The following is a 45,783-nucleotide window of genomic DNA, read 5'->3' as shown; positions in this document are numbered from 1 at the left end:
TATCACAGAATACGTATGTGTATATGGAAACAATGGAAGAAGCCCAAGACAAAGGTGCGAAATCTGATTAAGATGGGTGTGCCTAAGGACTTGGCACATATGGCTGGCAACAGTCGGCGTGGATATTGGTTTACCACACATACAGTCGCAGTCAACATGGCGATGACAAAAGATAGACTGATAAACAGTGGCTTCTATGATTTAGCCACAGCCTATCAGTCTGTGCACGTCAACTATTGAAAACGCCGTATACCGAACGGTACGTACGGTGTTATGAGAGGACGGGAGCTAGTCACTCCCTCCTACTCGATTTAGAGACAGGTAATTATCAGGTTCAGGCAGCAGATACAACGCAGACGATTCGAGTAGGATTTCCAACGGATATGCAATATATGATGAATCGCAATACGACCAGTGGCGATATGAGTGGTTATGGTTATGATTATTTGCAGAATATAGCCGGATATACCGGTTGGAAATATGAGTATGTTGAAGGAGAATGGACGGAGCTTTGGAATCTGTTTTTAAATGGAGAAATAGATCTTCTTGAGGATGTATCCTATACCGAAGAGCGAGCTGAAAAGATGTGGTTTTCGTCGAAAAGTATTGGTACAGAGGTATATCGTCTTTATGTGCTGGCAAATAATACGGAGGTAACCAGTAGTAATTATCGGGAGACATTAGAAGGAAAGACGATTGGTGTTACGAAAGATACCTATCAGGAAGAACTGTTAAGACAGTGGGTAGAAGATGAGAACATAGATTGTACGGTTAAGGGATATGCATCAGACAGCACAAGGAATGAACTTTTAGGTGAAGGTAGACTTGATGCCATTGTAGAGATTGAGACAGCAGCACATTCGACTTGGACAGAAATAGCCGAAGTGGGTAGCAGTGATTTTTACATTGCATTATCCAAAGATCGAGAAGATCTTCTAGAGGATCTTAACAATGCAATTGATAATATTATGGAAATTAATCCACAGTATAATGAAGAATTGTATTTAAAATATCTATCTACGGCGAATATCAGCAAGAAGTTGTCCGATACGGAATCAGAATGGATTGCCCAGCATGATGAAATAAAGGTTGGAATCTTTGATGCGCAAGAAGAGTTAGATGTTGAGAATGTTATAAAAACGTTGCTTAAGGAAGTTTTAAATCAACTTGGATTAAAGGATATAAGTATTAGTTGCATTGTTTACACATCATTAGATGAGATGGATGAGGATCTTCAAGAAGGAAAAATTGATGTGATGTATCCAACCTTTGATGAACTATCCTTAAATGAGAAAAAAGGAATCAGTATTGTTGCAGAGATTGAACCGGTGAAAATAAGTGGTGTGATACCGGAAGGAACTTCGATTGATAAAGCTCAAAAAGTTGGAATTATCGATTCTGGATTGATTCAACATTATATTAATACCTATTATCCGAATGCAGAAATTGTCTATTATGAAGATGAAGGCGAGTTGTTGGATGCCGTCATGTCAAATGAGGTAGATGCTGTTTTTGCAGAAGGAATTACACCAAGTAAGGTAAGTAGTTCCAGCTACAATGATAGTGCGCTATCTATCATTGGTAATTCGCGAACCTACTATAAATGTATGGGAGTAAAACAAGGAAATGCCGGTCTTTTGATGCTGTTAGAGCGTGGTGTTAATCAGATAGACAGTGAATATATTGAAAGTCTGGTTGATGATAATACGAGAATTCAAGTGCAATTTAGCTGGGAAGACTTTTATAAAGAACATGGTGGTCAGATAACAAAATGGCTGATTATAGGTGCACTAATCGTGATATTACTGATTGTAATATTCTTTAAAGTCAGAGGCAAGAAGCTGCTTCGGATTTCTCAGACCGATACTTTGACAAAAATCTTGAACAGGAGTGGGGAACAACTGATTCGAGATAAGATGAAGCAAAATATTGGAGGAATGTTCTGTCTGATTGATGTTGACCGGTTTAAATGGTTCAATGATTCTTATGGACATGATGCCGGAGATCAGGTGCTGATTGAAATTGCAAAAGGGCTCACGAAAGTTTTTAGAATGGATGATATTTTGATTCGACTTGGAGGAGATGAATTTGCAGTATTTGTGCCATGTGTGGTAGACGAGAAAATGGCACAGCCGATTCTTGAGAGGCTAGTAAAAGAGATTGAGGCAATTCAATGTGAAGCGGTTGAAAATAATCCGATACAGATAAGCGTCGGAGTGGCATTCTTTCATCCTAATGATAAGATTGAATTCGAGGGCTTATATAAGAAAGCAGATGAAGCATGCTATGAAGGGAAAAAGCAGGAAGGATGCAGCTATAAAGTCAGATAATCAACGACAGAAAAGGATTGGTTTTGCATTAGGGAAAGGCGTTGCACGAAATAAGTCGTGTAACGCTTTTTTTAACTCAGTCGGAGAAATCCCCCACCTCTAAGCGTTAGCGTAGGTGGGGGGTATGACAAACTATACTCAGTCGGGGTACAAGCTCCGACTGAGTTAAACGCTCCGCGAGATGCGCACGGATTCGGACAGGAATTTGTCTGCTGAAGCAGACCCGAATCCGGCGCGCAAGACTCGCGAGCGAGTCTTGACGATTATGCAAATGGTACCTGGGCATAAGATTTTTAGAACCAACGAATACATTGTATATAGTGGAAAATTTTTGTATAATAAAAACCAATAAGTGACACATCGTCGGGGGAACAGCTGTATGAAAAATAATAAGCAAGTAACAGCTATTTTATGCTCACTGATGTTGATGCTGGTTATGATTATGAGTGCTTGTGAGGCGAAAGAAGATGAAGTGGTGGTTTCATCTGAAGAGTCGACACAAGAAGACGTTTTAGGGGAGAGTACAACGACATATTCATCGGATTTCGATGAATCGGAAGATGCAATGGATGCACCAACCGATTGTGAGAGTGCTGTAGAGCAATATATTATCGAGAAGATAGGTCTTTTTTTTGATGAGAGTGACATCTGCATTCCGTTTATGGACATAATAGCGATGGATGATAGGGATTCTTCAGATATCAAAGTTTGGGGAATCTACTGGATTTATAATTATGAAATTGATAATGATACACTGGTATGTGTTTCCGGTGGTTCGAATCCGGGGCTTATGCACGTAGAAAAAACAGATGGAATCTATACAGCAAAGGCTTTTGAAATTGTATCCGATGGTTCTAAGAAAGAAGAAAGTGAACAGGAAATATTCGGAGAATACTTAGAAAAATATAAAAAGATAATGTCGAATGAAAAAGCAATAAAAAAGATTCGAGAAAAAGCAATTGTGAAATATGTAAAAGAACATAATCTTAAAGTAAAGAAATATCAAGATGAGGGTGAGAAGCCTGTGACCTTGGATTTATAGAATATTAGAGTGCCGATTGAGTCGGCATTCTTTTTTGTTGGAGAAATATCTCTTGACAACACCATAACGTTGTTATAGTATGAGGACGTAACAGTGTTATGGTGTATTCTTACGAGCAAATGGAGGCATAGATTTTGTCCGAGGAAGAAAAGCGAATAGATCAGATATTAGAAGTTGCGAAGAAAGAGTTTTCTAAAAAGGGTTTTCAAGGGGCATCACTTCGTAATATTGCGAAGGAGGCCGGTGTCACAACCGGTTCATTATATTGGCATTTTAAAAACAAAGAAGAATTATTTGAGGCCGTTACGAAGGAATATTATGACTATATTATGGGTATGTATAAAAGGGTGATGGATGATTTTTTTGAAATGTCATTAGAAGAACAAAAAGAGAAAATGAGCGTTCATGGTGAGGTGTGCATTATGGATATGGTGGAATATATGTATGCACATAAGGAAATCTTTAAGCTATTGATGGATGGAGCAGCCGGAACGGAATATGACAATCTGATTCATGATATGGTAAAGCAGGAACTTTATGCACCCCATCGTTTTATGGAACATATGAAACAACTAGGAATCCAAATACGTACCATCAGACCGGAACTGGAACATATTTTGATTACAGGGATGATTACCGGCATGTTTGAATTGATTATGCATGATGTTCCGCTAGAGGTAGCGAGAGAATGCGTAAAGGAACTACATGATTTCCATACAGCAGGATGGCGTATGCTGTTAAATATTTCGGATTAGCATAAGCTGCATCTTCGTCAAGTGAGAATGAGCGGGATACTAAATATTCGGGCGCATAGCCCGATTATTTTATAGACATCGGTTAGTACATTCTAATGCTTGTGAGCAGTATAAAACAGATAGTAAAGGAGTAAGAAAAGGAGTAAGAAAATGAAAAAGAAAGAGCAACCAAAAGCCGTAAAAGAGCTTTTAAAGTATGCAGGAAATTATCGGATGCTGACAGTTTTGGGATTGTTGTTATCTGCAGGGGCCATGGTTTTGGGGATGGTACCGTATCTCTTAATATGGCTTACTGCTAAAGACCTGATTAGTGTAGCACCTGATTGGTCGAAAGCAACGCAGATTGTGAACTATGGATGGGCAGCTTTTGGGTTCTCAATAGCGGGAATCATAATCTATTTTGCAGCACTTATGTGTACGCATCTTGCAGCATTTCGGACAGCAACCAATATACGAAAAGAAGGTATGAAACGCTTATTACATGCTCCGATTGGGTATTTTGACAATCATGCATCGGGACTTTTGAGAAGTCGTTTGAATGATGCTGCTGGTGAGACAGAAACGTTGCTGGCACATAATCTTGCAGATATCGTAGGGGCGGTAGCCATGTTTGTTTCAATGGTCGTACTCATGCTTTTATTTGATTGGAGAATGGGAGTTTCCTGCCTGATTGCGGCAGTAATTTCGGTCTTGACCATGGCAAGTATGATGGGGGGCAAAAATGCTAAAATCATGGCAGAGTATCAAAGAGCACAAGACAACATGAGTAAAGCCGGAACAGAATATGTAAGAGGAATTCCGGTCGTAAAGATCTTTCAGCAAACAGTATATTCCTTCCGCGCATTTAAAGAATCTATAGAAAAATATAGTAATACAGCAGAATATTTTACAAATAGGATATGTAAGTTTCCTCAATCATTGAATCTTACCTTTACAGAAAGTGCCTTTGCGTTATTGGTTCCTGTGGCATTGTTTCTTGCACCGAGGGCAGTTGCAAGCGGTAATTTTGCTGAATTTTTTGCAGACTTTGTATTCTATGCGGTATTTTCAGCCATTATATCAACGGCATTGTCGAGAATTATGTTTGCAGCCAATGGGATTATGATTGGAAGAATCGCACTAGATCGAATTAACGATGTTATGGATGCACCTGCTTTAGAAGAAACTCCTGAGCCAAAAGAGCCTAAAAATAATAGAATTACATACGAAGATGTGACATTTGCATATAAAGGAAGCAATAAGAAAGTGCTTGAGCATATTTCATTTGCAATTGAACCGGGTCAAACGGTAGCTTTGGTAGGTCCATCCGGAGGTGGCAAGACGACGCTGGCCAGACTGATTCCAAGATTCTGGGATGTCTCATCCGGTAGCGTTAAAGTGGGCGATGTTGATGTAAGGGATATGAAAATGGAGACCTTAATGAAACAGATTGCATTTGTCTTTCAAAATGATCGATTGTTCAAGACCTCAATTTTGGAAAATGTTCGCGCAGCCAGACCGGCAGCGTCTGTTCATGAAGTGCAAGAAGCGTTAGAGGCAGCGCAGTGCATGGATATTATTGAAAAACTTCCAAACGGAATTCATACGGTGATTGGGTCAAAAGGAACTTATCTGTCCGGCGGAGAACAGCAAAGAATTGTATTGGCAAGAGCTATTTTAAAGGACGCCCCAATTGTAGTGCTTGATGAAGCAACGGCATTTGCCGACGCGCAAAATGAGGCATTAATTCAAAAGGCACTGGCAAGCCTTATGAAAGATCGTACCGTATTGATGATTGCTCATCGGCTTTCGACTGTTGTAAATGCAGACAACATAATTGTTTTAAATGGCGGAACAATAGAAGAGAAAGGAACGCATACACAGCTAATATCCTTAGGAGGATTATATAGTCGGATGTGGGAGGAGTATCAAAAGGCCGCTAATTGGAAAATCAAGGTTAAGAAGGAGGGCTAGTGATGTTTGGAGAGAAATTTCAAAGAAAATATGCATTAACCGATCTTGGAGTAAAAAATGCAAAGCAGGGAACGCTATGGACGGTGATTGTCAATCTGATTACGATGGCAGGAATCTGTATTATATATCTGATGATGATGAATTTTAACGATGTCCTTATCAAGCATGCATATTTGAAGGGAACCGGAATGATTTTGCTGTTGACAATCGTCTATTTTATCCTGTCACTTTTTACTCATATGCAGCAGTATAAGGCCACATATGGCACGGTCTATAAAGAGGTAAAGGGTGTTCGCATCAGACTTGCAGAACATTTGAGAAAATTACCGCTAGGTTACTTTGGAAAGCGCGATTTGGCGGATCTTACCGAGACGATTATGGGAGATGTAAGTCGTATGGAACATGTATGGTCACATGTTATCGGATATTTATACGGAGCTTATATCTCAACAGCGATAATTGCAGTAATTATGTTGCTATATGATTGGCGTCTTACAATTGCGTGTTTGTGGGGAGTTCCGGTAGCCTTTGCACTGTTGTTCGGCGGGCGAAGATTACAGGAGAAAAATGCGAAGATCACAAAGAAATATACACTAGATATGGCAGATTGTATGCAAGAGACAATAGAAACGATAAGCCAGATTCACGCGACCGGAAGGCAAGAGGATTGTTTAAATGAGTTGTATGATAAAATTGATCTTCATGAAAAGAAAGTGGTGAAATCAGAGTTAATCAGTGGTCTTATTATCAATGCTGCGAGCATCATTATGCGTTTAGGTGTTGCAACAACAATCTTGGCCGGTGCAACGTTGATTGTAAGTGGCAGAATTGACTTTTTGGTATTTGCAGTATTTTTATTGGTGATAACTAGAATCTATGCTCCATTTGATCAAAGCTTACAGCTGATTGCGGAAATGTTTATATCGCAAGTATCTGCCAATCGATTAATGGAAATTGAGGATAGTCAGGTTGCAGACGGAAAAAACAGTTTTCAGCCAAATGGGCATGACATTGTATTTCGTCATGTTGAGTTTGGCTATGATGATCATCCGGTTCTTAAAGATGTCAGCTTTACTGCAAAGGAAGGGGAAGTAACGGCGCTTGTCGGACCGTCCGGTTCCGGAAAAAGTACGCTGGCGAAACTTGCTGCCAGACTTTGGGAAGTACAAAAAGGCACCATAGAAGTTGGAGGAGAGGATATATCCAAAGTGGATCCGGAAGTTCTTCTTAGAGATTATTCTATGGTCTTTCAAGACGTTGTACTGTTTGATGATACGGTCATGGAAAATATTCGATTAGGAAAACGAGGAGCTACCGACGAGGAAGTATTACGAGCTGCTGCAGCAGCCAATTGTGATGAGTTTGTCCGGTGTATGCCACAAGGATATCAAACAAGAATCGGTGAAAACGGGGCAAGACTATCCGGAGGCGAAAGGCAAAGGATTTCGATTGCTCGTGCGCTTTTAAAAGATGCGCCAATTGTTTTGCTAGATGAAGCAACAGCATCATTGGATGTAGAAAATGAAAGTAAGGTGCAAGGGGCGTTGTCAGAATTGTTGAATCAAAAGACGGTTCTTGTAATTGCACATCGCTTGCGTACCGTGGAGGCTGCAGATAAAATTATAGTTCTAGCAGATGGAAAAGTGAGAGAAGAAGGAAGACCGGATGAGTTAATGAAGCAAAAAGAAAGTCTTTATAACAAGATGCTGCAGCTGCAAAACACAAGTGGTATAGTAGGAGTATAACGAAGGAGGATGAATGTCAACTGTTTGGGCTGTTCCATGTGGTTCGATCTGGGCTGTTATGCCGGTTATTTCAGGAATGTTTTTTCCGTGGTGGGGAACACTTTTGGTATGTGTGGTAATATTTGTTATAATATATTAAAAGGATACGCATAAATCATAGGTTTAAGAGGTCAACGATATGATTTTTTGAGACGTGAATACGGTTTAGAAAATCACATTATGGAGATTATAGATTATTTATTCAAAGGAGTTACTATGGATAATAATGCTTCATTAAAAAATATGGATGACAGTGTGGCTGAGTTTTCTGTTGAAGCCGGTGCGCAAATAGATGATTTAACACCTTTATTTGATGTGACCGCTTATCCCAAAGAACAGCAGGAATTGGTTTTAGAGTGCAACAAAAGGATTGATGAGGCTAACACCAAATATCGAATTGCGAAGATTAGAGAGGATATGTTTGCTAAGGGGTTAAAAGCCGGAATGTATTACTGCACTTTTGACCGCGATGAAAATATGCTGAGCTTTGAATTTAATGATGAGACCAGACAGATGCTCGGGTACCAGGGACTTCAAGATTTGCCGAATGAGTTTGAGAGCTGGGTAAAGACTTTGGTACCTGAAGAGCGTGACAGCATCGTTAAGCTGTTTTGGGAATCTGTAAAAAATCACCGTGCACTGCCTGAGATTACGCATGCCACTTATCGTATGCAAAAGAAAAACGGTGATATTATATGGGTCACGGGTGCAGGAAGACTTATAAGGCGTCCGGATGATGGTTCTTTGGAAATCTATATGGGATGTTATCTTGATATCACAGCGCAGCAGGAACTTGAGAAGCATGTAAAGATTATTGAAGCACTTGGTAAGGTCTTTAATTTTTCATTGTTTATTGATGTAAAGGATATGAGCTATCGTATGATTAGTACCAATGAATATGTTGAGATGGTACCGAAAGACTCTGATGCAATTAGATTTTTGAAAAAAATTGTCGATGCATCAGTAGCAGAGAGTTTTCAAGAAAGATTGCACAACTGGCTCGATAAGGATAAAATTCTTGCGGCTATTGACGAACATGGCAGGTCTACGATGGAGTTTTTCAGCGAAAGTGCGAAGCGTTGGTATAACGGAATCTTTATGGTAGGAGATCGAAATGAGGACGGAAGTTTTGCGCACATAGTTTACGGTTGTATGGATATCACAGATTCTAAGTTGCAAAATCTTGCGCAGCAAAAAAAGATTTCTGAATTTGAGACAGCAATTTATACGGACTCTCTTTCTAAGATACGTAACAGGAAATTTTTGGATGATAAGCTCATTTATGAGCCTTGTAAGGCTGTTGTGATGTGCGACATTGATTGGTTTAAAAAGGTCAATGATACGGTTGGACACAGAGGCGGAGATGAAGCAATCAAAAAAGTTGCTGAAATTCTTGCGCAGAAAATCCGAAAGGGAGATGTGGTTATTCGCTACGGTGGTGATGAGTTTGGAATAGTATTTTTCGATATTAACAAGAAGGATCTAGAGAAAAAGTTATCACAATTAGGAGCAGGAGTAAAAGAGATAACGCTTGATGGTAATCCGGATGTTCGAATTACTATGAGCTTTGGCGCAGCTTATGGAACGGAGCTTGTAAATAATCTGATTCCCATTGCGGATAAAGCGCTTTATGAATCCAAAAAGAAGAAAGATACCTACACCGTGATTTCCATATAAACTAAAGAATACTCGATGTGAGATGATTTAGTCCGGGATAATGCTCAGAATAGAGGAGATGATTACATGAGAAAGATATTATTAGTTCTGCTTATGATGATGATCATGATTATGAGTGTATCATGCGGTTCTTATGATTCTGAGGAGGGTTCATTTTCAGAAAGCGAAAAAAGCTTTTCAATATCCTTAACGCCACACATGAATGATATAACGGTCGAATGGAATGACGATAATAAAATCAATAAATATGTGATTTATAGAGTTGATGTTACGGAAGATGTACTTGAACCGGAAAAAGACATGACCTTCGATTTGTCAAAGTATGAAAAGATTGCGGAGGTGTCCTCAGGAAAAAGCAGCTATGTGGATAAAAGCGTAAATCCCAATCACTATTACGCCTATGTGGTCAAGGCTTATCAAAAGGTAAAAGAAAAGAACCGGCTTGTTTATATGTCGGATGTGTATGAGGATCAGTACATGGCTCAATGTTGCGGATTATCTGCTCCTGATTTGCTTAACGGTGGATACGGTGAATTTTCAACAAATAGCAAAGACGGTCTTTATCTGTACTTTCAGGTTTATTATGGTGTAGAGCCGACTTCTGTTATTCTTTACAGGAGAGCGGAGGATGAGGAAGAGTACCAAAAGATTGATTTTGAGACGATTGAAGAAATCTGTGAGGGATCGGGGGAAATTAAGGACAGTTCTGTTGAACCTGGTGTGATTTATTATTATAAGATCAAAACGGTTAGGAAGGATGATGGTAAAGAATATTATTCAAAAAAATCAGACTATGTTCGTATACCTGCCGTGAATTGGAAAGGAGAATATACGGTATCAAAGGAACTTGTTAGCGCAGATCCTGATAAAGTGATTATTAAGCTTAAAAGTGACAAATATAATGGGCGACTTACAATCAGTCAGATGGAGTTTGATTCCGATGACGCGGTGCAGATAGTGGCCTACAGTTTTGATCATGAGGTGTGGAAATCCATGAAGGATCAAGAACTGGTGATTTCACCGGGGGATACGGTGTTTCTACAATTTGAAGGAAAAGAAATAGCTGATGCTCAGGAGATTTATCTTGATTCCGATAATGGGGCTGTTTGTCTGAACTATGATGGACCTGGGGCAGGGATTGGTATTATGAGCATAAGTTTTGATAGCAAAACCGCAGAAGTGTATCAAAATTATGACTGATATCGTTTGTTATGACTTACTCTAATAGAAGATATAGCAGGGCAACAATTGAGAATTGGAAAAGAGCAAGAAATTAGTAGGGAATGATTCATGAAAAAGAAAATAGTGATTTTTATAGTTGTCGCTTTGGCTTTAATTGTCGTGGCCATAGGTATTTATAGTAGTCCAAAGACTTTTGGCGGTAATATTGATGCATCAGAGGTTGACCATATCAAGGTGTTCGATGGAAATACAGGAGTTGAATTTACCATTGATAATGCAGAGGATATCAGGTTCATTGTTGAAAACATAAAAGATTGCACGATGAAAAGGACTGGTATATCAATTGGTTATTCCGGATATGGTTTTAGGATTAACTATATGGATGCCGGGGACAAAAATGTTATTTCAGAGTTTATTATGAACAGTAGTGATACAATCCGTAAAGATCCATTCTTCTATAGCTGTGATGGTGAACTTTGCTATGAATTTTTGAGAAAGATGGAAGAAACATATGGGGCTGATTGATATATCCTTTTATGCCCATGGAGGAGGAGACTATAATGAGCAATGATAACAATATACAATTTGAAATACCAAATGCAGCTAATCGGTTAGAGGAAATATGTGTACAGGGGGTCAAAGTCAGATTTGGAGATAATCCTCCTGAAGCAGTGACACAAAGATTATCCCATGAATTAGGTATAGTCAAAAAGCTAAAGCATGCCTCTACATATTTGCTTGCAAGTATGCTGGCTAAGGAAGCACGACGGTTGCATTATCTGTTTTATTTTAGGGGTGATATTACGTCGTCACTGATATCTTATGTAAGTGGAATATCTGATATCAATCCTATGGAAAAGAAATATGGAGGTATTAATATACCATTTGAAACGACTCGTGAAGAATACCAGGGAATCGAGCCTACACTTGAGATGCAGGCAGGTGTGTCTTTTCTTATTTATGCGCAGTCTTTTTTAGCGAGAATGTTTCCGGAATATCGATTGATTTCCTATCCACTCCCAAGTGTAGATATGATACGTTCTTTGCGTATGTATATAACCAAATTAGAAGAGTTGCCTTGTGATGAATTTGTAGCCGAGCAAAAAGATGATATTGATGATGCTGATGATATTTACAAACATGATCATTTTCACATTCTACTGATCGGGGATAAGCAGATGGAACTAGCTCGGTATAATAAGTATTACAGTGATAATGGGATATGCTTTGAGGAAGCGCAGGCGGATTCTATGATTCCAAAATTGTGGGAATATGTAAAGGAACTTGATAACTGTCCAGAGGAATTAAAAGGATTGAATGTGAAGACCTATGATGAACTTTTAGCAGTGGTTAGTATGATGCATTCTACAGATGTTTTTGAAGGGGATCTAAAAAAGCTGTTAGTAACCAAGGAACTTTTGCTTTTCGAGATGATTGCGACGAGGGATGACATATTTTTCTATTTAAAGGGGAAAGGGCTTGATAGAAAAGATTGCTTTGAAATCATGAATCGAGTTAGAAAAGGCCGCAATCTAAGTGCTGAACAGGTTGAGATTATGCGAAAACATAATGTTGATGAATGGGTTTATGGTTTTTGTAATCAGGTGCGGTATTTATTCCCAAAAGCGCATGTGGCACAGCTGATTCGATATTATGCATTTTGTATTCAATCAAACAGTAATCTGATGTAAAGGTATTATTTGCAAGATGCGGATAAAATATGGGGCGCTATAAGAAAAGATTGTGATGATAAAAACCTGGCAAAACGGATATTTTTTGATTTATATTTGCCAGGAGGTGCATAATGGCAGTGTGTCAATTACTCCGACCTACGGCTAACGCCTTAGAGGTCGGAGCTTGTAAAAGCTTTGATTGACTACTCTAAGTTCTTTGAGAACTACGTTATAAATTGCGGCTTTCAACCCACACGCTTGCGTGTGGGTTGAAAGCCGCTTCTCTTTAATTTGTCAAAAACATAGAATAGATATACAATCTATGTATAAGGATATTGCATAGGTAGACAAATTGGTAAAGTCGGCAGAGGGTAATCCTCAAAACAATAATCTGCGCAGCGAATTAGTATAATCAGCTGTAAAGCGAATTCATAGTGGTTCGAATCCTGCCTGCAGTCTTAAAAATAATTTTTGAAAGGGTAAATTTATGGCACGACCTAAGAGTAATAACGTACAGATTAATATTTCCATTCCTTCTGAATGGAAAGAACAACTTGAAAACCTTGCTCGCATTTATTCTGTCGAAGAAGGTACTAATATCACCTTTCTTGATTTGATGCGCAGAGGTATTCAAGAAAAATATCAATTAGGAGAAAGTACAGATGAGCGAGGAACAATATCATAGTGCTTCGCATTGTAAGTATTTGACGCAATACCATATTATCTGGTGTCCGAAATTCAGATTTTCTGTATTACAGAATGGAGCTGATGACACGTTAAAAGGTATCCTTATCAATAGTTGCAAACAGTATGGGTACGAGATTAAAGCATTTGAAGTAATGCCCGACCATATACATATATTTGTAGATTGTTCTCAAACGGTTGCCCCATGCGATATTGTAAGGACTCTTAAGAGCATCAGTGCTATTGAGATGTTTAGGATATATCCGCAGTTGAAACAGTTTTACGCCCGTTGCGGAGTATTATGATCGAGAGGATATTTTGTATCAACGGTAGGACATATAAGCGAAGCTACAGTAAAGAAGTATATTGAGGAACAAAAAAAATATGACTGACGAAGAATATAAGAAATTTTTGAAGCAATTTCATAAACTTTCCGATAGGCATATCTTGGTTGCGGAAACCGATATGCCTTATTCTGATGTCATGAAAGTCGTGACTCTTTCTGATAAAATCCGCAAGGCAGGTAATGAACTTATTGGTCTTATGAGGAAGAATTATGACCAGCTTATGCGTACAAAAAGATATCGTAGGTTGCAAAAATTATATGGTGATACTGAAGATAAAGACAAGCGTAAGACTTTGGCAAAGCAACTTAACGAAATGCAGTCTGAATATAATGTTACATGGGATTTTTGTCGTAAATCCATGATTCCGATAGGAAAGAAATACGGTATAAATGCTGTTTTCGCTCTTACTAAAGCAGAAGATGTCTGGCGTGGAATAGAAAAATGCCTTTATGGCAATGGGAAAACTATCCATTTCTCGAAATACGGAGAGCTTCCATGTATCAGGGCGAAACAGATAAATCGTGGCATTCCTATATCTGTTAAGGATAACAAGCTGCAATTCAAAATCAGTAATAATATCTTTGGTATACGGGTAAATGACAGGTTCCAACAAGATGAAGTGGATGCAGTTCTATCTTATCTTGCTAACCCTAAAATTATAGATGATAAAGCGGTCGATACACTTGTAGAAGACGCATATTGCATAAATACATACAGACCTTGCTATGCCACTCTTGTTCCTAAACTGATAAGAGGTAAATATAGGTTGTATCTTCATCTGACTATTGAAGGCAAGGCGAAGCCAAAATACGATAAAAACGGCGATCCAAGACATATATACGGCAAAGGAATGATAGGAGCTGATATTGGCACTCAAACGGTTGCTTATACATCCAATGCCGAAGTCGGATTGAAGAATCTTTCAGAGCGCGGTAATAGTATCCAGACATCTGAGAGAAAAGAACGTTTGCTCTACAGGGCTATGGACAGGTCAAGAAGAGCCACCAATCCACAGAACTATAATGATGATGGCACTATTAAAAAAGGTCGTAAGACTTGGAAATACTCAAATCATTATAAGAGACTAAAAGCTAAACATACAGAATTATGTCGTATCAATGCTACAAACAGGCAGCTTGCTATAAATGAGGACGCAAATCACTTGCGAAGCCTTGGAGATGTTTTTGTAACTGAGCCTAAAAATGCAAGCAAACTTATGAAACGTGCTAAAGAAACTACTGTGAACAGTAAAGGTAAGTTCAATAAGAAAAAGCGTTTTGGTAAATCAATAAAGAATAGATGCCCTTCGGGATTTCAGACTACAGTAGAAAAGAAGTTCAAGGTCACGGGTGGCGTGTATATAGAAGTTCCGAATAATTACAGGGCAAGCCAGTATGACCATACATCCGATGATTATATCAAAAAGAAATTGTCTGACAGGATGTATAAACTCACAGACGGAACTTTAGTGCAGCGAGACTGGTATTCATCATATCTACTCTACTGCTACGATTGCAGGACACAAAGTATAGACAAGAACAAATGTATAACTGAATTTGATAAACATTACAACAAAGAAAAAGCCCTAATCACATGGATTAAGGCTAATAAGATAAAAATATTAAACAGCGGAATCAAAGTAGCTTAACAACCTAATATTGGGCGATTGACTGTACGTCCTTGTCGCAAGACAGAAATTTACCGCTTTCTGATGATAATGTAATTATCAGAGTAATGTGGTCGTTGGACTGCTTGGTAATAAAAGTCCTGATTCAAACAGATTTACACTTGTAACTCCAAAGCCTGAAAATGGTGTACGATTACAAGCTACGCTTGGTAATCAGAACCCCGCGGGCTTGCCCGTGGGAGCAGTCAGTACGAGAGTAAAGACGGTCGTTCTGAGGATGAGACGCGTACAGAAGAGGCAGATAAGGTGTCAGCAAGAATTGCAAAAATCTTATCTGAGAAGGCATTTACGTTTTCGCCTGCACAATATTTATCTATTCATCGCGAGCTGTTCCTTGGTATTTATTCCCATGCAGGAAAAATCAGAGATTATAATATCACGAAAAAGGAATGGGTTCTTGATGGAGATACAGTATCTTATGGTGGAGCTACTGAACTTCGAGAAACGCTGGATTATGATTTTTCTCAGGAAAGGGATTTTCGCTATAACGGTTTAACAATGGATGAGGTGATTCATCATTTAGCGGTTTTTATTTCCAGACTTTGGCAAATCCATGTGTTCGAGGAAGGCAATACCAGAACGACAGCTGTGTTTTTAATAAAGTATCTTCGCACGCTTGGATTTGATGCCGAAAATGATTTGTTTGCGGAACACTCTTGGTATTTTCGAAATGCTTTGGTTAGGGCAAATTATAATAACATAAAGAATGGTATCTATGAGACGACAGAGTTCCTTGAAATGTTTTTAAGGAATCTTTTGCTGAAGGAGAAACACGAGCTTCACAATAGAGAAATGCATGTTAGTGGTAAATTTTTCTTGGGTCACGATGACCTGATAAATGACCCGATAAAATTAGATGGACGTGAGCTTAAAATAATTGAGCTTTTGCGTGAAGCACCTGATTTGACACGTAAGGAGTTGGCTGTTCAATTAGAATGTTCGGATTCTACAATTAAGCGATGCCTGAAGTCTATGGTTGAAAAGGGCGTACTGAAACGAATTGGCTCAAATAAAAAAGGTGAATGGATCATATTAGAAAAGAAGTAATATAAACAAATGTATTTTTACCGAATTACGGAGGATAAAGCATGGATTATCTAACCTCAGCGGAATGTGCAAAGAAATGGAATGTTTCTCAAAGACGAGTAGCTATTTATTGTAAAGAGGGGAGAATCGAAGGAGCTTTTCTTATGGGAAGAATGTGGTTGATTCTAAAAGATGCGAAGAAACCGGAAGATCCGAGAAGAGTCCGTAAAATTGGGCAGGATAAGAAATGATTGTGGACTCAGTGAGGCCACAATCCAAGTTGGCGAAAAAACGGTGATAAAAATTGGCAGTAATAATTGAATCATATAATAGCATCTATCAGTTAATCTTGACTGATAATAGAGAAAAATTACTGCAGAAATTGCTGGAATAATAGGTTAAAAATATTTAGAACAAGAGAATTGTTAGGAACAATAGAACTCGAAAAAAATGAGAACAGTATGTAAAATAATTGTATGGGAGATAGACATATGCGTCAAAGAATATATGAAATAATAGAAACAGCAGATGATAGCGATAAGGTCAGCCGAATATATGATGTTGTAATGATGCTTACTATTTTTTTTAGTCTAATACCTGTAGCAGCAAAAAGCACCTCTGGTTACTATGGTGTTATTGATAAAATAACAACTGTAATTTTTATTGTTGATTATGTTCTTCGACTTATAACCGCAGATAAAAAGCTTCAAAGGGGAATAGAGTCATATTTTATTTATCCAATAACTCCGATGGCCATCATCGATTTATTAGCAATTCTTCCATCGTTAATAGCTGTAAATGGTGCACTTCGTATTCTAAAAATATTCCGATTGCTTAGGACTCTTCGTGTATTTCGTGTGTTTAAGGCAATTCGCTATTCGAAGAGCATTTCTATCATAATTGAAGTATTCAAGAAACAGAAAGAATCTCTTATTGTAGTAGGTGCATTGGCAGTTGGTTATATACTTGTCGCAGCACTGGTTGTGATAAGTGTTGAACCGGAGACGTTCCCAACATTTTTTGATGCTGTTTACTGGGCAACAGTTTCATTGACGACAGTGGGATATATGGCGATATTTATGCGGTATCTACTGCTGGAAAAATTATTACTATGATATCATCTATCTTTGGGATAGCCATAGTTGCTTTGCCAGCTGGAATCATTACAGCTGGATATATGGACGAACTGAATAATAGAAAGAACAATAAGAACGATAATCGATAGACATGTTTTTAGGCTTTGAGAAAATCAGCATGATAAACAGTTCTTTATCAGCTGTGGCATGATATTGTATAAATGAGGAAATTATTGTTTTATTCATCAATCTAAAGGTGGTTTTCTCGCTATGCTTAACGGTGGAGCGTTAAAGAAGTTAAATGAGTGGGACATAAATATACAGCGACAGGGTGTAATGTTGACAATACCAATATAGTAAAATATCATATTTCCAAAATGAGAAAACTTGGTATTATAATCAGAAAAGGGATTGTCTCAGAAGGGACGATGGATCATTAATATATCAAAGCAGAGATATTAGAAATAGCTGTATATACAATACTGGTATTTTCACAACATAAAAGTTGACAAATGTTAAAAATATGATAGATTTATTTTTGGAAGCAATGGCGTTTCATCTTAAAAGATGAGGCGCCTATTTTATTTTTTTGGAGGGGATGAAATGCTTATATATAAGTGGACCGATGGAAATGATATAGATTGTCAAAAGTTTTATATGAAAACTATATAAAAAAGAGGTTTATATGATTAAGTTAAATGATTATTTGTTTTCCGGGGATACTGTTCTGAAAATACTGCTTCAGTATTCCGCAGACTTGAAAGATGAGGCAATTAAAAATCATAATTCAATAGATATGGCACATAGCAATTTCCTGATTCAGATTATTGAAATTCTTGAACATACAGAATTCCTTACATCACAATCTCGGAGGATAAATGAGTTTTATATGTATATGGCAAATAAATATCCTTTTCTTGCATTTACATTTAAGGGGCGTATCAAGTCTCTTATACGTGCAGAAGAAAAGTTCAATGGTTATATATTGGAATATATTTATGATTATTATCTAGCATATGGAAAGTATCCGAATGAAGCAGAGATTAAAAATAATCTCAATTTTTTCAGGGATTTGATTGCATATCGCATAGTTATTTCACTGCCTCAATGTCACGTGTCAGAACAGGATAAACGTGTAGAACGGGAGCTAAAATATCTTTATGAGATAGCAAATGTTATCCCGGATTTTCTCGAGGAAAGAGGATTTACTGCTGAGCTTTCAGGATTAATTGATATAAATGGATCAAAGTTTCTAACTGAGAATAATTTGCCCTATTATAGAGATTATGTTCAGAATCCGAGATCATCAGGATATAGATCTCTTCATATAACATTCTATGATAATTTTGCAAGATGCTATACGGAGTTACAGCTCAGAACTAAGGATATGGATGATCTAGCAGAGATAGGTAGAGCAAATCATATTGGATACGAGAAACAACAGGAAGAAAATCGTGCCAAAAGAGATATTATTCCGAAAGGTAAATGTAAAATTTTTGATGAAGCATATGAGAGACTGATTAAGCTTCAGGAACTTGATCTTGCAGCAGTTAATGTAAATATGTTTATGGCTTATAATAATCAGCTGATTAATGATGGTTGTGGTCTTTTTAGGGGGAGACAGATTCTGCCATTCGAGCATTTATCCAGATTTCAGGATGATCGAATAGGAAAATCATTATAGTTTTTTTGATTTTGAAAGAGGGGTTACTATGGCGGCATTTGACAGAATTAGTAGTGGTATATCGGAAATGGATACAGCTCTTGATAACATTAGATTGGGGGATAATGTTGTATGGAGAGTATCTGATCTATCTGAGTTTAAGCTCTTCATGGAGCCGTATATTAAGCAGGCAATAGAGGATAAAAGGAATATCATATATTTCAGATTTGCAAGTCACGAACCATTGCTGGAGGAGAAACCTGAGATTAAGCGGATTGATGTGCCGCTTTCTCATAGATTTGAGACATTTACAGTAGATATTCATAATGAGATAGAAAAAGCAGGGAGAGATGCTTTTTATGTTTTTGACTGTTTGTCTGAACTTCAGGCTGCATGGGCGACTGATCTCATGATGGGGAATTTTTTCCGTGTAACTTGTCCATTTCTTTTTATATTAGATACAGTTGCATTTTTTCCGATAATAAGGGGAAAGCATTCAGTTCAGGCGATTAATAAAATCCTTGATACGACTCAGCTTTTTTTAGATGTTTATTCGGATAAGAAAAATGTTTATGTAAGGCCTGAAAAGGTATGGAACAGAAACTCTGATACTATGTTTCTGCCACATACCTATAATCCAGAAAGTGGAGAATTCAGGCCCATTCTTGATGGCGTAAAATCCAGCAGATTTTATCAGACATTAGGCCTCGCTCAGCGCTCTGCAGAAGAACAGTATTCTGATTCCTGGGATAAATATTTTATTCGTGTAAAAATGCTCAGGGAAAATGGAATAGATATAACTAAAGAGTGTAGCAGAATGTGCAATATTATGATGACGCGTGATGCGAAAATGCGAGAGATGGTTAAGAAGAATTTTACTCCTGAAGACTATTTTGCGGTACGTGATCACATGGTTGGAACTGGCATGATTGGAGGTAAGTCCTGCGGCATGCTGCTGGCAAGAGCTATCATAAGGAATAAAGAGCCTGATATTAGTGAAGTGCTTGAACCGCATGATTCATTTTATGTGGGTTCAGATATGTATTATACCTATATAGTAGATAATAATCTGTGGGATATTAGGATAAAGCAGAGAACAGAGGAGGGATACTTCACACTTGCGGATGAATTTGCGAGTAGAATAATGGAAGGCTCATTTTCATCAGCAATGAGAGAGCAGTTTATTCGTATAATAGAGTATTATGGTCAGGATCCTTATATAATTCGCTCCAGTAGCATCCTGGAGGATGGATTCGGAAATGCATTTGCAGGGAAATATGAATCTGTATTTTGTGCTAATAGGGGCAGTCTTGAAGAAAGACTGAACGAATTTGAACATGCTATAAAAGTTGTATATGCAAGTAGCATGAGTCTTTCTGCACTGGATTATAGAAATAGGCGAGGGCTTGCTGGGCGAGATGAGCAGATGGCACTTCTGATTCAGCGCGTATCAGGCTCCTATTACGGAAACTATTATATGCCTTGTGCGGCAGGAGTCGGTTATTCATACAGCCCTTATCGTATAATGAAGGATACGGATCCAACTGCGGGAATGCTTAGACTTGTTATGGGACTTGGAACCTCAGCGGTTGATAGAACTGAAGGCTCTTATCCAAGAATAGTAAATCTGGATATGCCTGAAAAATCATCATATTCCTCATCTGCAGATAAACATAAGTTTTCACAGGGGAAAGCTGAAGTTATTAATATGACTACGCGTGAGCTGGAGAAAATGTCATATGAAAAAATGGAGCAGGATATACCAAAGTATCTTGAGAAGATTCTGTTGGAACATGATACTGAAGCAGAGTCAAGACTTAGGGAAATGGGACGGCGTAGAGAGGTTAAATTCATTTCCTGTAAGGGACTTGTAGCAAATTCGCCTCTGATGGATCAAATGAGGAGAATGCTTCACCGTATACAGGAAGAATATGAGTATCCAGTAGATACCGAATTTACTATTAATATTTCGGAAAATGGAGAATACTCCATAGATCTGCTTCAATGCAGACCTCTTCAGGTTCAAAAAGGTAAAACTGGAAATGTAGTGCCAGAAGATATTCCAGAAGAACGAATCCTGCTTGAAAGTGTAGGAACTTCTATGGGTATTTCCAAGACCTCGTCACTTGATCTGATCGTCTATGTAGATCCAGTAAAATATTATGAACTGCCCTTTAAGGATAAAGATCTTGTGGCAAAGCTTATAGGAAAAATAAATTGGCATTATCGAGATATGGATAAGCACATGATGCTGATAGTTCCCGGAAGGGTTGGAACAACTTCGCCGGAGCTTGGCGTACCGACTTCATTTGCGGATATAAGCGCGTACGACATTATATGTGAGACTGAAGAATCCAGGGTCGGATATAATCCTGAACTTTCCTATGGTAGTCATATATTTCAGGACCTTGTAGAAGCAGAAATTCTTTATACAGCGATTTTTCAGGGGGAGAAGACTAAAAAATATTCGCCGGAAAAACTTACAAGCTCAAAGGATTTGATAAATGAGTTTGATTATTCAGATGTGCTGGAAGGTGTGGTTCATATTTATGACGTATCAGACCGAAAGTGTGAAGTATATAATGATGTTGCAAGTGAACATCTGCTAATAACGTGTTAGTTTTTTGAAGCATGATTTCTTGGTTGGCTTTCTAAGGCTGTGCTATAATGAAACCGTGTTTGTGGTGCCGGGTGTAACTTAGGCCAGGCACGCATTTTCTGAAAAAATATTATTATTTATGAATGCATTAAGACAGGAGAACAGCATGGAACTATACAATGGAAGACCCCAAAATACAGAAGGAAGACTGCCAAGAGAGATTCGTACATATGATTTTTTGGATAGCCTTGGTATTGCGTACAAAAGAACGGATCATGAGCGAGCAGACAATATGGAAGCCTGCAATGAGATCGACGCCGTGCTTGGTGTGATTATATGTAAGAACTTGTTTCTGTGCAACCGGCAGAAAACCAGCTTTTACCTGCTCATGATGCCTGGGGATAAGAAGTTTAAAACTAAGGAGCTTTCATCCCAGATTAATTCTGCCAGACTCTCCTTTGCGAATCCCGAAGATATGTTGAAATATCTGGATATTGAACCGGGTGCGGTGAGCATCATGGGACTGATGAACGATAAAGAACACGCGGTTAAACTTCTCATTGATGAGGATGTTTTGAAGGATGAGAACTTGGGCTGTCATCCTTGCGTCTGTACATCAAGCCTTAAGCTGAAGACTGCGGATGTCATAGAAAAGTTCTTGCCTGCAACAGGGCATGATTATCAGACAGTACATTTGGTGGGAGCGGATTAAACTATTGTTAAAAGGAAAACTGAAGGAAAAAGTAAGTGATCCCAATGCTGTTGCAGAAAGACAAGGGAAAAAGGTAATAAGTGAGAGATACAGTGGCAAGAATGGTTCAAATCATTTTGCCACTTTTGTTTTTATGAGGCAGGTATTAAGATAGGATCATAAGATATTTGTGTATTGTAATGACATTGCAGTTTTTTTATTACATCTTCACTGGGAGAAATATATGCAGCATATCAGAGAGAAGTACAATAACATTTACAAGGTACAGATGCCGTGCGTCACTCCACATGTATGTAGACATACCTTCTGCAGCAAGATGGCAAAGTCAGGAATGAATCCTAAGACACTTCAGTACATCATGGGACACTGATATAAGTGTTACACTTAATACATATACGATGTGCTTGATGACAATTTGGAAGAAACGGTATTAAACACAGAAAATTATTTTGAAGAAACGGAATAACGCCCTTGAAATATTGAAGAAATGGTACTATAATCCATTTATAAGTTTGGAGAAACGGAACAATACTGTTTTGAGGAGATAACATGTTCAAAAGAAAAGCTTTAGAAAAGTTAAAATATTGGAAAGAAAAAAAGGCACCAAAGTATTCTGTGCTTTTGGAGGGGGCCAGGCGTGTTGGAAAAACGACAATTGCCGAAGAATTTGCAAAGCAGGAGTATAGGTCATATATAAAAGTGGATTTTGCTAACATAACACAGGATGTCCTTGATGTGTTCGATGACATAGCAAATCTGGACATTTTCTTTCTTAGATTGCAAACTGCAACGGGGATAACATTGTATAAAAGAGAATCTGTTATTATATTTGATGAGATTCAACTTATGCCTAAAGTACGTCAGGCTATAAAGTACCTGGTTGCGGACGGAAGATATGACTATATTGAGACCGGTTCTTTGATCAGTATAAAAAAGAATGTCAAGGATATAGTGCTTCCATCTGAGGAGATGAAAATACAGATATATCCGATGGACTATGAAGAATTTATGTGGGCCATCGGAAATGATACCTATGGCGTATTGCGGGATTTATATAAGCTTGGGAAGCCGGTTGGAAATTCCTTGAACAAAAAGCTCATGCGGGACTTTAGAATCTATATGGCGGTAGGTGGAATGCCTCAGGCTGTAGAAGCTTATGTGGAAGGCAGGAATTTTACAGAAATCGATGAAGTAAAGAGAGAAATCATAGATTTGTACAAAGACGATTTCTTCAAGATCGATGATACTGGACTGATTGGAAGAATGTATGATTCTGTTCCAACGCAGTTGGCAACGGATAAAAGAAGCTATGTTATTTCGGCAGCTACAGGCAAAAAAAAGATCGATAAAGATTTAGAGCGTTTACATGATTTGCTGGATTCAAAGACGGTATTATCATGCCATAATGTCCTTAATCCGAGCGTTGCTTTACCTCAAACGAGAGATGATGATACGTTCAAACTCTATTTGGCTGATACAGGGTTATTTACTACCATGATTTTCAGATCATCAGGAAAGACGGATGAAAATATTTATACGAAATTGTTAAGTGATTCGCTTCCTGCAGATTTGGGATATTTATACGAAAATGCAGTTGCGCAGGTAATCACTGGATTAGATATAGATCTTTATTATCACACATGGGAGAAAGAAAACAGTTCTCACTATTATGAGATTGACTTTTTGCTTGCATCAAAAACAAAGATAATTCCGATTGAAGTTAAGTCATCCGGAATCGGCAAGCATGAATCAATTACAGAATTTCAGAAAAAGCATTCAAAGCATGTTGCAAAGGAAATATTGCTATCACAAAAAGATATAGGCAACAGAGAAATGTTGAAATTATATCCAATATACATGTTACCATTTATAATTGAAGACCTATGAGAGGATGAGAGAATCAAAGACAATGATAAAAATACTATTCATCTGCCACGGCAATATCTGCCGTTCTACAATGGCACAATTTGTGTTTCAACATATGGTAAATGAAGCCGGAATGGCGGACCGGTTTTATATAGATTCTGCAGCAACTAGCACAGAAGAGATTGGAAGCGGACCGCATCCGGGAACTGTGCATGTATGTAACAAAGAGGGCGTACCGGTTTTGCCGCACAAAGCAAAGCAAGTGAGGCGTCAGGACTATGATACCTATGATTTGCTGATTATTATGGATGAAGAAAATAGAAGAGGACTAAGCAGAATTATCTCAAAAGATAAGCAGGGAAAAGTGCATAAGCTTATGGAGTATGCCGGGATGGATAAGAATGTAGCCGATCCATGGTATACAGGGGACTTTGAAACGACATACTGGGATGTAAGCTGTGGATGCAAAGCACTTATGGAAGAATTGACAAAATCTGAGAATTAAATAAAGGTTAGAGACATGATTTTACGAATAATAATAAACTATTGGACATTTATATCATTTAGCATCATAATTGGATATTTTGCAGATTTGCTCTTTGGAGATCCGCAAGGGAGATGGCACCCAATTCGGCTTATAGGGGGGATGATAGCAGGAACAAAGAAGATATTGCGAAGAATTCTTCCTAAGAAAAAAGCAGGAGAAATCGTTGGTGGGATATTATTAGTGTTAATTGTTTTGCTATTTACCGGAGTTGTTACAACTGCGGTTTTATTTATCGGATTATATATTCACTGGCTGTTAGGAGTTTGCATTGAATGCTATATGTGTTATACCATATTTGCAGCCAAATCCCTTCGTGTGGAGAGTATGAAAGTGTTTGAAGCATTGCAGACAAAAGGTCTGGCAGAAGGTAGAGAGGCTGTTTCGATGATAGTAGGACGTGATACAAAGACACTAAATGAAGAAGGGGTAATAAAAGCGGCGGTAGAGACAATTGCAGAAAATACATCAGATGGGGTTATCGCACCAATGATTTATCTGATCATAGGAGGCCCGATATTAGGATTTTTGTACAAGGCGGTTAATACAATGGATTCAATGGTGGGCTATAAAAATGATGAGTATCTCTATTTTGGAAGAGCGGCGGCTAAGACCGATGATGTATGGAATTTTTTTCCGGCCAGATTAAGCGCTTTGTTTATGATTTGGGGAAGTAAACTTGCTGGATTGAATCGCAAGGAAGCCTATCGCATTTATATACGAGATCGGGGCAGACACGCTAGTCCCAATAGTGCGCAGACTGAGTCTGTTATGGCAGGAGCATTGGGCGTGGAACTATCTGGAGATGCATGGTATTTTGGAAAGAAAATTCACAAACCAACGATTGGAGATGCGACGCGAAGGATTGAAAGACTCGATATATTACGTGCAAATAAATTAATGTACGCGAGCAGTGCTCTTGCGATGATTATGCTATTTGTAGCGCGTTGGCTTATAACATTGTTTTTGTAGAATACGAGGAATCTTATGTACATACATGGTGGAGATATATATACAAACGAGAATATGCTTGATTTTTCTGCAAATATTAATCCGTGCGGAATGCCGGATTCGATTCGGCAGGCAGCTATAAAAGGAGTTTGGAAATCGGAAAATTATCCGCAGCCTCAGGCACGTAGATTGTGTGAGCTAATAGGAGAATATTACCGATTGAGAAAAGAATGCATTGTCTGCGGAAACGGGGCTGCAGAGTTATTATTTGCTATGGCACACGCAATAAAGCCAAAGAAAGCATTGATTTATGAACCTTCTTTTTTTGAATATGAACAATCCTTATGTAGTTGTGGATGTGAGATTTTATTTTATAATCTGCAACAAGCTTGCGATTTTGGACTTGGGCAGGATTATTTACAAATGATTACAAGTAAGATAGATATGATATATCTGTGTAATCCTAATAATCCGACGGGCGCTTTAATCCCAAAAGATTTCTTGAACAAAATCTTAAGGAAATGCAAAGAACATGATGTCTGGATGATAGTGGATGAATGCTTTTTGGATTTTGTGGAAGAACAAGAAAAGTATTCGTTGATAGAAGAAACCCGGCAACATGAAAAGCTTGTGATATTAAAGGCATTTACGAAGATATTTGCAATGCCGGGCTTGAGACTGGGATATTTGCTAAGTGGCAGTGAAGAATTGGCGGATCGGATAAGAGCACAGTTGCAACCTTGGAATATATCACTTCCGGCAATGTATGCTGCAGAAACGGCAATGAAGGAAATGGAGTATGTAGCGCATTGCGCCAAAATCATTGCACAGCAACGAAACTATTTGTGGGAAGAACTTGAAAAATTAGATTTTAGAGTATATAAACCAAGTGCGAACTATATATTTTTTAAAGGACCCAAAAATCTTGCAGATGATTTAAAAAAGCATCATATATTAATTCGTGATTGTTCGAATTATCGTAATCTGACGGATGGGTATTATAGGATTGCCGTTCGAACAAAAGATGAGAATCAAAGGCTATTAGAGACAATAAAAAAGATAAGGACTTAGGAGTTTGAAAAAAGAAGTCGAGCTTAGATATAATTCGGGAGAATAAGATGGAGGAGTTAGAAAGAATAAAGAATATCGAACCAATTGATTGGATGATCTATAAGAAGATTCAGCAGCATTTTGATAAAATGGGAAAACCGCTTCGGTCATTAGGAAAAATGGAGACAATTATGGCACAAATTGGAGCTATTGAGCGAACGGAGCAGATTGATATATCTCGAAAAGGTTTGATTATTATGTGTGCAGACAATGGCGTGGTTGAAGAAGGCGTGACCCAGACAGGACAAGAAGTGACCGGTATTGTTGCAGAGAATTTTTTAGACGAAAAATCATGTGTGGCAATTATGTGTAAGCGTTGCAAGGTGGATTTGTTCCCTATTGACATCGGGATGGTGAAGGATACACGGCGAGTAGAAAAAAGGAAGAAGATGTATGGGACGAAGAATTTAGCGAAGGGACCGGCCATGAACAAAGAGCAGGCAGTTTATGCTATTTGTCAGGGAATTAATCTGGTAAAGGAACTTCGCGAAGCCGGTTATAAGATTCTTGCAACCGGGGAGATGGGCATAGGCAATACAACGACAAGCAGTGCGGTTGCGTCGGTTCTTTTACAAAAGGATCCTAAGCTTATTACAGGCCGAGGTGCCGGTCTTTCTACCGAAGGTTTGCAGCGCAAGATAGCAGCAATTGAACAGGGAATTAAAGTAAACAAGCCGGATGCTCAAGATCCGATTGATGTATTAAGAAAAGTCGGAGGGCTAGACATTGCCGGTCTTAGTGGTGTGTTTTTGGGTGGTGCAATCTATGGCATTCCGGTATTGATTGATGGTTTTATTTCTGCAGTGGCAGCATTGGTCGCAACGCGAATCAATCCTTTGACCAAAGAGTATATGATTGCGTCGCATATTTCAAAAGAACCGGCAATGACAAGTGTATTGCAGGCATTAGAAAAGGAAGCTATGCTGACGATGGATATGAGTTTAGGAGAAGGAAGTGGAGCGGTGGCAACATTTCCGATTCTTGACATGGCAGCTGATATTTATTACAACATGAGCAGTTTCGATGAAATTGGGGTTGATACATATCGGCCACTTATATAGTAGCAGTTAGGAGAATGAAGAATGCTTACATTGGTTTATGGAGGAAGCGGAAGCGGCAAGTCGGAATATGCTGAGATGTTATGTGGGAAGGAAAATGGGAAAAGATATTATATAGCAACAATGCAGCCATATGGAGAAGAGGCAAAACAGCGAATTGCACGTCACAAAACAATGCGGGCAGGAAAAGGATTTGTCACAATTGAACAATATGTAGATATTCATAATGCGTTGCAGGAAACGGTAGATGTTGCACTTGTAGAATGCCTGTCCAATCTTGTTGCAAATGAGATGTTTGGCGAAGCAGAGCACGAAAACACTACGGAGTATATCTTAACGAGTATGGAGAAGTTACAACAAAAAACAAAACAACTTGTGGTTGTGACAAATGATGTGTTTTCAGATGGAATCGTATATAATAAGATGACGATGGATTATAGGAAGGTACTTGCAGATGTTAATTGTCGGATGGCGAAGAAGGCCGACAGGATTTATGAAGTTGTGTTTGGGATTGGATTGAAAGTAAAATGAATGTGTTTAAAAGTATGATAATCGCGTTATCAATGTATTCTAAAATACCTGTTCCAAAGATGGAATGGACAGAAGAAAATATGAGATATACCATGTGCTTTTTTCCGCTTGTTGGAGCTGTGATTGGGTTGCTAGAGTGGATTTGGTTTGATATTTCTTTCATGCTTGAGGCAGGTGACATCTTGCGTTCAGTTGGATTGGTGTTGATTCCGGTTTTGATTACAGGAGGGATTCATCTAGATGGACTTTTGGATACGGCAGATGCAATTAGTAGTTATCAGACGCAGGAAAAACGTCTGGAGATTATGAAAGACACGCACGCGGGCGCGTTTGCAATCATTGTTTGCTGTGTTTATTTTTTGGCTTATTTTGGAGTCTTAACCCAGGTGAATGTGCAAGCAATCTATGTATTGGGACTTGGATTTATCCTTAGCCGGGCATTGTCTGGATTTGGGGTTGCTTCATTTCCTTTGGCGAAAGGGAGCGGATTGGTATATCTTTTTGCAGACAGATTGGCGAAAAAGAAAGTAAAGATTGTTTTGGTAATAGAAAGTTTGCTCCTTTGTGTAGGAATGGTAGAGATGGATCTTGCATTGGGGATGACAGCGGCAATTGTAGCGGCCTTGTTTTTAGGAATTTACCGGATAATGACGCAAAAAATCTTTGGTGGAATTACAGGAGATACACAGGGTTTTTTCTTGCAGTTGTGCGAACTGTTTATGGCGGTGGCTGTTACAATTGTGCAGCTAGTGGTATACTAGGAGAAGAAACATGATTTTGATTGTAGGTGGAGCCTTTCAGGGAAAGGAAGCATTAGCACGAAAAATGTGTCCGGATACATCGCAGATCTATCTGAATATGCAGGATGTGATTTTGGAATGGATGAAGGAAGGAAAAGACCCGTATCTAGAAGCGGATGTTTTTATGAATACACATCCGGATTCTGTGATTACCTTGGAAGAAATGGGGAGTGGGATTATTCCGATGGATGCATTTGAACGTGAATATCGGGAAGTGTGTGGCCGGATCGGATGCCGATGGGCGATGCGGGCAACTGCTGTTTATCGCGTTATAATGGGTGTGGCAATGCGAATTAAATAACAAGATGGATAGTGAATGATTATGACATATGAAGAATTGATTAAAACAATTGAAAAAGCAAGAAGATTTGACCGGATGCCGGGGGTGGAAGTAAGTGGTATAGTGCTTGATAAACTTGGAATTTGCCTGGACAATTTGAAGATTATTCATATTGCCGGAACGAACGGAAAAGGATCGGTTGCGGCAATGCTTACACAGATTTTAATTAGTGCAGGATATCGGGTGGGAAGATTCACCTCTCCGCATCTGATTGAATTTACAGAACGTATCGCGGTTAATGGACAATCGATTTCAAATGACGATACGCTTAGAATTGGCGAGAAGCTGCTGCATGGTGATTTTGGTGTGACGCTAACTTTTTTTGACTATTCTTTTTTAATCGCCATGCAGTATTTTATTGAACAAAATTGTGACATAATTGTTCTTGAGACAGGGCTTGGCGGTAGATTGGATTCGACTAATGTAGTGAAGTATCCATTGTGTAGTGTTATTACGAGAATTGGCTTAGATCATATGAAAATTCTTGGTGATAATTTGACTGATATTGCAAAAGAAAAAGCCGGTATTATAAAACCCGGACGACCTGTGGTGATCGGAATGCAAAAGGAGGAAGTTTATCAGGTACTTTTGCAGCAGACGAAACAGAAACAATGTCGAATGTATAGCTCCCAAGATCTTGAAGTAGAGAGTCTTGGATTAAATAATTCAAATATGCAGGAATTTATTTATGCAGGTAAAAGATTTGAATTAGCTCTATATGGATTTTATCAAGTGGAAAATGCATATACTGTTTTAGAGACGATTCATTGTCTGCAAGATGAAGGATTTTGTATCGACGAAGACGCAGTTCGGCAAGGATTAAGAGAAGTGGTTTGGCCGGGAAGAATGCAGATAATTTCAAGATATCCTTATTTGTTGCTGGATGGAGCGCACAATCCTGATGGGGTTAGAGCACTTTCAGAAACATTAACAAAATGGATGCGCCGTGAACGTTTTACCTTTGTGATGGGGGTTATGGGGGATAAGGATTATATGGAAATGGTACGTATTTTAGCACCGATAGCAGATCGTTTTGTCACAATTACGTTGATGGAAGAAAGAGCTAAAAAAGCGGAGGAACTGGCAGCTGAAATACGTGAAGAAGGAATAGATGCCATTGCAGTATCATCTCTAGAAGAAGCGATCGGAATGCAAAAAGTGGATGAAAAATGGGTTCTTATCGGCTCACTTTATTTTGCAGGGGAAGTTCTTGGAGATATTTAGCCCTAAATATGGGACTTAAAATCACGTATCCTTACTTTAGATAAGAAAGTAAGATTCTTGGTAAAGGTAAGGAGCGATGGTCATGAAAGGATATACAGTTGAAGCAGGATACATGGGTTATGTAAATGGAGATTATATGCTGTTTGCAGATGAGTCAGACTATATAGATTATCTTGCTGAGTAAGAAATGTTATGAATACTATAACCAAACGATTAGAACAATTAAGAACATTAATGAGAGGGAGGAATATTTCTTATTATTTGATTCCAACCTCGGACTTTCATCAATCGGAATATGTTGGGGAACATTTTAAAGAACGCAGCTATATGAGCGGATTTACCGGTTCGGCAGGAACCTTGCTTGTTGGTATAGAAAAAGCTTATCTGTGGACAGATGGAAGATATTTTGTACAGGCGAAGAGGCAGCTTGAGGAAAGCGACATAGAGCTCATGCGCATTGGAGTAGAGGGCGTGCCGACAATTTCGGAATTTTTGACCGAACATCTTAAAGAGGGAGATATCCTTGGATTTGACGGCCGGGTGGTTAGTGCCAAATTAGGAGAGACCTATCTAAAATTGACCGGGCAAAAGCATGGCAGCATCTATACGGCGGAAGATTTGGTAGATTTGATTTGGAATGACAGACCGCAGCTTCCCTCCGGCAAGGTGTGGATCTTAGAGGAGTCATATGCCGGGGAGACAGCTTTAGATAAAATTGAACGTCTTCGCAAGAAGATGAAAGAAGAACATGCCAATGTTCATCTGTTGACATCCTTATATGACATTGCCTGGCTGTTAAATCTTAGAGGGGCGGATATTGAACATGTACCGGTAGTGATGTCTTTTTTGATTGTGTACCTTGATCAATGTGTTTTATATATAAATCCTGAAAATATCGATGATAAAGTGGCCATTTATCTGGAGCAAATCGGGGTGAATCGAAAGCCTTATGAGAGCGTGTATGATGATTTGGCTCAATTTATGGATCGAAGGGTACTGGCTCAAAAGTCTATCATTAATTATCGGATGGGAGAGCTCCTTCAAGGAAATGAGATTATAAATCGGCCTAATCCGACAGAAATGATGAAATGCATCAAGAATGAAACAGAACTACGTAATACGGTATTGGCACATGTCAAAGATGGTGTAGCCATGACGCGGTTTATGTACTATCTAAAGACCGGATACGGAAAAGAACATATGACGGAACTTAGCACGACACAGGTGCTAGAAGAACTACGAAAAAAGCAGGAAGGCTTTTTGGATCTTAGTTTTGATACGATTGCGGCATACGGAGAACATGGAGCAATGATGCATTATGCAGCAACGAAAGAAAGTGATGTGAAGTTAGGGGACGGTTTCTTTCTTGTGGATTCGGGCGGACATTATCTGGAAGGAACAACAGATATTACAAGAACGTTTTGTTTTGGGGAGCTGACTAAAAAGCAAAAGGAGCATTATACAATTACTCTGAAGAGCAATCTGGCATTGGCAAATGCAAAATTTTTAAAGGGAACACGTGGTTCGAATCTGGATATTCTTGCTAGAGAACCTTTTTGGGAAATCGGTATGGATTATAAATGCGGAACCGGACATGGCGTTGGTCATATTCTAAATGTGCATGAAGGACCAAACAGCTTTCGTTGGCGTGTTATAGATGAAGCTGCTTTAGATGCTGTTTTGGAAGAGGGAATGATTACAACAGATGAACCGGGAGTTTATCTGGAAGGAGAATATGGAATTCGTTTGGAAAATGAATTAATATGCCGAGAAGGTATCAAAAATGAGAATGGGCAGTTTATGGAATTTGAAGTCATTACGTATTGTCCATTTGATTTGGACGGAGTTGATAAAACACTTATGAGCAAGAAGGAGATTGCATGGTTAAATCAATATCATGATTTGGTATATCGAATCATTTCACCACATTTAAGTCCTGAAGAAAAGCAGTGGCTGAAAAAGGCGACGCGTGAAATCTAAAAGGAAAATGGCTTATTTTTAATTACAAATAAGCCGTTTTTCTATTTGTAAAAAAACTTTTCATGTATTCCAAAGTATTGTAAAATACATATGTGTGTAAGCGAGTCTTAACTGGAGATAATACAATGAGAAAGAAAATAGTTTTAATAGATGGACATAGTATTTTAAACAGAGCGTTTTTTGGACTTCCGGATCTTACGAATGCCGAGGGTCTGCATACGAACGCAGTCTATGGATTTTTAAATATTTTATTTAAAGTATTAGAAGAAGAGCAGCCGGAATATTTGACGGTTGCTTTTGATGTACATGCACCTACATTTCGGCATAAGATGTATGATGCATATAAAGGAACCCGAAAGCCGATGGCAGAGGAACTAAGACAGCAGGTGCCCCTAATCAAACAGGTTTTAGAAGCAATGGGAATTAAAATCATGGAAAAAGAAGGGTATGAAGCGGATGACATTTTGGGAACGATTGCAACTACCGCTCAGGAAGAAGGCCTTGAAGTTTCTGTGATTTCAGGAGATAGAGATCTGTTACAGCTTGCGGATGAGCATATTCAGATTCGGATACCTAAGACGAAGATGACAGGTACTGAGATTGAAAACTATTATGCAAAGGATGTTGTGGCTCGGTATCAAGTTTCGCCAAAGGAATTTATTGATGTGAAAGCGTTGCAGGGAGATACAGCTGATAATATTCCGGGGGTTCCGGGAATTGGGGAAAAGACAGCGACGAATCTGATTGTGCAATATGGAAGCATTGAGAATGCTTATGAACATGTGGAGGAATTAAAACCACCAAGAGCAAGCAAGAACCTAAAAGAGTTCTGGCAGCAGGCAGTTTTAAGCAAAGATCTGGCTACGATACGAACGAGAGCTGATATTTCATACGATTTAAAGGAGGCAAAGCTGGGAGAACTTTATACGCAGGAAGCGTATGCTTTGTTTCAGCGTTTGGAATTTAAGAATCTGCTTAATCGATTTGACGATTCTGCCAAAGTGGTTACTAAGCATGAATGTGTATTGATTCAAAATAAAGATGAGGCTGCGGCTATTTTAGCAAAAGCAAAGGAAGCGACGAAAGACGATTTGCTTGCTTTTTATATTGTGCAGGAAGAACAGCAGGTTCTTGGAGTGGCAATTGCCTATGCAAAAGACCAGATGTTTTTTTTGCAGGCACAAGAAGTCGGTCAGATGTCGTTTTTTGATGATGATGCAAGAGCGGATGCTTTAGAATTGCTAAATCAGTTAAAACAAGTAATTGCATCTGCAGCAAAAGTGAGCGCGTTTCATTTAAAAGAAGCTGTGAAAATGATGCAACTTCGTTATCAGCCGAAATATTTTGACCCTGAGATTGCAGAGTATTTGTGTAATCCACTAAAAAAATCTTATCCATACGAAGATATTGCTTCGCAGACAGGGCTTGGAATGCTTCCGACAAAGAATGAGACACTGGGTAAGACGTCAGACGCGAAGGCGCTAAAGGAAGACACCGGGCACTATATGACTTATCTTGGCAATTTGTTATATACAACGTATGCCTGTGTTTCGGTATATGAGGAAAAATTAAAAAAAGAAAAGATGCAAAAGCTCTTTGAAGAGATGGAGATGCCGCTGGTATTTACTTTGGCCTCAATGGAAAAGTGGGGAATCAAGGTAAAAGCAGAAGAATTAAAAGCATACTCACAGCAATTGTCGGAAAAAATTGCTGTCTTGGAAAAGGAAATTTATGCTATAGCAGGAGAAGAATTTAATATCAATTCACCAAAACAGCTTGGCGTTATTTTATTTGAAAAAATGCAGCTTCCGAATGCAAAAAAGACCAAAACCGGTTATTCAACGGCAGCTGATGTGCTTGAAAAACTTGCAAAAGATTATCCTGTGGTTTCTAAAGTCTTAGATTACAGACAATTGACCAAATTAAAGTCCACTTATGCAGATGGTTTGGCAACCTGTATTGCATCAGATGGGCGAATTCATACAACATTTCAGCAGACGGTGACAGCAACCGGGCGCTTGTCTTCGACGGAACCGAATCTGCAAAATATTCCGGTACGAATCGAGCTTGGACGATTAATTCGAAAAGTCTTTGTTCCGGAAGATGGATATGTATTTGTTGATGCTGATTATTCGCAGATTGAACTTCGTGTTTTGGCACATATGTCTGGTGATGAGAATTTGATAGAGGCGTATAAGAGTGCGCAAGATATTCATACGGCAACGGCATCTAAGGTGTTTCATATTCCGATGGAAGAAGTGACACCGCAAATCAGAAGAAATGCAAAGGCTGTGAATTTTGGAATTGTATATGGAATCAGTTCTTTCGGACTTAGCCAGGATCTGTCCATAACAAGACAGGAAGCACAAGAGTATATCAAGCAGTATTTTGAAACATATCCTAAGATTAAGACGTTTTTAGATGGTCTTGTTGAAGATGCAGTGAATACACGGATGGCTATTACGATGTATGGACGAAAACGTCCGGTACCGGAGCTTTCATCCGGCAATTACATGCAGCGACAGTTTGGAGAACGCATCGCTATGAATTCGCCGATTCAAGGAACCGCAGCGGACATAATTAAGATTGCCATGATTCGTGTAGATCAAAGGTTAAAGAAAGAAAAGCTGCAATCTAGATTGTTGTTGCAGGTGCATGATGAATTGTTGATAGAAGCCAAACAAGAAGAACTAGAACAAGTAAAGCAGATTCTGTCAGAAGAGATGGAACATGCTGCGGAACTTTCCGTAAAACTAGAGATTGATATGCACAGTGGAAATAATTGGTATGAAGCAAAGTAGGAAGTAGGATAGTAAATGAAAGTTATAGGTATCACAGGCGGCGTAGGAGCAGGTAAATCCGCTGTTTTGGGGTTTATAGAAGAAAATTATGCGGCAAAAGCGCTGCTTGCGGATGAAATTGCACATACGCTCATGGAGCCGGGACAGGCATGTTATAACACAATCAAAGAAGTATTTGATGATCCGAATTTATTCTTTGAAGATGGTACAATCGATAGAAAATGGCTTGCACAAGTTATCTTTACGAATGATGAGAAGCTTCGCCAAATTAATGAGATTGTACATCCTGCGGTGAGAAAGTTTATCTTGGATACAATTGAACAAGAGCGGGAGAAGGAAATCGTAAAATATCTGATTGTAGAAGCGGCACTTGTGAAGGAAGCGCAATTTCGCACATTTGCTGATGAAGTCTGGTATGTATACGCCAGTGAAGAGACGAGAAGACAGAGGTTAAAGGAACAAAGAGGTTATTCGGATGAGAAGATTTCAGAAATCTTTGCGACGCAGATATCAGAACAGGAATATCGTGATATCTGTGACCGGGTAATTGATAATGATAAGCATTTTGATAAAATGAAGCTTCAGGTATCTAAATATCTTGCAGGGGAAACGTTAGAACTATCTGAAAGTGAGACTATAACGACGGAAAAGGAGCAGGTTATGGCCGAGGATAAAGTGGAAAATAAATATGTATTTGGACTTGATATCGGTACCAGAAATGTAGTAGGTACGGTTGGATACAAAGAAAATGACGAGTTTTTTGTAGCGGCACAATATTCGTTGCAACATGAAACGCGTGCAATGTTGGATGGACAGATTCATGATATCGGGCGTGTGGGTCATACGGTTCAAGCAGTGAAAGAGTCTCTAGAACAGCAGATTGGAGAGACGCTTCAGGAAGTATGTATTGCAGCTGCTGGACGTGTTCTTAAGACGGTAACAACAAATATCGAATATGAATTTCCAGAAGAAAAGATTGTAACCGGAGAAGATATTCATACATTGGAACTTTTGGGAATTGAAAAAGCACAAAATATTCTAAAAGAAAATAATGATACAAAATATCATTTTTATTGTGTCGGTTATTCTGTTGTGAAATATTATCTTGACGGAGATGTTATGTCGAATCTTGAAAGCCATAAGGCAGAGATGATTTCGGCAGATATCATTGTTACATTTTTGCCGGAAGATGTTGTGGATGGACTTTATACATCTGTTGGAATCGCAGATTTAAAAGTTGCCAATATGACACTCGAGCCAATTGCTGCAATTAATGTGGCGATTCCTGAGAATTTTAGAATGTTGAATATCGCCTTAGTTGACGTTGGAGCCGGAACTTCGGATATTTCGGTTACAAGAGATGGAAGTATTATTGCATACGGAATGATACCGCATGCGGGAGATGAAATCACAGAAGTTATTGTGCAAAATTATCTCGTTGATTTTAAAACCGCTGAGCAGATTAAACTTAGCTGCGAAGTACAAGATGAGATTGAATATACGGATATCATGAATATTTCGCATACAATTTCAGCCCAAGAAGTGTGGGATTTGGTTGCTCCGACTGTAGAAAAGATTACAACAGAAGTAGCGGCAAAGATTAAAGAATTAAATGGAGATAAGTCTGTTGCGGCAACTTTTGTCGTTGGAGGCGGTGGTAAGATTCATGGATTTACAGAAAATCTTGCAAAACTTTTAGATATTGCGCCGGAACGTGTTGCTCTTCGAGGAGAAGAAGTGTTACAAGCAGTTAAGTTTGCACAGGAGGATATTGTAAAGGATCCTCTTTTGGTAACACCAATCGGAATATGTCTCAATTATTATGATCAAAAGAATAATTTTATTTTTGTTCGTTTTAATGGAGAACGGATTAAGCTTTATGATAACGACAAGTTAACGATTGTGGATGCAGCTATGCAAGCCGGATTCCCGAACGAATACTTATTCCCGAGAAGAGGAAAAGAAATCTCCTTTACGGTTAACGGAAAGAGCAGAATTGTACGAGGAACACCAGGTGAATCTGCAATTGTTAAGGTGAATGATAAGGTTGTAAATATCAATACACCACTTGAAGCTAATTCCGATATTGTGATTGAACCGTCCACAACCGGAGCGGCTGCAGAATATACATTAGAACAGCTTCCGGAATATGAAAATTCCAAGATCACATTTGAAGTAAATGGAAAAGCGGTTACCTGTCCAAGATTTGCAGAAGTAAACGGAGTGTTAGAACCGCCGTTTTATCAGATCAAAGAAAACGATATTATAGTAATGAGAAGTTATTATACGGTAGAGCAGATTGCGGAGTTTATGGATGTAGAGTTAGATCCGGATGCTGAAATTATTGTGAATAATCGTGTGGAAGATCTTAATGCGTTGGTTTATGAGAACTTTAGTGTAGAATGGACGACATTGAATTTCAGAACGCCCGAGGAAGATGTTGTAAATGAGGCCGATAAAGAAGAACGCGAAGATCTTGAACAAGTTGAAAGTACAAAGGAAAGCAAACATCTGCAAGAACAAGAAGATGAGTATGAAAATGAGTTTAGACCGAAATTAGAAGAAAAAAAGGAGCCGCAAGAAGATAAAGGTCCGATTACAATGGTCTTGTCTGTCAATGTAAACGGAGAACAGATCCGTCTAGAAGGAAAAGAACACTATGTATTTGTTGATGTGTTTGATTATATTGATTTTAATCTTGCAGATTCTAAGGGAAGAGCAATTGTGACCAAAATAAACGGAGAAGATGCGTTATATACGCAGACCTTAAATTCCGGAGATAATATTGAGATTTTTTGGAAAGAATAAGAAAGAAGATGGAGTTATCATATGCAGCTTTGTAGTATAGCAAGCGGAAGTAGTGGGAACTGTATTTATATGGGGACTGACAACACGCATTTGCTTGTTGATGCGGGCATAAGTGGGAAAAAAATAGAACATGGTTTGCAGGAAATAGGAATTAAAGCGGATGAGATACAAGGACTTTTGGTGACGCATGAACATGTGGATCATATTGCGGGTCTTGGAGTGATGGCAAGACGATATGGATATCCGATTTATGCGACACAGGGAACGATTGATGCGATTATGGCCGGTGGAAAGGTTGGAAAGGTCGATATGCAGCTGTTTCGAGTAATTCGGCCGGATGAAGATTTTGTGATAGGAGATTTGAAGGTTCAGCCTTATCATATTTCGCATGATGCTGCAGATCCTGTGTGTTATGTGTTTCGGCAAGGTGCAAAATCGGGCGCAGTAGTAACCGATCTTGGAGTATATGATTCGTATCTTATTTCCAAATTGCAGAAGATGGATTTGTTGTTTGTTGAGGCAAATCATGATATTCGCATGTTGCAGGTGGGACGTTATCCTTATTATTTAAAGCAGCGAATACTTGGAGAACGCGGGCATTTGTCCAATGAGATGACAGGTCAGCTTTTGAGCGAGCTGCTTCATGATGATACGAAAGCAGTCATGCTTGGACATCTAAGTCATGAAAATAATTACCCTGAGCTTGCTTTTGAAACGGTTCGCCTTGAAATTGCGGCAGGTGATAATAAATATAAAGCGGATGACTTTCCGATTCATGTTGCACCAAGATCTCAGCTATCAACGCAACTTTTTGTGTAATATGGATAAAATCCTATCGAAACGGATAAAGATTCGGTTAATTCGTACCTTGAAATTGTCAGATTTTTTTGGCATGATAAAGTAGCATGAAAAGAAACTTGTATGAGTAATTAAAATGAAGGAGATTCAAGATGGAAACAATTAGCGGAAAGACAATTATTACAGTTGTTGGAAAAGATACAGTTGGTATTATTGCGAAGGTATGTAATTACCTTGCAAATAATCGCATTAATATTCTGGATATTTCCCAGACAATTGTTCAAGGCTATTTTAACATGATGATGATTGTGGATATGTCAGGGACAGAGAAAGAGTTTTCCACATGCGCCAATGAATTAGAACAGATTGGTGATGAAATTGGTGTTAAAGTGAAGTGCCAGCGTGAAGAAATCTTTAATAAAATGCATAGAATCTAATTTGGAGAATTAAGATGGTTAATTTATATGAAGTAACAGAAACAAATGAGATGATCGAGCAGGAGAACCTTGATGTACGTACGATTACATTGGGAATCAGCCTTTTAGACTGTATCGATTCCGATCTTGAGAAAGTAAAAGAAAATGTCTATAACAAGATAACAACTGTTGCAAAGGATCTTGTAAAAGTTGGAAAAGAAATTGAAGGAAAGTATCAGATTCCAATTGTAAATAAGAGAATCTCATTGACACCGATTGCGTTAATTGGTGGTGCTGCATGTAAGACTTCTGATGATTTTGTTGAAATCGCAAAGTCGATTGATGCGGCAGCAAAGAAGGTTGGTGTTAATTTTATAGGTGGATATTCCGCATTGGTTTCCAAAGGCATGACAAAGGCAGACGAACTCCTTATTCGTTCTATTCCAAAAGCAATGAAAGAAACGGATTTAATCTGTAGTTCAATTAATTTGGGATCAACCAGGACAGGAATTAACATGGATGCGGTTCGTTTGATGGGTGAAATCATTCATGAAACAGCTGAATATACAAAAGAAAATGATTCCCTTGGTTGTGCCAAGTTAGTAGTATTTTGTAATGCGCCGGATGACAATCCATTTATGGCAGGTGCATTTCATGGTGTGACGGAAGCTGATGCGATTATTAATGTCGGAGTCAGTGGACCGGGTGTTGTAAAAAGAGCACTTGAGAAAGTTCGAGGAGAGAGCTTTGAAGTGCTTTGCGAAACAATCAAAAAGACAGCATTTAAGATTACAAGAGTTGGTCAGCTTGTGGCAAAAGAGGCGTCTCAAAAGTTAGGTGTACCATTTGGTATTATCGATCTTTCGCTTGCTCCAACTCCTGCAATTGGAGACAGCGTAGCTGGTATCTTAGAAGAGATTGGTCTTGAATATGCCGGCGCACCGGGAACGACAGCAGCACTTGCAATGTTAAATGACCAGGTGAAAAAGGGTGGTATTATGGCATCTTCTTATGTTGGTGGTCTTAGCGGTGCATTTATTCCGGTTAGTGAAGATCAGGGAATGATTGATGCTGTTCAGGCGAATGCATTGACCATCGAAAAATTAGAAGCGATGACCTGTGTTTGCTCTGTAGGACTTGATATGATTGCAATTCCGGGAGATACGAAGCCAACTACGATTTCCGGTATTATTGCAGATGAGATGGCAATTGGAATGATAAATCAAAAGACAACAGCCGTACGTCTGATTCCGGTCATCGGAAAGGGCGTAGGGGAAATCGTAGAATTTGGTGGTTTACTTGGTTATGCACCAATCATGCCGGTAAATCAGTATTCATGCGATGCATTTGTGAATCGCCAGGGTCGTATTCCTGCACCGGTTCATAGCTTTAAGAACTAATTAGATTAGGATATACAAAGGAGGAGACTGCAATGCAGCAGATTTCAATTGAAACACGTTTAAAAGAAAATGCTTATCCGGGAAGAGGAATTGTTCTTGGTAAGACTCCGGACGGAACAAAAGCGGTAGCTGCCTATTTCATTATGGGAAGAAGTGAAAATAGTCGTAACCGCGTATTTGTGGAAGATGGTGAAGGTATTCGTACACAGGCATATGACCCTTCTAAATTGGAAGACCCGTCACTTATTATCTATGCGCCGGTTCGCGTGTTGGGAAATCAGACCATTGTAACGAATGGTGATCAGACAGATACCATTTATGATCTTATGAAAGAAGGAAAGACATTTGAGCAGTCTCTTCGTACCCGTGAATTTGAACCGGATGGTCCTAATTACACTCCTCGTATTTCGGGTCTTATGGAGATTGAAAATGGAAACTATGCAATTACAATGTCTATCTTAAAGAGTGACGGAGGCGATGACGCCTGCTGTAATCGCTATACATTTTCTTATGATAATCCAAAGGCAGGAATTGGCCGCTTTATTCATACTTATGTGTCAGATGGAAATCCGCTGCCAAGTTTTGAAGGTGAGCCGGAACTTGTCGAAACCGTTGATGATATCGATACGTACACAGATATGATATGGAATTCGCTGAATGCAGATAACAAAGTATCATTATTTGTACGTTTTATTGATATCGAGTCTGGTAAATATGAGACTCGTATTGTAAATAAACACAATTAATATAGGAGGAAATCATGAAGGAACTAGAGCTTAAGTATGGATGTAATCCAAACCAGAAACCATCTAGAATCTATGTGGAAAATGGAGAATTGCCAATTAAGGTATTAAATGGTAAACCGGGATATATCAATTTTCTGGATGCATTTAATGGTTGGCAGCTTGTAAAAGAATTAAAAGAGGCAACGGGACTTCCTGCCGCAACTTCTTTCAAGCATGTATCACCGGCAGGTGCTGCTGTAGGACTTCCAATGACTGACACAGAAAAGCAGATTTATTGGGTGGCAGATATGGATATGGAATTTTCACCATTGGCAAATGCTTATGCAAGAGCCAGAGGCGCAGATAGAATGTCGTCTTTTGGAGATTTTATTTCGCTTTCTGATGTCTGTGATGTGCCAACAGCCAAGATTATTAAAAGAGAGGTTTCTGATGGTGTGATTGCACCTGGATATGAGCCGGAAGCTCTTGAAATCTTGAAGGGTAAGAAAAAGGGAAATTATAATGTAATCGAAGTGGATCCGGATTATGTACCGGCAGAAAAAGAACATAAAGAGGTCTTTGGAATTACATTTGAACAGGGACGAAATAACCTTACTATTGATAAGGCAATGCTTCAAAAGGAAATTGTGACAAAAAATAAAGACATTCCACAGCAAGCGCAGATTGATCTTTTGATTGCCTTAATCACTTTGAAATATACACAGTCTAATTCTGTATGCTATGCAAAGGGTGGACAGGCAATCGGAATTGGAGCAGGACAGCAAAGCCGTATTCATTGTACACGTTTGGCAGGCTCTAAGGCTGATAATTGGTGGCTGCGTCAATCTCCTCAGGTTATGGGGCTTCAGTTTGTAGATGGCCTTGGAAGAGCTGATAGAGACAATACAATTGATGTTTATATGGGCGAAGAATACATGGACGTGCTCCGTGAAGGTGAGTGGCAGAAACGCTTTAAGGTTAAACCAGAAGTATTTACAGCTGAGGAAAAGAGAGCATGGCTAGATAAGATGGAAGATGTAGCACTTGGTTCAGATGCTTTCTTCCCGTTTGGAGATAATATTGAACGTGCGCATAAGAGCGGTGTCAAATATGTGGCACAGCCTGGCGGATCTATTCGAGATGACAACGTGATTGAGACCTGTGACAAATATGGAATGACTATGAGCTTTACAGGTATTCGTCTGTTCCATCACTAAGCGAGTCTTGACTCGTATATTATATAAAACAGATTGAATGATTATTGGAAAATCGTTCAATCTGTTTTTTTGTAAGTGATAGTTTATAGAAATGAAATGCAGATGAGGCATATAGGGGATAGAAAATAGAAGATTAAGAAATTAAAATATGAAGGATATCGAAGATTTATAGACATTTTACAAAGATTATTTCCTTTTATAATTTTTTTGTGAATGTTATACTCACAAGAGTATACAATATTTAAAAAAAAGGAGGATGATGATGAAAAAAAGAGGATTTGGATTAAGCGGAAAGATGTTATGTATGGCATTGATTCCACTAATTGTAACCCTTGTGGTATCGGTATTTGCAGTTTCCTTTGTATCTGGAGTTGTAACGGAGAATTTGGCAGAGAATATGCTTACTTCGAATATTTATTTAATGGATCAAATTCTTTCATCACAATCACAGAGTAATTCAGATGATGACAGTGGCAAAGATAGTAATTTTTTAGATATCATGACGGCGGCTAAGGAGAAAACCGGTGGTGTGGATTATGCATTGCTGATGAATGGGGAGCCGCTTATCACGACAGCAGATGTTACTTTTGAAATCTCACAAGATGTGCAAGAGACAATAGATAGTGAGGGCGCTGTCTTTGTTGCGGATGATACAACATCCGGAGAAGAATGTTACATCTATTATTGCACTGTAGGTGGCGATCAGGAGAGTGATACAGAATCGACAGAAGAAACAGATTCTGAAGATTCAGCGCAGACCATTATGCTTCGTGGCTCTATTTCTCATGCAACTGTTATGGGATTGTATAAAAGTTATATTGTGATGACAATGTTGGCGCTTGTGGTGCTTATCGTAATTTCTAGCATTATTGTGATTCTGCTTTCGCGTAAAGTGGTAAAGGCAATTGGACGGACCGTTCGTAACTTGGATAAGATAGCAGATGGTGAATTGAAATATGAACTATCAGAAAACATGACAGAACGAGTAGATGAAGTGGGAATGATTGCGCGCTCAATTCATCATTTGATTGGGAAATTTGGTCATTCTGTATCAACAATTCATGATTCTACTGAGACTATGAATGCGTTTACGAATCAGTTTAAAGGGAATTTTGCAAAAATCGATGCTCAAATTGGAACGGTTAATCAGGCGGTAAGTGAGATTGCAAATGCAGCAACTAGTCAGGCTGGCGAGACAGAGAAAATCAGTACGAAAATTGGAGAAATGGGAGGCGCTATTGACGAGGCATCCGGATCGTTGCAAGAATTGGTGAACAGCACTGAACAGATGCGATCACAAAATGAAAAGATGAATGAAATTCTTGATGAGTTATCTAGGATTAATGCTCGTACAGAAGAATCTATAGATGCAGTATATGAACAAACAAGCGCAACAAATAAGTCAGCGGAAGAGATTCGAAACGTTGTAGATTTGATTACGAATCTTGCGTCTCAGACGAATCTACTTTCACTTAATGCATCTATTGAGGCGGCGAGAGCAGGTGAGCAAGGAAAAGGGTTTGCTGTTGTTGCGGATGAGGTTAGAAATCTTGCAGAGCAGTCAGCGGAATCCGCTTCCAAAATCAGTGAGATTGTAGAAGAACTCATTGGAAAGGCCAATGTATCGGTAAGAACTATGGAATCAGTCCGCGGTGAGATTGGTAGCCAAAATGAGAAATTTAACGAGACAAGAGTTACTTTTGGTATGCTTGGAGATGAGATTTCCAAGGTGGCAGAAGAGATAGACAGCATATCTGTACAGATTAATCATATTAATGAATCAAAGGAAATTGTTTTGATAAGCTTGGATGGACTTACTGCGATAGCGGAGTCTAATGCAGCGACAACGGAAGAGACAGCAGCATCAATGGTTGAATTAGGGGATATTGTTAATGATTGTAATATTGCAACGGAAGATCTCGTTCATTTGGCCGGTGATATTGATGATAATGTCAATGTATTTAAGGTGGATTTTGAGACGGCTTGGCATGGAGAAGAAGTGGATGAAGAACCAAGAGTCGAGAGTGAGTCTTAATGATAAAAAGAAAAGATGGAAAGCATATCAGAAACATATAAAAATGCCATCATCGGATTAACCGATGATGGCATTTATTTATAGCTGTTTATTCAGCGTCTTCATCAATTATGAAAGAAATAAGCAGATCTTCCTGATGTACGCTATCGCCTGCTTCGACGTAAATCTTATCAACCTTTCCGTTAACTGTTGCAACAACAGTTGTTTCCATCTTCATGGCTTCTACAGTCATAAGAGGCATGTTGACGGTGATTTCATCGCCTTCCTTAACAAGAACTTTTCCAACAGTACCAGGGATAGAAGAACCAAGGTGTGCCGGGTTGTTCTTATCAGCTTTAAGATGGCTGTCTGATTTTACTTCAAGTTTTTCATCAAGAATTCTTACCTGACGCATGCATCCATTGACTTCAAACTCAAGAGTTCTGTAACCTTCATCATCAGGGTCACCCATCTCTATGAATTTAATAATTAATAGCTTACCATCGCCAATGTTAAGTGTTGTTTCTTCGCCCTTAGCAAGACCAAAGAAGTATACATGTGACTCAAGACGGCTAACGTCATTATAAGCTTGATAATGTTCCTGATATTCATCATAAACCTTTGGATACAGAGCATAACTGATTTCCATAATCTCCTGTGATGAGCGATCCAGTTCATCAAAGATAGAGATGCTTGCAAGATGCTTTCTGATAGCATCAAAGTCAGCAGGAGGTAATAATTTACCAGGTCTTTCCGTAAGTGGCTTGATATCCTTTAATACAATCTTTTGAAGATCCTTAGGGAATCCACCATCTGGTTGTCCCATCATACCCTGGAAGTAAGAAACTACAGAGTCAGGATAAGCAAGAGCTGCACCATCGGTTAAGATGTTTTCTTTTGTTAAGTTGTTATTATACATAAAGATTGCAAGATCACCAACTGCTTTGGAAGTAGGTGTAACCTTAACAATATTTCCGAGCAATTCATTTGCATCTTTGTAAAGCGCTTTG

At 38.8% G+C, this 45,783-nt stretch carries 38 protein-coding genes and 3 pseudogenes (1 of these 41 running past the window's edge); 39 read left to right on the top strand and 2 right to left on the bottom strand.

The genetic code is table 11. From position 1 onward, the window contains the following. The 17 genes and pseudogenes from BLS20_RS07760 to BLS20_RS07685 all read left to right on the top strand — a co-directional run. Positions 1-240, top strand: a pseudogene (locus BLS20_RS07760) (group II intron reverse transcriptase/maturase); the annotation flags it as partial. Continuing rightward, positions 237-2,330 (top strand): GGDEF domain-containing protein, encoded by a 2,094-nt coding sequence (locus tag BLS20_RS07755; protein ID WP_143010239.1) that lies wholly within the window; start codon positions 237-239, stop codon positions 2,328-2,330. The pseudogene BLS20_RS07760 and the gene BLS20_RS07755, both read left to right, overlap by 4 nt. A gap of 379 nt (positions 2,331-2,709) precedes the next feature. After that, entirely contained in the window at positions 2,710-3,372 is a 663-nt protein-coding gene (locus BLS20_RS07750; protein ID WP_090173802.1) for an adenine nucleotide alpha hydrolase family protein, read from the top strand. Positions 3,373-3,506: 134 nt separating this feature from the next. Continuing rightward, a complete protein-coding gene (locus tag BLS20_RS14015; protein ID WP_278286159.1) occupies positions 3,507-4,127 on the top strand; it encodes a TetR/AcrR family transcriptional regulator in 621 nt (206 codons plus the stop codon). Between the two features lie 150 nt (positions 4,128-4,277). Then, a complete protein-coding gene (locus tag BLS20_RS07740) occupies positions 4,278-6,080 on the top strand; it encodes an ABC transporter ATP-binding protein (protein WP_090173800.1) in 1,803 nt (600 codons plus the stop codon). Positions 6,081-6,082: 2 nt separating this feature from the next. Next, positions 6,083-7,825 carry an ABC transporter ATP-binding protein gene (locus tag BLS20_RS07735; protein ID WP_090173799.1) on the top strand — a complete coding sequence of 581 codons (1,743 nt, stop codon included), beginning with the start codon at positions 6,083-6,085 and terminating at the stop codon, positions 7,823-7,825. 13 nt (positions 7,826-7,838) lie between these two features. Next, positions 7,839-7,964 (top strand): hypothetical protein, encoded by a 126-nt coding sequence (locus tag BLS20_RS14010; RefSeq protein WP_278286158.1) that lies wholly within the window; start codon positions 7,839-7,841, stop codon positions 7,962-7,964. A gap of 80 nt (positions 7,965-8,044) precedes the next feature. Then, positions 8,045-9,541 carry a sensor domain-containing diguanylate cyclase gene (locus BLS20_RS07730; protein ID WP_143010238.1) on the top strand — a complete coding sequence of 499 codons (1,497 nt, stop codon included), beginning with the start codon at positions 8,045-8,047 and terminating at the stop codon, positions 9,539-9,541. A 66-nt stretch (positions 9,542-9,607) separates the two neighbouring features. Then, positions 9,608-10,741, top strand: coding sequence for a fibronectin type III domain-containing protein (locus BLS20_RS07725; protein ID WP_090173797.1), 1,134 nt, complete (start codon positions 9,608-9,610; stop codon positions 10,739-10,741). 90 nt (positions 10,742-10,831) lie between these two features. Beyond that, the gene (locus BLS20_RS07720) at positions 10,832-11,248 is read left to right on the top strand and encodes a hypothetical protein (protein ID WP_090173796.1); all 417 of its coding nucleotides are present in this window, start codon (positions 10,832-10,834) and stop codon (positions 11,246-11,248) included. A gap of 35 nt (positions 11,249-11,283) precedes the next feature. Beyond that, complete coding sequence (locus BLS20_RS07715; RefSeq protein WP_176762337.1) at positions 11,284-12,414, top strand: hypothetical protein; 1,131 nt, start codon at positions 11,284-11,286, stop codon at positions 12,412-12,414. Between the two features lie 469 nt (positions 12,415-12,883). Then, positions 12,884-13,081, top strand: a complete 198-nt coding sequence (locus tag BLS20_RS07710; protein WP_090173794.1) for a hypothetical protein — start codon at positions 12,884-12,886, stop codon at positions 13,079-13,081. Continuing rightward, positions 13,059-13,472: pseudogene (tnpA, locus tag BLS20_RS07705) on the top strand (IS200/IS605 family transposase). Before BLS20_RS07710 ends, tnpA begins: the two are co-directional and overlap by 23 nt. Further along, positions 13,465-15,075: a hypothetical protein gene (locus BLS20_RS07700; protein ID WP_090173793.1), complete on the top strand. Its 1,611-nt coding sequence runs from the start codon at positions 13,465-13,467 to the stop codon at positions 15,073-15,075. The pseudogene tnpA and the gene BLS20_RS07700 overlap by 8 nt, the downstream one beginning before the upstream one ends. Before the next feature lie 285 nt (positions 15,076-15,360). Next, positions 15,361-16,161, top strand: coding sequence for a Fic family protein (locus BLS20_RS07695; protein WP_090173792.1), 801 nt, complete (start codon positions 15,361-15,363; stop codon positions 16,159-16,161). Between the two features lie 41 nt (positions 16,162-16,202). Beyond that, complete coding sequence (locus tag BLS20_RS07690; protein ID WP_090173791.1) at positions 16,203-16,391, top strand: helix-turn-helix domain-containing protein; 189 nt, start codon at positions 16,203-16,205, stop codon at positions 16,389-16,391. Between the two features lie 240 nt (positions 16,392-16,631). Beyond that, complete coding sequence (locus tag BLS20_RS07685; protein WP_242870547.1) at positions 16,632-17,255, top strand: ion transporter; 624 nt, start codon at positions 16,632-16,634, stop codon at positions 17,253-17,255. A gap of 48 nt (positions 17,256-17,303) precedes the next feature. Here the strand turns inward: BLS20_RS07685 and BLS20_RS13760 are convergent, their stop codons facing one another. Continuing rightward, positions 17,304-17,462 (bottom strand): hypothetical protein, encoded by a 159-nt coding sequence (locus BLS20_RS13760; RefSeq protein WP_176762332.1) that lies wholly within the window; start codon positions 17,460-17,462, stop codon positions 17,304-17,306. Positions 17,463-17,901: 439 nt separating this feature from the next. Between BLS20_RS13760 and BLS20_RS07680 the strand changes: the two genes are divergently transcribed. The 22 genes and pseudogenes from BLS20_RS07680 (at position 17,902) to BLS20_RS07575 (ending at position 44,794) form a co-directional block, all read left to right on the top strand. Then, the gene (locus BLS20_RS07680) at positions 17,902-18,900 is read left to right on the top strand and encodes a nucleotidyltransferase family protein (RefSeq protein WP_090173790.1); all 999 of its coding nucleotides are present in this window, start codon (positions 17,902-17,904) and stop codon (positions 18,898-18,900) included. Between the two features lie 28 nt (positions 18,901-18,928). Continuing rightward, complete coding sequence (locus BLS20_RS07675) at positions 18,929-21,499, top strand: PEP/pyruvate-binding domain-containing protein (protein WP_090173789.1); 2,571 nt, start codon at positions 18,929-18,931, stop codon at positions 21,497-21,499. A gap of 145 nt (positions 21,500-21,644) precedes the next feature. Further along, positions 21,645-22,190 carry a prolyl-tRNA synthetase associated domain-containing protein gene (locus BLS20_RS07670; RefSeq protein ID WP_090173788.1) on the top strand — a complete coding sequence of 182 codons (546 nt, stop codon included), beginning with the start codon at positions 21,645-21,647 and terminating at the stop codon, positions 22,188-22,190. Between the two features lie 202 nt (positions 22,191-22,392). Continuing rightward, positions 22,393-22,624, top strand: a pseudogene (locus tag BLS20_RS07665) (tyrosine-type recombinase/integrase); the annotation flags it as partial. Positions 22,625-22,739: 115 nt separating this feature from the next. Beyond that, complete coding sequence (locus tag BLS20_RS07660; RefSeq protein WP_090173787.1) at positions 22,740-24,077, top strand: ATP-binding protein; 1,338 nt, start codon at positions 22,740-22,742, stop codon at positions 24,075-24,077. A 22-nt stretch (positions 24,078-24,099) separates the two neighbouring features. Continuing rightward, positions 24,100-24,561: a low molecular weight protein-tyrosine-phosphatase gene (locus tag BLS20_RS07655; protein ID WP_090173810.1), complete on the top strand. Its 462-nt coding sequence runs from the start codon at positions 24,100-24,102 to the stop codon at positions 24,559-24,561. A 15-nt stretch (positions 24,562-24,576) separates the two neighbouring features. After that, the gene (gene cbiB / locus BLS20_RS07650) at positions 24,577-25,572 is read left to right on the top strand and encodes an adenosylcobinamide-phosphate synthase CbiB (protein WP_090173786.1); all 996 of its coding nucleotides are present in this window, start codon (positions 24,577-24,579) and stop codon (positions 25,570-25,572) included. Positions 25,573-25,587: 15 nt separating this feature from the next. Further along, on the top strand, positions 25,588-26,622 hold the full coding sequence (gene cobD, locus BLS20_RS07645; RefSeq protein ID WP_090173785.1) for a threonine-phosphate decarboxylase CobD: 1,035 nt from the start codon (positions 25,588-25,590) through the stop codon (positions 26,620-26,622). 47 nt (positions 26,623-26,669) lie between these two features. Continuing rightward, complete coding sequence (gene cobT / locus BLS20_RS07640) at positions 26,670-27,722, top strand: nicotinate-nucleotide--dimethylbenzimidazole phosphoribosyltransferase (protein ID WP_090173784.1); 1,053 nt, start codon at positions 26,670-26,672, stop codon at positions 27,720-27,722. 21 nt (positions 27,723-27,743) lie between these two features. Then, positions 27,744-28,250, top strand: a complete 507-nt coding sequence (locus BLS20_RS07635) for a bifunctional adenosylcobinamide kinase/adenosylcobinamide-phosphate guanylyltransferase (protein WP_090173783.1) — start codon at positions 27,744-27,746, stop codon at positions 28,248-28,250. Between the two features lie 14 nt (positions 28,251-28,264). Further along, positions 28,265-29,011 carry an adenosylcobinamide-GDP ribazoletransferase gene (locus BLS20_RS07630; RefSeq protein WP_242870546.1) on the top strand — a complete coding sequence of 249 codons (747 nt, stop codon included), beginning with the start codon at positions 28,265-28,267 and terminating at the stop codon, positions 29,009-29,011. Positions 29,012-29,021: 10 nt separating this feature from the next. Beyond that, positions 29,022-29,351 (top strand): bifunctional adenosylcobinamide kinase/adenosylcobinamide-phosphate guanylyltransferase, encoded by a 330-nt coding sequence (locus BLS20_RS07625; protein ID WP_090173781.1) that lies wholly within the window; start codon positions 29,022-29,024, stop codon positions 29,349-29,351. A 15-nt stretch (positions 29,352-29,366) separates the two neighbouring features. Beyond that, on the top strand, positions 29,367-30,614 hold the full coding sequence (locus tag BLS20_RS07620; protein ID WP_090173780.1) for a bifunctional folylpolyglutamate synthase/dihydrofolate synthase: 1,248 nt from the start codon (positions 29,367-29,369) through the stop codon (positions 30,612-30,614). Between the two features lie 192 nt (positions 30,615-30,806). Continuing rightward, positions 30,807-32,594 carry an aminopeptidase P family protein gene (locus BLS20_RS07615; protein ID WP_090173779.1) on the top strand — a complete coding sequence of 596 codons (1,788 nt, stop codon included), beginning with the start codon at positions 30,807-30,809 and terminating at the stop codon, positions 32,592-32,594. Between the two features lie 125 nt (positions 32,595-32,719). Beyond that, entirely contained in the window at positions 32,720-35,395 is a 2,676-nt protein-coding gene (gene polA / locus BLS20_RS07610) for a DNA polymerase I (protein ID WP_090173778.1), read from the top strand. Between the two features lie 15 nt (positions 35,396-35,410). Then, positions 35,411-38,203, top strand: a complete 2,793-nt coding sequence (gene coaE / locus BLS20_RS07605; protein ID WP_090173777.1) for a dephospho-CoA kinase — start codon at positions 35,411-35,413, stop codon at positions 38,201-38,203. Positions 38,204-38,224: 21 nt separating this feature from the next. After that, positions 38,225-39,022, top strand: a complete 798-nt coding sequence (locus BLS20_RS07600; protein ID WP_090173776.1) for an MBL fold metallo-hydrolase — start codon at positions 38,225-38,227, stop codon at positions 39,020-39,022. A gap of 131 nt (positions 39,023-39,153) precedes the next feature. Then, complete coding sequence (locus BLS20_RS07595; protein ID WP_090173775.1) at positions 39,154-39,438, top strand: ACT domain-containing protein; 285 nt, start codon at positions 39,154-39,156, stop codon at positions 39,436-39,438. A 14-nt stretch (positions 39,439-39,452) separates the two neighbouring features. Next, complete coding sequence (locus BLS20_RS07590) at positions 39,453-40,817, top strand: PFL family protein (protein WP_090173774.1); 1,365 nt, start codon at positions 39,453-39,455, stop codon at positions 40,815-40,817. A gap of 32 nt (positions 40,818-40,849) precedes the next feature. Further along, positions 40,850-41,563, top strand: coding sequence for an IMP cyclohydrolase (locus BLS20_RS07585; RefSeq protein WP_090173773.1), 714 nt, complete (start codon positions 40,850-40,852; stop codon positions 41,561-41,563). 14 nt (positions 41,564-41,577) lie between these two features. Beyond that, complete coding sequence (locus tag BLS20_RS07580; RefSeq protein ID WP_090173772.1) at positions 41,578-42,759, top strand: phosphoribosylaminoimidazolecarboxamide formyltransferase; 1,182 nt, start codon at positions 41,578-41,580, stop codon at positions 42,757-42,759. Between the two features lie 262 nt (positions 42,760-43,021). Continuing rightward, positions 43,022-44,794 (top strand): methyl-accepting chemotaxis protein, encoded by a 1,773-nt coding sequence (locus BLS20_RS07575; protein ID WP_176762336.1) that lies wholly within the window; start codon positions 43,022-43,024, stop codon positions 44,792-44,794. A gap of 88 nt (positions 44,795-44,882) precedes the next feature. Here BLS20_RS07575 and BLS20_RS07570 read toward each other — a convergent pair whose 3' ends face one another. Then, on the bottom strand, positions 44,883-45,783 hold the end of the coding sequence (locus BLS20_RS07570) for a pyruvate carboxylase (RefSeq protein ID WP_090173770.1). 2,570 nt of this gene lie beyond the right edge of the window; 901 of the gene's 3,471 nt are visible here — the last part of the coding sequence; its start codon lies off the right edge, out of view; its stop codon occupies positions 44,883-44,885.

It is taken from the genome of Eubacterium oxidoreducens (assembly GCF_900104415.1).
Classification (GTDB): Bacteria; Bacillota; Clostridia; order Lachnospirales; family Lachnospiraceae; genus Eubacterium_C; species Eubacterium_C oxidoreducens.
The sequence above is the reverse complement of the archived record's forward strand: the minus strand, read 5'-3'. Positions and strand labels throughout refer to the sequence as shown.

Coding starts and splice junctions, on each gene's coding strand:
- BLS20_RS07675 (WP_090173789.1), top strand. CDS start 18,929: ATGGCGGCATTTGACAGAATTAGTAGTGGTATATCGGAAATGGATACA.
- BLS20_RS14010 (WP_278286158.1), top strand. CDS start 7,839: ATGTCAACTGTTTGGGCTGTTCCATGTGGTTCGATCTGGGCTGTTATG.
- BLS20_RS07590 (WP_090173774.1), top strand. CDS start 39,453: ATGGTTAATTTATATGAAGTAACAGAAACAAATGAGATGATCGAGCAG.
- BLS20_RS07635 (WP_090173783.1), top strand. CDS start 27,744: ATGCTTACATTGGTTTATGGAGGAAGCGGAAGCGGCAAGTCGGAATAT.
- BLS20_RS07620 (WP_090173780.1), top strand. CDS start 29,367: ATGATTATGACATATGAAGAATTGATTAAAACAATTGAAAAAGCAAGA.
- BLS20_RS07680 (WP_090173790.1), top strand. CDS start 17,902: ATGATTAAGTTAAATGATTATTTGTTTTCCGGGGATACTGTTCTGAAA.
- BLS20_RS07585 (WP_090173773.1), top strand. CDS start 40,850: ATGCAGCAGATTTCAATTGAAACACGTTTAAAAGAAAATGCTTATCCG.
- polA (WP_090173778.1), top strand. CDS start 32,720: ATGAGAAAGAAAATAGTTTTAATAGATGGACATAGTATTTTAAACAGA.
- BLS20_RS07715 (WP_176762337.1), top strand. CDS start 11,284: ATGAGCAATGATAACAATATACAATTTGAAATACCAAATGCAGCTAAT.
- BLS20_RS07660 (WP_090173787.1), top strand. CDS start 22,740: ATGTTCAAAAGAAAAGCTTTAGAAAAGTTAAAATATTGGAAAGAAAAA.
- BLS20_RS07575 (WP_176762336.1), top strand. CDS start 43,022: ATGAAAAAAAGAGGATTTGGATTAAGCGGAAAGATGTTATGTATGGCA.
- BLS20_RS07735 (WP_090173799.1), top strand. CDS start 6,083: ATGTTTGGAGAGAAATTTCAAAGAAAATATGCATTAACCGATCTTGGA.
- BLS20_RS07750 (WP_090173802.1), top strand. CDS start 2,710: ATGAAAAATAATAAGCAAGTAACAGCTATTTTATGCTCACTGATGTTG.
- BLS20_RS07655 (WP_090173810.1), top strand. CDS start 24,100: ATGATAAAAATACTATTCATCTGCCACGGCAATATCTGCCGTTCTACA.
- BLS20_RS07740 (WP_090173800.1), top strand. CDS start 4,278: ATGAAAAAGAAAGAGCAACCAAAAGCCGTAAAAGAGCTTTTAAAGTAT.
- BLS20_RS07720 (WP_090173796.1), top strand. CDS start 10,832: ATGAAAAAGAAAATAGTGATTTTTATAGTTGTCGCTTTGGCTTTAATT.
- BLS20_RS07600 (WP_090173776.1), top strand. CDS start 38,225: ATGCAGCTTTGTAGTATAGCAAGCGGAAGTAGTGGGAACTGTATTTAT.
- BLS20_RS07580 (WP_090173772.1), top strand. CDS start 41,578: ATGAAGGAACTAGAGCTTAAGTATGGATGTAATCCAAACCAGAAACCA.
- BLS20_RS07615 (WP_090173779.1), top strand. CDS start 30,807: ATGAATACTATAACCAAACGATTAGAACAATTAAGAACATTAATGAGA.
- BLS20_RS07630 (WP_242870546.1), top strand. CDS start 28,265: ATGATAATCGCGTTATCAATGTATTCTAAAATACCTGTTCCAAAGATG.
- BLS20_RS07670 (WP_090173788.1), top strand. CDS start 21,645: ATGGAACTATACAATGGAAGACCCCAAAATACAGAAGGAAGACTGCCA.
- BLS20_RS07595 (WP_090173775.1), top strand. CDS start 39,154: ATGGAAACAATTAGCGGAAAGACAATTATTACAGTTGTTGGAAAAGAT.
- BLS20_RS07710 (WP_090173794.1), top strand. CDS start 12,884: ATGGCACGACCTAAGAGTAATAACGTACAGATTAATATTTCCATTCCT.
- coaE (WP_090173777.1), top strand. CDS start 35,411: ATGAAAGTTATAGGTATCACAGGCGGCGTAGGAGCAGGTAAATCCGCT.
- BLS20_RS07690 (WP_090173791.1), top strand. CDS start 16,203: ATGGATTATCTAACCTCAGCGGAATGTGCAAAGAAATGGAATGTTTCT.
- BLS20_RS13760 (WP_176762332.1), bottom strand. CDS start 17,462: ATGAATAAAACAATAATTTCCTCATTTATACAATATCATGCCACAGCT.
- cbiB (WP_090173786.1), top strand. CDS start 24,577: ATGATTTTACGAATAATAATAAACTATTGGACATTTATATCATTTAGC.
- BLS20_RS07700 (WP_090173793.1), top strand. CDS start 13,465: ATGACTGACGAAGAATATAAGAAATTTTTGAAGCAATTTCATAAACTT.
- cobD (WP_090173785.1), top strand. CDS start 25,588: ATGTACATACATGGTGGAGATATATATACAAACGAGAATATGCTTGAT.
- BLS20_RS07730 (WP_143010238.1), top strand. CDS start 8,045: ATGGAGATTATAGATTATTTATTCAAAGGAGTTACTATGGATAATAAT.
- BLS20_RS07625 (WP_090173781.1), top strand. CDS start 29,022: ATGATTTTGATTGTAGGTGGAGCCTTTCAGGGAAAGGAAGCATTAGCA.
- BLS20_RS07725 (WP_090173797.1), top strand. CDS start 9,608: ATGAGAAAGATATTATTAGTTCTGCTTATGATGATGATCATGATTATG.
- BLS20_RS07685 (WP_242870547.1), top strand. CDS start 16,632: ATGCGTCAAAGAATATATGAAATAATAGAAACAGCAGATGATAGCGAT.
- cobT (WP_090173784.1), top strand. CDS start 26,670: ATGGAGGAGTTAGAAAGAATAAAGAATATCGAACCAATTGATTGGATG.